Here is a 57,671-nt window from a genome sequence, read left to right on the forward strand (position 1 = left end):
CTAGACCCGCAGGCTTACCTGAAAGACGTGATGGAGAAACTGCCGACACATCGCGCCTCAAACATTGGTGAGCTACTGCCGCACAATTGGCAGCCTTGATGTAAGGTGAGTTCGCCGGACGGTTACAAAAGAACAACGGAGGTTACAAAACGTACATTGGCTGCAGCGATAAAGAAACGCAATCCGGATAAGGGGCTTATGCTTCATACAGATCGTGGCGTCGAATACAGAGGCGCGGAGTATCAAAAGGAATTGCAGCGGTACGGTATATTGCACAGCTTAAGTCGCCCGGGGAAATGTACAGACAACGCACATATGGAATCATTTTTTCATATATTGAAAGGCGAGTTGATACGAGGAACTAGCTTTCAATCTGGCGATGAACTGAAGTATGCTTTGGCTCGTTATATCAACAACTTTTATAATAGTAAAAGGCTGCATTCGGGGATTGGTTACTATTCTCCAATAGAATATGAGCGAATGGCCGCATGAAAACTAATGTGTCCGTTTTATTGGGGTAAGATCACAAAATTACGTTGGCTTGGTTTCACTCCGCTTCACATTTTAGCCAACGAAATTTTGCCCATTAACAGGGCGTTATAGCCTGTCAGTTGACGAGGCGTACGTTTAAGCGTACTGTTCATGGACCGGAGGTGACTTATGACTACACTGAACGCTACAGAAGCCCGCACCAAGCTCTATGCCTTGATTGACGAGGCGTCTACCAGCCATCAACCTATTGTTATTACAGGGAAAAGAGGGAATGCTGTCCTCTTGGCGGAAGAGGATTGGAATGCCATAAACGAAACGCTTAACTTGCTGGCTGTGTCTGGCATGCGGGAGTCTATCCGCGAGGGTATCGAGGCTGGGCTTGACGAGTGCGATCAGGAGCTTGATTGGTGACTTGGAAGCTTTACTACACCAAGCAAGCTCAAAAGGATGCACGCAAACTTGCCTCGTCGGGGCTTAAGAGCAAAGCTCAAGAATTGTTACACATCATCGCGCAAGATCCCTTTCAGAATCCACCTCCCTATGAAAAGCTGGTTGGCGACTTGGTGGGAGCGTACTCCCGAAGAATCAATATTCAACATCGATTGGTGTACCAGGTACTGGAGGTAGATAAGGCGGTTAAAGTTCTACGGCTGTGGACTCACTATGAGTAATAGCTATAACAAATCAAAGCACTCGGGCTTGGTAAAGCTGTCACCTTTTTTTCCAAAAAAGCCGCCAACTTCACCAAGCGGGTGTCTGAGGCGTTATAAGGCAAGGGACGGTTAATCAAAATAGCCACAACTAGCAAGAATAATCCGATAATTGGCTTTACCAAAGACCTAGGTGAAGTCGATGTTGATTCCCCGCAACATCATCTGAACTTGACTATTCCACTGTCGTACTTGAGGTCAAAGATGAGTTCTCCGCGTCCGGTAAAGTGGAACGATTGTGTTTCTTGAAGTAATTTCAAGAATTCGGTTTCCTGCGAACCTTCGCAGTACATGCGCGTTGTACGAAACTCAGAAAACGCAATAGTATTATTCTCGGCGGTGTAGGTTCCGCCGGCCGTGTTGCAGTCAGTGGCAATCGCCACCGTGTTGGCGTCAGTAAAAGTAAGTGTGAAAGCGTCTTTTTTCTCAGGAATAATTTCTTTCCCATCCTTATATATGGCCTGCTGCCAGACCCATGGTTTCATCTCAAGCGTCATTACCTTCGGATCAGCCTCTCCCTCGAAATCTGTCGCCACCTCACCAAATTGCATAGATTGCGGATCAAGAATGAGATGCAGCGACTTGCCAATGGATGGCGGTGTTGTCATCGGTTCGTCCAGCTCTCTTTCAACAAAATTAACGATTACCTGTTTGCCTGGGCCCGACTCAGTGCTCTGTGGCGTTATGCGATCCCCTAAGAGGAGCGCTTGAGAGCCAACGTAGCCATTTTCTGTATTGAGTGCTGCGACGACATAAAAGAAGCTGCCGCTGCCACCTGTTTCCTGTGTTAGAAGGAAAACGGCATCGTCTGTATCATCGCCATTCAAATCCTTGAACAACTCATTGCCAAAATAGCGAGTTATGGCCGTAGATGCGGAATTGGGGGTTAATTCGGTCTCAGCAAAACCATTCACTAAGGTAATCACTTGGCCAGCAATCACATAAGTCGCATTTTTATAATCTAGCACGGCAACAGGATCAGCCTGTTTTTCATGATAGATATAAGAGTTAAATATAAAGAAGCCTGCTGCCAACAACAAAATGAAAATGGCCAAGGTAACTGTAAATAATTTATTCATGATGTGAGTGATGTCTTGTTAAAAATGCGGCATTGCGAAAATCAGTTCCACATTGCGATCCTCTGGGCGGCCTTCTCGCTTGCCACCTTGGGTACACAGCGCATCTAGGTTTGCCTCGCTAATGGCTGCCTGTACTGCGGCGGGATCGGTAAGATAAAGCGCGCATCGATCGTCTGCTTCCGCCAAGCGTTGTGGGTTTTCTAGGCTATGGCTTAATACCGGCCCACGAATAGTGCCGCTGCCGTCGCCATTATCAAATACTTCGATCAGGCGCTGCTGTTGGGGATGGTCGATAAGTGAGGCGGTTTCAATTTGCCAAAAACCACCGCAGTGTTGGCCGTGGCAATTGCTTACCGGTGCGGAAATTTCACCATTGCTACCCACTCCATCGTTCACTGCAAAAGCGCGAACACGATGCACATGGGTGTGGCCTGCTACCCAAGCAATCATATTGGGCCAAGATGCCAATTCCGCATTTAATTCAATAGCACTTACTTCTAGCGTTAGTAAGTCTGCGAACATGCCGTACTCGGCAAACGTTAAATCAGGATGATGAGAGAATACCATCACCAACTGCTGTTTTGCATAGGCGGTCGCCAACTCGGTTTTTAACCATTCGAATTGCGCCCGGTCCAGACTACCATCTGAGAGCGCAAAGGGGTTGCGCAACATGGCGGTGGGAACACGTGGGTCACGACCATCGATAATAGTGTTGAGAACAATCATGCGAAAACGCTGCTCGCCAGCGTCAAAGGCGTAGTAGCCATCGTTGCGATCGTCCTCATCCTCGAGGCGCGCGGCATCGACAAGGCCGAAACCGTGACCGAGGGGTTGCGATGAAGACTTGAAAAATTCCTGAATAAAATCATGCTGGCCGAGCATATAACGACGACCGGTAAGCAGAGATACTTCGTTCAAGGGGACATCGGCCGCGACCGTACCACGGAGATAGCCATCGTGATTGCCAAATGCCACAAACCACGGCATGGCGATGGCCTGATTAATACAGCCCTCGGCACCGTCGTCGCAGCGCAAAACCTCTGGCAAACCCGCCGCGCGCGTTACCGTCTGTCGCCTAGGATCGACGGAACCGTCTGCCGCGCGGCCACTAACAGCGGCTTGCTGTGTATTTTGTGCTTGCAGCAGTGTGCGCGTGGGTAAAAACTGATATGCCGGATCGTCAATATCCGGATCAATAGTTTGGGTGTCAGCCGTGCCCCTACCGGTAAAGCGAGTACAGGACAGATCGATCTGCTCGGCGGGTGCATCAGCACCTAGGGCGAGTGTGCAGGCTTCTTCAAAGGCGCTCATCTGATCGACGCGGCCATCAAGATTATCAATAAAGCGACGAGTTTCTGCGACTGTCGTCAGATCCGCAGAATCACCGGTGACTATCGCAAATTCTGCCGGGTATTGCGCATGGCAATTGTTTAGCGCTGAAATTAAATCGTTCAGCACTTCGTCTGAATATTCTTCCTGAAATCGCTGCGCGGACTCAAAGCTAGTGTAAAGCGGATCTAGTGCGCTGGCGCCGTTTAACAACTGACCGTCATCGTCAATAATGTGGTCGTCGGTCAGGTGTACAAAACGCAGCAGCAAGGCCGCGCTTGCTGGCCGACTTCCCGTCGCCAGCTCATTGCGAGTCACAAAGTCCTCGGCGCTCATATTATCGCAGACGGCTGGGCCATGCTTTTGGCTCGACGCGATATTATTCTCCAGAGGGGCGACCGCGCTGCCTGAATCAGAGTTTTTACAGGCAAGTAGGGTCAGTGCGCTGATCAATAGTAGGGCTTTGAAAGGGTGATTCATTCTTATATCCAGATGCGTATTATTGTTAGATGGCGCAGTTATGACACATATTACATCTTGCGTGACATAACATCTAACTATGTTCAACTGTTATAAGACGATAATGGCAGCCTGTGATTGCTGAAACCGCTATGCGAATACGAGTTCTACAGATTTAAGTTACTTTTTTAAAGAGGAAATCAGATCAATAGCTGGCTGCTGAGCTTGTAGAGAAACTCGCTGGCTTTCATTCAGATAGGAATTTTCTAAGTCCGCTTATTCTATTTTTCAGGTCGGCTCATAGTGCAACTTGAGCGATTGTAAAGTGGTAAAAAGTCATTAAGCGTTCTATTAATCTATTCTTTCTTCTTGTCTTTCGGCGTAGCGTTTTTTCTTCTTCCTGTCGTACATCACAATATCTGCATCGGTGAGAAACTTTTCTACGGTTGAGTGCTTTTCTGCATCGAATTCCGCGGTGCCGTAGCTGTATTGTAGGGGATGTAGCCATAGTTCGCGTTTGCTGAGAGCATCGATTTCGGTTTTAAATTTAATCATTGCTAACTCGGCATTTGCGGCACAGATATCTATCAATAGCGCCACAAATTGATGTTTGCCTACCCGAGCAACAAGTCCAGATTGCTCAAGCTGCGTGTTGAGGTATTCTGCAAAATAGGCCATTTTACGTTTGGTTTCGGCGCGACCACGCTTATCGTCGGCGTCGTTAAATTTATCTAATTCGATGAACACGAGTGATGCAGTGATATCTCGACGGGCGCATAAATCTAAGCCTTTTTCCGCTAATATCGAAAACCCTTTGCGATTGCTGATATGGGTTTGGGTATCGAGAACATCTAATTCCGGTTTAATAATCTCGCGCTCGACCATAAGGGTAAGGTCGCGGAAAACGTCGAGGTCGTCATCGTTGAATTCCCGTGGTCTGCGATCGATAAGGCAGAGGCTGCCTATTGCGTAGCCGCTTTCTGCACTGATAGGGCAGCCCGCGTAGAAACGGATATGGGGTGGGCCTGTTACGAGTGGATTGTCGGCGAATCGTTGATCATTTTTAGCATCCCGCACCATCATGATTTTTTTAGAATGTATGGTGTGGCCACAAAACGAGATAGCTCTCGATGTTTCGCGAACGTCTAAACCCATTGAAGATTTAAACCATTGGCGATCTTGGTCGATTAGGCTAACTAGGGCGATGGGTACGTCGAATAAGTTACTTGCGAAACGAGTGATGCGGTCAAAACGCTCTTCAAAGGGCGTGTCCAATATGTTCAGCGCATGTAGGGATGCTAATCGCTTATCCTCGTTGTTTTGGATTGTAGGACTTTGCACCTGGTTACCTCTGAATAAGTCATGCCTGAGCTTGTTTTGGCTAGAGATCTATGTGATTCGATTCTCCTGTGCACGTATTACTAGCTACTAGCGTAAACATGGCTAGCAACACTTTTTATTGGCAGAGCTAGAATAAAATGTAAGTTCAGTTACAGGTCTTCATTTTGACTTTATAGCGGTGAATGTCCCATAGGGGCTTATCCCTATTTTAGATTGGGTCTTAAATTTGATTGGGCTTGGTGAATGAAAAGGCTAGCTTTAGGGCTTTAAAAAGGGGATGGCATGGTTAGGCTGGTTATCTAGCAACAGTGATTGATCTTTAAGCGTAACACCGCTGACGCCATCCTTGAGGGCGGCGAGTGTTAAGTACATGCTGGTATCGCAAGCTTGCTGGTAGCTAAGACCACCGATTCGGATATTCGAAATGCAGTTGCGTTCAGCATCACGTATACCGCGACGGGGGGCGTAGCTTAAATACAGGCCCAAACTGTCGGGGGAGCTTAGTCCGGGTCGTTCGCCGATCAACACGATAACCAGTTTGGCCTTGAGCGCTTCACCAATGTCATCGCCCAGTGCGACCCGTGCTTGTGTGGCAATACTCAGTGGTGCAAGTAAAAGATTTTCGGCACGTAAGCGCGGTATCAGCAACGTGAGAAGCGGAAGCGCGTGGTTTTGTACCGCGGCGGAAGAGAGCCCGTCTGCAATGACAATGGCGATATCTGCGTTTTTATGTTCTGACGCGGATTGCCTGAGGATTTGCCACTGGGCTTCAGGTAGCCGCCGCCCTAAATCTGGTCGCTGCAAATAGCGCATGCGATTCTCGGCTTCGCTTACTAGCATGACTGGCTTGGCTGCGTTTGGGAAAGTTGCTGTGTAGGCGTCGATAAATGCCTGCGTATTGAAGGCGAGATGAACGGCGTCGCGGGCGCGGGCGTGGTCGAGCTGAAACTGTAAGTTGGCCGCCGTGGGCAGAGATACGCCTGTTCTTCCCAGCGCGATTCTTGCTGAGGTATATGAGCGCAACACCTGCCATGAATCGTTTTTTAGCTCGCTCATAATGGCCCCGCCAATGACAGCGCTTGTGCAAAACGAGGAGGTAGTTCTGAACCTGAAAACAACGCGCCGTGCTTGTCCATAATCTTTGAGGTTTGCAGCCACTGAAAAAATTCGGGTGCGGGTGGCAAGTTCAGTAGTCGACGAATGTATAGGGCATCGTGAAATGACGTGGTTTGGTAGTTGAGCATTATGTCATCTGCACCGGGAATACCCATGATGAAATTACCCCCCGCTGCGGCAAACTGGGTCAGTAGCATGTCCATATCATCTTGGTCTGCTTCGGCGTGGTTGGTATAGCAAATGTCGCAGCCCATTGGCAGGCCGAGTAGTTTTCCGCAGAAGTGATCTTCTAAGCCCGCGCGAATAATTTGCTTGCCGTTGTATAAATATTCCGGGCCGATAAAGCCGACCACCGTGTTGACTAGTAGTGGTGAAAACGCGCGGGCGACGGCATAGGCGCGCGTTTCTAGTGTTTGCTGATCGACGCCATGATGGGAATTTGCCGACAGAGCGCTACCTTGGCCGGTTTCAAAATACATGAGGTTATTGCCGACGGTGCCTCGCCCCAAGCTGAGTGCGGCAGACTGCGCCTCTGCCAATATTGAGAGCGTTACGCCGAAGCTGCTATTTGCTGCTTCAGTACCGGCTATTGATTGGAATACTAAGTCTACAGGCGCCCTCTGGTTGATGAGCTCCAAGGTTGTGGTGACGTGGGTGAGCACACAGGATTGGGTCGGGATGTCAAAACGCGTGATGAAATCGTCAAGCAGGTGAAGAAGGCGCGCCACGGTTTGGGTATTGTCGGACGCGGGGTTAATGCCAATGACGGCATCGCCACTGGCGTATAGCAAACCGTCGATGATACTTGCGGCAATGCCCGCAGCGTCGTCTGTTGGGTGGTTTGGTTGTAAGCGGGTAGAAAAATGATTGGCAAGACCGAGCGTATTCCGAAAGCGAGTAATCACTTCGCACTTTTTCGCGACTATAATGAGATCCTGTATTCGCATTAACTTGCTGACTGCAGCAACCATTTCGGGCGTTAGTCCGGGTGCTAATGCCTGCAGTGATTCCGTCGTGGCTGCGTCGGAAAGTAGCCAGTCGCGGAAGCCGCCCACGGTGAGATGGGCCACTGGCATAAACGCGGTCGCATTGTGACTATCGATGATTAAACGGGTGACTTCATCGTCTTCATAGGGAATAACCACGTTATTTAAAAAATGACGTAGCGGTAAATCTGCCAGTGCGTATTGCGCGGCTACCCGTTCTTGGTTATTGCTTGCTGCAACACCGGCTAGCACGTCGCCGGAACGGGCAGGTGTCGCCTTGGCGAGCAGGGTTTTCAAATCTGCGAAGACGTAGTGCTGTTGTCCGAGATTAACGCTAAATGGCATCGCTCACCCTTGGCAAAGCGTAAAAGCTGGGTTGCCTCCACTTACTGTGAGAGGCGGTGGGGATTCGTTAACGCGCCCACTGTCATTGAAGCTACCAAGCTTTCTTGCCTTGTGCAAAAGGAAAAGCAACGAGCTATAAAGCGACTCTGGTTTTAAAGCCGCCATAGATTAAGCGTTTTCCGTCGAAGGGCATTGCTTCTGGAGTCATTAATTTGGCTAAGCGCGGATCTTTCATCACTGCGTCATTGATACGGTCGCGGTCTTCGCGTGATGCGTAGACGATGTATGAAAACACCACTACCTCACCTTCTTCTAATTTCACGCTCTGGGGAAAAGAGGTATGGATGCCAGTTTTAACGTCATCCGCCACACACTCAATGTATTGCAGGGCGCCCAGTTCTTTCCAGACCTCACCGGCGACGCTGGCGATGTCGAAATAAGCATCGAGCTTATCTTTGGGCACTGGCAGGATAAATCCGTCTACATAAGTCATTTTTACGTCCTCTATTTTATTGCTATTTGCAGCTAGCTTGAGAGCCATCTGGCGCGGGCCCGTTCACCATCCAAGCAATGCCGAATTGATCGACAAATCTGCCAAAGCACTGTGACCAGAATGTGGCGCCAATGGGCATGGTGATTGTCCCACCTTCTGACAGGGCGGCGAATAGTCGCTCTGCTTCGATGATGTCTTCGACTTGGAGGGCAACACTGATACCAGCCGGCACCTCATACATGTCACTGGGTGCATCACTGCCCATCAATGTCAGGCCATTACCTGCATCTATTTGAGCGTGCATGATGTGGTGTTGGCTGTCGGCGGGGAAGTGTTCCGCAGCTGGCGTATCCCCCACGCTCATTAATACCGCGTCGACGCCTAAGCACGAGGCGTAAAACTCAAATGCCTGTCGACAGTTACCCGCAAAATTTAAGTAGGGATTAATTTTCATGCGTAGTCTCCTTTATGTCATTCGCGCTATTGCTGTTGCTGCTGTTGCTGTATCGCGTCGCGCAAACGGTCTTCCTGCTGTCGTAAGGCGGGGGTGAATTCCTCACCGAAGTCCTCTGCCTCGAATAGTGGACGAAGTTCAACATTGCGGTGTACGCCGTCGGTATTTGGAATTCGCTTTGCCCACTGTATAGCGTCGTCCATTGATGACACCTGCCAAATCCAAAATCCTGAAATTAACTCGCTAGTCTCGGCAAATGGGCCGGGTTCTATTTGCGGTTCGTCTGCGCCGAAATGTACACGAATACCCGCGCTGCTTGGGTGTAATCCTTCGCCGCTAAGAATAATGCCGGCGGACATTAGCTCCTCGTTAAATGAGGCCATGTCAGTGAGTAATCGCTCACTCGGTATTACCCCGGCCTCGCTACTTGGGCTTGCTTTCATTAACACCATGCACTTCATACTTCGCTCCTTAATGTTGTTGCTAATTTATAGTCGAAGCTAGGGTGGGTAATTCGACATTGGGATGAAAATATTTCTAGTGTGTGTGCCTCACTTGTTTTGATAGGGGTGCGCGACCCCATTGGGCTGAGACTTTTACTCTTACCTATCAATCGCATTACAATGGCAGCCATCATAAAAGTTACAGAGCTGAAACTATGCTGACATTCCTACCCACTTGGCTACGCGGCAGTCTGATTATGCTGCTGATTGTTTGCTCAACCCTGATTCTAGTTCCCTTTTTGCTGCTTGCAGCATTACTCAAGTTGCTGATTCCGTTAAAAGCCTCTCGTCGCTGTTTTACTATTATCTCCATTGAGATAGCGAATCTGTGGGTGGGCTTTAATAATCTGCTGTTGACGGTTGTGAATGATATTCAATGGGACGTGCAGGGCGCCGAGGGGCTTAATCCAAAAGACTGGTATTTTGTAACGTGTAACCATCAGTCGTGGGCTGATATTTTGGTTGCCCAAAAAGTGCTGTTTCGCAAAATACCCATGCTTAAGTTCTTTCTAAAGCAGCAATTAATTTGGGTGCCAGTAATTGGACTGGCGTGGTGGGCGCTAGACTTCCCGTTTATGAAGCGGTATTCCGCGGCGGAGATAGAAAAGAATCCGGCATTGAAAGGCAAAGACTTAGAAACGACTCGCAATGCCTGCGAGAAGTTTAAGTACACGCCAGTCACGGTGTTTAATTTTATGGAGGGCACCCGTTACACACCTGATAAGCATGCCGCCCAAGAATCGCCGTACCATTATTTATTGAAACCTAAGGCCGGTGGCGCCGCCTTTGTGTTGGGTGCGATGGGCGATCAGCTCCATACCTTATTGAATATCACTATTTCTTACCCGAGTGATGATCGTAGCTTTTGGCATTTTCTCTCTGGCCAAATAAAAAAGGTAGTTGTGCGAATTGAAAAGCAAACCATTCCGCCGCAATTCCTTAATCGTGATTATTTGAGCGATCAGCAGTTTAGAGAGCAATTTCAGCAGTGGGTGTCTGAATTGTGGCTGCAAAAAGACCAACTGCTTGTTCAGCTACATGGTAAGCCAGAGTCTACTTGAGACGCGGTCTTATTCGCCCGTTTGCAACTGACGAATTGGTCGCACTTCGATAGAGCCAACGCGGGCGGGTGGAATTTTAGCCGCCTTATCTAGGGCTTCATTAAGGTCGCGGGCTTCTAACAGGTAAAAACCGGCCAGTTGTTCCTTTGTTTCTGCAAAGGGGCCATCGGTAAATGTGGTTTTGCCATTGCGGATACGCAGAGTGGTCGCAGTCTCAACAGGCTGGAGCGCTTCACCTGCAATAAAATGCCCACTCTCCATTAAGCCTTCTACACACGTCATGCAATCGGCATCATTCATTTCGGCTATTTTTGCTTCTTCGCCATAAACTAAGCACAGGTATTTCATTTGGGTGACCCTCACTGATTCTTGTCGATATTTTTTAGTCGAATGCGCAGAGCCTGATTCGACACTTATATAAAAAATAAACGGAATTGCGTTTTCAATGCTTGGCTAGTTGTAAATTCATTTCTGATATCCGACGTTCTAAAAATATAATTTCTGGCTTTTGCTGGGCGCAGGACAGTGCAGTGCGATAGGCGTCGATCGCATGCTGATATTGCTCAAGTTGCCGGAAAAAATCGGCCCGTACTGCATGTAAAAGATGGTAGTCGCCCAGTGTCCCAGTGTTATAAATGGCGTCTACTACACGCATTCCTGCACCGGGGCCGTCACGCATGCTTACCGCAACGGCGCGATTTAGAGCGATCACAGGATTTGAACTAATACTTAGCAGTACGTCGTACAGACCGACAATTTCATGCCAGTCGGTATTGGCGCTAGAGCTAGCTTCGGCGTGAATGGCTGCGATGGCGGCTTGTATAGAGTATGGTCCATGGCGGCCATCTTTTAGGGCGCGGTGTACTAAGGCGACACCTTGCTCAATAAGTGACTTGTCCCAACGGGTGCGATCTTGATCCGCCAGTAAAATGAGTTCGCCCTGCGCGTCGCTGCGAGCCTCGCGGCGGGATTCTTGTAACAACATTAGCGCTAGCAAGCCTGAAATTTCTGTGTCGGCGTCTACGTCGCAATTCAAATTCAATAGCAATTTGGCTAGGCGAATCGCCTCGGAAGATAAATCGGCACGGGTTAAATGATCGCCCGATGACGCGGAGTAAGCCTCGTTGTACATCAGGTATAGCACCTGCAATACCGCGTTCATACGCTCAGGTAATTCTGGGCCGCTGGGAACCAGGTAGGGAATTTTTGCGTCGCGAATTTTCCCTTTCGCGCGCACGATTCGCTGGGCAATGGTTGTCGCCTTCGAGAGAAAGGCGCTGGCAATTTCTTCCGTCGTTAGGCCGCAAACCTCACGTAATGTTAGGGCGACACGGCTGTCTTCGGCAAGGGCAGGGTGGCAGCAGGTAAAAATCAGTCGCAGGCGGTCGTCTTCAATATCGTCATCGGCGAGCTTGGCGAAGTCTGGGGTGTCGGCTTCAAGCTGATCCGCTAAATCGTCAACGCCATCTACAAACCGAGATTGGCGTCTAATGAAATCTATCGCTTTAAACCGTCCGGTTGAAATTAACCAGGCGCGGGGGTTGGCGGGTAGGCCGTCTGTAGGCCATTGTTTTAATGCGGCGATAAACGCATCTTGCAGTGCTTCTTCCGCTATCTGAAAGTCGCCGAGAAGACGCAGCAAGGTCGCAAATACGCGGCGAGACTCCCGCCGATACACGTCCTCAATTAATTGATGTGTTAGCGCGTCGCTCATCGCCAAAACCCTATTTTGGAAGGTTATTAATAGCGCTAATACTAACCTAGCTACCTGCTAAAGACAGCAGCGCAGCTTCTGGAGCTTATCCTTTGAATGGTTGCGAGAATAAATTTAATGGGCGGTTGTGACAGAGGTTATAGGTGCGAGGCATGAATGCGACGCACCTGCGGATCTTGGTGTATTAATTAAACGGTGAGCTTTTTGTGGTGCTGGCTTTATCCTTCTTGGCTAATTTTTTCTCCTTTTGTGTTAACAAGGGCTTTTTCTTAGTTTCTTTATTACTTTTTTGTTCTTTACTCATTACCTGAACTCCATTCAGTGGGGCGGAAACGTCGTTGTGAGATGGCCCGCCGGTAAAGCGAATAGATATGTGGATGCATCACCGAGTAAACGGTGATGGCTATCAGAGTACGCCCTTTAATGGTTTTAGCTATAGCTTGAGACGATAATCGAAAAATATAGTTTTTTGGGCTAGGTATGGATTAGCAAATTAGACCTGTTCGGGGAGCAAGGCCTACCAATTGTCCGCGTGGCCACTTACAATTCCCGTTCGCGTTCCTCGCCTTGTCTAACACCCTAAGTCTTGGATACCCATGTCAGACCTTCACTACTATCAGTACCTGCTGATTGGCCTCATTTTTATCTGGAGTGGCTTTGTACGCTCTGGTCTTGGTTTTGGTGGCGCGGTGCTGTCACTGCCATTTTTATTGTTGGTGTATAACCAGCCTGTCGTGTTCCTACCGCTGATTTCGGTACAGTTGCTGGTGTTTTCGTCTATTACCCTCTTTCTTAATAATCGCAAATCTGAGGCAGCGAACCGCGTCCATCAAAGTACCGTTGATTGGCGCTACTTACGCTATATGCTGGCAATTATGATTGTGCCTAAGCTGCTCGGTGTTTTTGGCTTAATCACCCTGCCGGCTAACGTACTGAGTATTATTATTTTTGTAGTGGTGTCGGTTTACGCCATGACTTATATCTTTAATAAGCCCTTCAGGAGCAATAACAAATTTATTGATGCCTTGTTCTTGATGGCGGGTGGCTATATCAGTGGCACCTCGCTGATTGGGGCGCCCTTGATTATCGCCGTGGCCGCCCAACACATTGCTCGCGAACAACTGCGAGATACGCTGTTCGCCCTATGGTTTATTTTGGTCAGCATCAAACTCGCCGCCTTTATGTATGCCGGTGTCAGTCTGCAATTGATTCACCATCTCTGGTTGCTGCCCTGCGCGGCGATAGGTCATGTGATTGGTTTGCGTTTTCACACAAAAATGCTGAAAGCAGAAACGCCGGTCTTCTTTCGTGTGCTTGGCGTGACCTTGTTATTGGTTAGCGCGCTGGGTTTATGGAAAGCATTGGCGCCATAAACTACTGGTATTGGCGGCCACGATATTGCAACCAACCGTCAATATGCCGGCCGGCGGGGTCGCGGTGAGTCCAATGCACAACACCGCCTTGGCTATTCCATTCATACTCGCCATAGAACTCAACGCGATCACCTGCTGCCAATCCACCCAGACGTGGAGCAAGATCGATATTGTGAGCAATTAATACTGTCTGCCCCGACGCTAGTTTAATAATAAATCGTTGATGCTGACTGCCCTTGGTATCATCTGGGAGCACCTTAATGACAATGCCCGATCCGCGAACCTGCACATCACTGCGGCGCTGCTGAAACGCCTTGGCCAGAATGTCGTCAGAATTACTCGTCGCTGAGGTAGTCTTGAATTTTTCTGCCCACTCCGCTGGAACAATAGCAATAATCTCTGACGCAATACCGGGATTTTTTTGGTAGACGCTATACAGGGCCGCTAAGACTAAGGCGGTAATGATGACTTTCTTCATGATTTGTGGCTCTCTTCCCTAAGTATTTTTATATCCTAAAACAAAGTTCCGAAGAGAGCAGTAGAAATGGTTTTTATTGTGGCGAAAATATCAGCGCGTTTAGCGCAAGCTAGCAAAAAATTGCTGGATGTCTTTAAGTAAGGCCTCTGGCTCTTCCATTGCCGCGAAATGCCCGCCGCTATCCATTTCTGATAGCTGCTTAAGATTATAATAGTGCTCTATCCACGCCTTGGGTTGGCACAGAATTTCCTCTGGGAAAATAGCGATACCGCAAGGTGCCTCAACCACTGGGTGGCGGTTGTGGGAGGGAGTCCAGGGGCGGTGCGCAGCCTCGTAGTAGAATCTTGCCGAGGTACCAAAGCTATCGGTTAGCCAGTACAGCATGACAGTAGTGATCAAGTCGTCTTTTGAGAAACGACTTTCCACATTGCCTTTGCAGTCACTCCAGTCGCGCCGTTTTTCTACAATCCAAGAGCATAAACCGACGGGGGAATCACTTAAGGCGTTGGCTAATGTTTGGGGGCGAGTAGTTTGCAAGGCAAAGTAGCCGCCACCGTCGGTGAAAAACATGGCGTTCTTTTCGGCAATACCCATTTCGTTTTCACTGAAGAAAGATTCATCGACGCTACCGCCACTAAAGGTGTTTAGGGGCAACATGGTCGTGAAATGAGCGCCGATTAATTTGTCTGCATATTTGTGACCTAGTTGCGCAGTGATAATCGCACCCCAATCGTGGCCATGGGCTGCGAATTTTTTATACCCTAAACCCTCCATTAGTTTTACAAAAATGTCGGCAGTACTTGAAAAGTTAATACCCTCAGTTGTGAGGGGGGTAGAAAATCCGTATCCCGGTAGTGAGGGAATGACGACGTCGAAGGCGTCGGCCTCTTCGCCACCGTAGGCTGCTGGATCGGTAAGCGGATCAATCAGTTTTTGATAGTCCCAAAAAGTCCAGGGCCAGCCGTGGCTAAGTAGTAGCGGGGTGGGGGACGGGCCTTTACCTTTCTTGTGCAGAAAGTGTATAGGCATGCCGTCTATTTCAACGCGGAAATGGTCGAACTGATTCATTTCCTTTTCGTGCTTACGCCAGTCGTAGTCATTGCGCCAGTATTCAACTAGCTCATTTAAGTAAGTTGTATTGGTGCCGTATTCCCAGTTGGTGTTGCCAAAGTCAGGGGTAATGCGGGCACGCTTTAATCTTGATGCTAGATCGTCTAACCGCGATTGGTCGATATTGATAGTAAAAGTTTCGATGTTCATTTTGTGTTCTCGTAATGCTTTGTCGAATCTTCTAGCCCATCATTTTTTCAAGTAGTGCTAGCATCTTGTCGGTGTGTGGCGCTTTAAAAAATGGCGTTAAACTGAGCATGCCTTGCTTATAAAACCCCTTGCCGTGGCTAAGTTGACGGAAGCCATCGAAACCGTGGTAAGACCCCATTCCGCTGTGACCAACACCGCCCAGTGGCATGGTGTCTTGCAGAACGTGTGCGGCAATGTCGTTTACAACCATGCCACCTGATGTTGTATTCATTTTTAATAAATTAATTTCAGCTTTGGATTTGCCAAAATAATACAGCGCTAAGGGCCGTTCGCCGCGATTGATGTGGCTGGCGACGTCATTAATATTGGTGTAGGTTTTGATCGGCATTGCTGGCCCGAAAATCTCGTCCGTCATTATTTTGCAATCGTCAGCGGGATCGATAACAAGGGTTGGTGCAAGCTTGTGATTATGTGCAAGTTTGTCTAAACCAATATCGTCGCTGAGGGGAATGGTTTGGTATCCCTTGCTCATCGCTTCTTGGATATAGCCCGCAATACGTGCGCGATGACGTTCGTTAATGATTGAACCATAGTCATCATTGTCTGCCAGTGTGCCAAAATTATCGGTAACGAAATTTTTAGCTAGCTCGATAAATTGTGGCAATACTTCGGCTTGCACAAAAGTGTAGTCGGGTGCGAGACAGATTTGACCCGCGTTCATGGTTTTAAAGGTGAAAATACGTTCAACGGCTGATTTTAAATCGGCGCCTTGACCTATGATTACTGGGCATTTTCCGCCGAGTTCAAGCGTTAAAGGAACTAAGTTTTCGGCAGCGGCGCGCATGACGTGTTTGGCGACTGACGGGGCGCCAGTAAATACCAAGTGGTCAAAAGCCTGAGCAGTAAATGCAGCCGCTACATCTGGCCCACCGTTCACTACACTGATTTCTTCTGGGCCAAAATCTGCGGTGAATAACTCTTCTAATAAGGCCGATGTTTCTGGTGTTAGTTCTGACGGCTTTATGATAGCGCGGTTACCTGCGGAAATGGCGTTTCCCAATGGCGAAAAAGTCAGCTGTATGGGGAAGTTCCATGGCGCAACAATACCGACCACACCCATGGGTTGATAAAAAACGTGGGCGTCTGCGCCGAGTAAATTTAGCGGAAATTTAGCGCCTCTTTTTTCTGGCTTCATCCACTTTGCGGTATTTTTTCGGCAGTATTTCAAACTTTCTATAGGCACTAAAATATCAAAAACAACGCTATCGAAGTGTGAGCGTGCGCTGTAGTCACTTTTCAATGCGGCTGCTAGTTTTTGTTTGTTCTTGCGTAACATCGCGATTAGTCGGTCTAGCTTATCAATACGCGTTTTGGCGCTGGGATAGCCATCTTCAATAAAGCTAGTTCGTTGACGTTCGACAATGTCTTTAATTCTTTGAAAGTCGCTACCAGTCGTTGAGTCGGTAGTTAAAGCGCTGTTCATATTCGCAGTCCTCGGATTGAGGTAATGTTTGTTAATTAAGAGAGATTAATTTTTCTATCAGAGTGCCCGCGGAGGCCTGATAATTACTGAGATTGCTAGGGCTTATACCCTGAATCTACGGGACGCTAATTCGAATTATTCTTAATGCCGATGGCGTCAATGGTCTGCATTAGTAACGAAAAGATAATACTGATATTTGCACTTAATGACCTTTAAGTCAATAACGTGGGCGCCGTAGGTAGTGTGCTAACAATCAGTTCTGCAGCAGTTTCCGGAATTTTAGCGGTGTGTATCCGGTCCAGTTTTTGAAGGCGCGAATAAAGGCGCCAGGTTCGGTATAACCTGTTTTGTAGGCGATGCTCTCAATCGTATCTGTGCTTGATGCCAAGTAGTGAATGGCTAACTCGCGGCGAATATTAGCGCGTATTGTTTGAAAGTTAGTGCCTTCCCTTTTTAGCCGTCGCCTAAGGGTGTCGCTACTGATGCCCAGCATTGCGCTGGTATCCCGCAGGGCGGTGTTTGAGATTAGAGAATTGGGTAGATCGCTAAGCATTTGTCTAACCTGTAATGACAATTGCCCACTTTCATCTAGGGGTAGATACAATTTTGCCGGTGCGTGTTGTAAATAGTTTTCGAGTTCACTTTCGTTCTGAACGACAGGTCTTTCTAGGTAGGCCGTGTCGAAGGCTATTGCTGAATGATCTTGGTTGCTTAATACCGGGGCGCCGTAGAAGAGATAGTTGTATTCGTTAAAGGGCGGGCTCGGGTAATCGATATACACACCTTGGAGTGCGATGCGTTCGTTGATTAACCAACTGCTAAAACGGTGGGCAATCATCAAGGCGGATTCAACTGCGAAGTTGTTGGCGACCTTCATTGCAGGCCGTCGCGTAATGATCAGCTCGGTGCGGCGGTGGCTGGTGTTGAGTGAAAATTCAAAGCTGTTTTCAAATAAATTGCTAACATCAACATAGCGTTTTAAGGCCTCGCCTAGATTTTTTCCATGAACTACATTGATCGCAATTGCGCGATAGGTTCCTAGTCGCTGGGGCTTTTCGAGCAAGCCGTATTGCTCGTCGTTTAGCTGGCCACTGCTTAATCTACACAATTGAATAAATTGTTGTACTGGAATTCGTGCTTGTGGGTAGTTGAGTAGGCGGGGGTCGACACCGCATTTTCTCAGTAAAGCGGGTACGTTTATACCTTGCGATGACGGGCCTGCAAGGCTGCTGTTCACCGTCGCTATTGATATCGTTAGAGAATCAAAATTATCCATAGAAAACGATTCTACATTAATATTTGCATTTAAATGTTAATTTATTGTCCATTTTCTGATCATTGTAAGAAAGCCCCCGATATTTCAAACTTCCGCTCCGGCGTGCTTTCAGAGCATTTCTGGCTTACTCCGTATTCATAGCAAGGCGAGCGCGAGGTATGTCGTGAGCAAAGCCGCATATATTTGTTGAGCCATTTGTACCCGGCAGAAAGGGTAGCCGGGAGGTTGGTTCATACGGCTGCTATCGCGCAACCTGTCCGGCGAGAATCCGGACTAAAACCGAGCTAATCAATCATTGGTCATGGTGTTAAAAAGGCAGGACAGTTTCGAATGACAGATTCATTCAAGTACGAAAAAGACAGCAGCAATATAGTGACCGTCACTATGGATATGCGTGGCAGCGTTAACGCGATAAACGACGAGTTTATTGACGCAATGCGTAGCACGCTAGACCAGCTTAAGGCCGAAACCGATCTTGTGGGTGTGGTTATTACGTCGGCGAAAAAAACCTTTATAGCCGGTGGTGACTTGAATGATTTAGCCGCCGCACAGCCGGGCGAAGAACAAGGCGTATTCATTCGTACCGAAGGAATAAAAGCGTTATTTAGAGAAATAGAAAAATTACCCGTACCGGTTGTCGCCGCGATTAATGGCGCCGCGCTTGGCGGGGGATTGGAAGTTTGTTTGTGCTGTAATTATCGTCTTGCCGTCGATTCCCGCGCAGTCATGGTGGGTCTTCCCGAAGTTGGTTTGGGATTGCTGCCCGGTGGCGGCGGCGTGGTGCGATTAACCTCATTACTGGGTTTTGAAAAAGCACTTCCATTTTTAATTGAAGGCAAAAAGTTAGGTGCCGTGTCTGCGGTTGCAGCGGGCTTGATTCATGAAACGGTAGCGACACAGCAAGAGTTATTGCCGCGCGCTAAAGCTTGGATTTTGGATAACCGCGAGAGCACGGTTCAGCCCTGGGATGTGAAGGGGTTTAAAATTCCAGACGGTGGTGAAGAAAATGCCACTATTCGTCAAAACATCGAATTTGCTGCAGCCGAATTGCAAAAGAAAACCCGTGGATTGTTGCCTGCGCCTGTGATGATTTTAGACATCATGGTAGAGACCTTGCGTGTAGATATAGATACTGCGCTGCGTTTCGAGAGCGGTCAATTCGCTCAATTGGTTACGACGCCAGAAGCCAAGAACATGATCAACGCCTTCTTCTTTCAAATGAATCAAGTGGCCGGTGGTCAAAGTCGCCCGCAGGGGTTTGAAAAAAGCACCGTGTCCCGTTTAGGTATTCTTGGCGGCGGCATGATGGGACAGGGCATCGCCATGTCTGCAGCAATGGTTGGCATTGATGTTGTTATTAAAGATGTCACCATAGAGTCTGCTGAAAAAGCCAAAGCGTACTCAGAGAAAGGCCTGGCTAAGCTGGTTCAGAAGGGAAAAATGACTGAGGCCGCAGCGGCCGATGTGCTCGCCCGTATAAGTCCAAGTGTGAGCAATGATGATTTACAGGGCTGTGATTTTATTATCGAAGCCGTGTTCGAGAGTGTTGAACTCAAACACGCGCTAACAAAATCTACCGAGTCGTGCTTAGTCGAGGGTGGCGTTTGGGCATCTAACACCTCTACCCTGCCAATTACGTCGCTGTCCAGCGCGAGTAGCAAGCCAGAGAACTTTATTGGTATGCACTTTTTCTCGCCGGTAGACAGAATGCCCTTGGTAGAAATTATCTGCGGTGAAAAAACCAGTGACGAGACGCTGGCCAAAGCCTTTGATCTAACTCGCCAATTAAAGAAGACGCCAATTGTTGTTAACGACTCACCGGGTTTTTACACCTCACGCACCATCAGTACGCCTATTCAGGAAGCGGCCCAGCTAATAGCGGAAGGCGTAAGTGCAGTGCGTGTTGAGTCGGTGGGAAAATCTGTTGGTTGGCCGGTTGGTCCTCTTGCATTGCAAGATGAAGTCAGCCAAAAGTTGTCTTTAGATATTATTGATGCTCAAATCAGTATGGGGCTTCGTAAGGCGGAAGATGATCCGACGCCAGAAGGGACCGCATTGATGCGCGACTTGCTAAACGAGCACAAGCGCGGCGGTCGAGTGCATGGCGGCGGCTATTACGACTACAGTGAGTCAGGCAAACAAATCTGGAGTGGTTTGCGTGAGCTGTACTTGAAAGAAGACGTTGATCTTAGTGTGAGTGACCAGGATGTTCGCGACCGCTTATTGTTCCGTCCCGTAATCGAAAGTCTCGTGTGCTTAGAAACGGGTGTATTAAGAACCGTAGCGGATGGCAATATCGGTTCAATAATGGGTATAGGTGCGCCAACGTGGACGGGTGGGTATTTGCAGTTTGTGAATACCTACGGTGTGCAGCGGTTTGTTGACCGATGCAGAGAGCTTGAGGCCACGTACGGCAAGCGCTTTACGCCTCCCCAAATTGCCATTGATAAAGCCGCGGCGGACGAATTGTTCGTATAGAACTATAAACATGGCCAAGCGTGTTGCTTGGTCTAATCAACAATAATGATCTGTCGGAGTACCGAGCAATGAGCGAAGCGATAAAAACACCACTAGAAATGTTTTACCACTGGGAATCTGTTGCCGCGGATCAAGTATTTTTACGTCAACCTAAAGAGTTGCAGTGGACGGAGTTAACTTGGGCGCAGCTAGCAGATCGTGCGCGTCGCTTAGCGACCTATATTTCCGCCCAAGGCTATGAGCCCGGTAGCCGCATTTCGATATTCGCGAAGAACTGCGCAGATTGGATAGCCGTCGATTTCGCCATCATGCTCAGCGGTCACATAAGCGTACCTTTATATCCAGGGCAGGACGCGCCCTCGTCACGGTATATCTTAGAGCACAGCGAAAGCCAGATGATTTTCTTGGGGCAGTTTGATATCGCCAGCCAAGCGAATGATGTTTTACCAGCGAATATTAAGCGCGTCGGAATATTGGGCTGCGACTGCGATGTCGAGACTGATATCGATGCCATTGTTGCCAGTCATGAGCCTATGACGGCATCTCCGATACCCGATGCCGACGCGTTGATGACGATTCTGTACACCTCGGGCACTACCGGTAACCCAAAGGGTGTTATGCATGTTCACGGCACACCGGGACGCATTTTGCCGCGAATGCAAAAAGACTGGAAAATAGGTGGCGGCACAGAGCGTGAGCGCTTGATGTCGTATTTGCCGCTATCCCATGCGGCAGAGCGTTGCATTGTTGAAATGAACGCGTTGTATTGCAACGGCATTATTTCTTTCTCTGAAGGTTTAGAGACGTTCGCTACAGAACTCCGCGATGTTGAGCCAACGTTCTTCTTTTCTGTGCCGCGACTGTGGGTGAAATTTAAGGCCGCAGTAGACGCAAAAATCCCACCTGAAGTTCAGGCTGGATTTGGCGAAGAACAGAAAGAGCAGGTTAGAAAGCAGTTGGGTCTTAACAAAGCACGCATGGTGTTGACCGGTTCAGCACCGTGCCCACGGGACGTGCAAAACTGGTTCATCGACATGGGAGTGGTATTGCGCGAAGGCTACTCCATGACCGAGAACTTCTGCGACGGTACATTCTGGTTGTCCGATGAACGCCCGCAAGCGGGCTGCGTGGGTGTACCGCTAAACGGTGTGCAAATAAAAATCACCGATGACGAAGAAGTGTGTTTTAAAAGCGACGGTCTGATGACTGGGTATTACAAAAACCCAGAGAAAACGGCAGAGGCTTTAGTGGACGGCTGGTATCACACTGGCGATACAGGCAAGGTAGATGAAAACGGCAATCTTTGGATTACCGGCAGAATCAGCGAAGTCTTTAAAACCACCAAAGGCAAATTCATTCAGCCAATAAAACTAGAAGATGACTTTGGCTCGCTAATAGAGCTAGAGCAGGTTTGTGTATGCGGCCACGGCCTAGATCAACCTCTATTGCTCGCGACATTGTCTGAATTGGGTAGGGCGCTTCCGCAGGAACAGTTGGTGTCGAGTTTAGAAGCGTCGCTGACGCGTATTAACGGTACCTTGGCGGCCTATGAGCGAGTCAATCAAATTGTTATCACGCCGGAGTGGACCATTATGAATGGTTTGCTTACGCCAACCTTGAAGCTGAAAAGGAAAAGTATAATTGCGTACTTTAAAGATCAGATAGAGGCGAAGCACGACAATACGGTTGTTTTTATGTAAGTCTTATTTCGTGGGTATAAAAAAATCGCCGGTTGGCGATTTTTTTATACCTGAATTTTGGTGCGAGATTTGTTTACAGCGGCGGATTACCCGGTAATTCCATTAAGCCGTCATTTAGTTTTAACCAAGATACCTTAGAGGCGCACCACATATGGCCTTGCAGATTTACTGAGCTTGGCTTATCTAAAGAGCCTACTTTAATGAAAAGCATGTCAGGCATTTCTGCGAGTACTGAGTATAGCGGAGTGCCACAGTTGCCGCAGAAGTGTCGATTTACGGTCATACCCGCGTCGCCTTTGACTGTATAGACTTTTGTTTCCCCCGACATTTCGCAGCTAGCTTTTGGGAAAAAAGCGACGGTGGCGAAAGCGCTGCCCGACGCATATTGGCAGTCGCGGCAGTGACAGGCCATTACACTTACTGGGTCTGTGCTGCAAGTGTATTGGACGCTACCACAAGCGCATTGGCCTTTATGATTTATATCGTCGCTCATAAATTATTCCTTAGCTTTATATTATTGGTCGATGAGTTTGTTAAGTTTTGAAATTAAATGGTTTATTTCGCCACGTGAATTTTCTGGCTTTTGTACAATGCCGTAAAAAATGAGTTGAGTGAGTTGGTCGGCAATAAGCTCGGCGTCTTCGCGTTTGGTGCCCGCAACGAGATCCCATAAATAGTGCTCTATGGCGCCAAAGACGACATTGCGAATGAGTACTGGCGAGGCTGAGTCTGCAATCTCTCCACTTTGTTTTCCTTCGCGAACAACATTGATGACAACGTTGCTGTAGCGGCGGTTAAAGTTATGTACTTTTTCTAGTAGCTCGGTTTGCGACCCCCGCGACTCATTCAAAATTACCGTGCATAGATCGCTGTTGTTATGCAAAAGTGATATGTGGGTGTGGATGATATAGCGTAGCTTGTTTTGCGCACCGGAAATGGCACTGACGCCGCTTTCCATTGCCGCCGTAATTTCTTCGTAGAACTCTTCAATGACCTTCACCATCAAAGCGCGCTTACTTTTAAAATAATGTAAAACAGTACCTTCGACCACGCCGACTGAATCTGCAATCTCAGCAATGGTGGCTAGTTCATAGCCGCGATGAATAAATACTATTCGGGCGGCGGCGATGATTTCCTTTTCGCGGTGCTCCCGCGACAGTCGTGTGCGTGTGCTAGCGTTTTTCGTTTTGAGTGCCACGTTATTTTCTCTTGGTTACGAATCACAGGAGAGTGAGTTATTCGTCTCCGTGTGCGATAAAGTCGGCTTCGCGTCGCTCTTTAAACGAGCTAAGACCCTCTTTGAGGGCTTTTCCACCGAAGCTTGCTGTTTGTAGTTGTTGCTCTAGCTTTAGCTGGGTATTGAAGCTGCTTTGACAGGCAGAGCGCAAGGCTTCCTTGGTTCGGCGTATTGCCGCAGGGGAGAGCTTTGCTAGGTTTTCAGCTAGCGTTGAAGCCTCGCTCATTAGCTCGATATCGTCAATACACTTCCAAATCATACCTGTGCGGGCTGCGTCCTCTGCGGTTAGTGCATCGCCGGTTAAAAATAGCGCCAGTGCCTGATTATAATTCAGGCCGCGAGTAACGAGCCAGGAGCAGCCCATGTCTGGAACAACGCCTAGCTTAGGCACAAATGGCAGTGAAAAATAGGCCGACTTTGCTGCTAAGACGATATCAGCGTTAAGGGCAAGGCCGACACCCGCGCCTATAGCGGGGCCATTAATTGCAGATACTACCGGGATGGGCATGGCCATCATATATTCGGCAAGTGGGTTATATGTATCTTCAATCACCTTGTTAACGTAGTCGTCTAGCGGCCCCTCTTGGTTCATAAAGGTTTTAAGATTGCCGCCAGCGCTAAAAAACTTACCAGTACTTGTTAGTAAAACGGCGCGAATCTGTTCGTCAGCCACGGCGCCGCGCAGGGCGTTTAGTAGAGCATTGGCCATTTCTTCGGTCATGCTATTTAGGGTCGCTGGATCATTTAGGGTGATGGTACGTACGTAATTTTTATCGCTAGTTCGGATCATGACTTGTCCTTACGCTTTCTTGTTAGAGGTTAGGCAGTCGATACTTGCGTCGCCGATTTGGTAGCCGCCGTCGATGTCGAGAATCGTGCCCGTAATGTATTTACCGAGATCGCTGCTTAAATAGGCCGCTGCCGCGCCGATATCATCGACCGAACCGAGGTGGCGCATTGGCAGGGCCTTGAGTAATTTTTCACCCGCTGCTGGCTCGGTTGCAAATAGGCGTTTTAAGCCTTCGGTTTCTGCAGTAAGGCCAGGCGCAATGCCGTTTACGGTGATGCCCGCCGGGCCCCATTCCATTGCCAATGTTTTTAGCAGTGCATTTACACCCGCTTTTGCTGCGCAAACGTGTGCCTGCAATGGTGTTGGGTTGACTGCTTGTGGCGCAGTGATGGCGATAAAGCGTGCGCCGGGTTTTGTACAGTGGTCGAAGGCTGCCCGAAATACGTGGTAGCTACCGATTAGGTCGATGTCGATGATGGTTTTGAAGCCGTTAGGGCTGATGTCGATAGCGGGTGCGAAAAAGTTACCCGCCGCCCCTGCGACCACGATATCTAAACTGCCGAATTGCTCTACCGTGGCGGCAATGGCGCCGTATACAGCGGCGTAGTCCCGGACATCAGCACTGAACGCCAATGCGTGGTGTGAACCTGCTGCGGTGATTTCCGCCGCGGCTTTCTCCGCCTTTTCTAAGTCACGACCAATGACACTGACTTTTGCGCCAAGCTTGGCCAAAGATTTTGCGATGCCGAGATTGATGCCGCTGGTGCCGCCGGAGATAAATGCGACTTTGCCGTTAAGGGTATTCTCTTTAAACACGGTACTTTCCTTATTGCGGATTTTGGTCGTAATTTAGCCTATAATTGAGTAAAGCTCAATATCGTGAAATTTGCGCTGTCCCGTTTCACCATCGTGATATAGGGTTGCTGACGTTTTTGGTGAAATTCTATTTTAATAAAATAGGTATAATAATCATAGTGTTAGTGTTTGTTCTGGTCGAGATGTTGGTGATGTTTCTGTCGCTTAGGGGCGGGGATCTGTCCTCGATATTTGTATCATAATATTGATTAATAGGTCAGTATTGGATATATTAATGCTTGCTCAATAGGTGTCGGTGATGATGCTATAGAGAGAAATTTTATGCTGCACACTTTTTGTGTGGCTGCGAGGCAAGCGCCCTTCCAGGAGCGACTTTTTCCCGCCGTAATTCAGGCGGGATTTTTTTATCCTGCACCCGGTTACCCCAATATTCTCTGCTATACGGCTGATGATATGGCCATCCTAAAGGCTGGTGCGCGGATAGCTGCTTATTATTGAGCGTGTTTCAATATTAGTAATATCTTTTTTAAGTCTTTGTAATTTAATGATTAATTATAAAAACATCGGTGTTAACTGTTGTTTTAAGTTTGAGTTATGGTTTTTTTTTCTTTTTTATTGAGTGAAGCTCAATTGTGTTGTATAAATATTGTCGTCAACTAAGCGCACTGGAAAATTCAATGTCAGCTGTACGAAGTTTTAAAAAAGTACTTGTCGCTAATCGCGGCGAAATTGCGATGCGGATCTTACGCACGTTAAAGGATTTAGGTCTGCCGTCTGCAGTTCTCTATCATCGTCAAGAAATTGAAAGTCCGGCCTTAAAATTCGCCGACGAAGCCTACGAAGTATTCGGCGATACGCCGGTGAGTGCGTATCTTGATATCCCCCAAATTGTTGGCCTGTGTAAAACACATGGGGTCGATGCGGTGCATCCGGGTTATGGCTTCTTGGCTGAAAACGCTGGCTTTGTTCGCGCCTTAGATGAGGCCGGTGTGTGCTTTATTGGCCCGCGTCCTGAAGTAATGAATCTTATGGGTGACAAAATTGGCTCACGTGATTTTGTTGCCGAGCGTGGTTTTCCCATCGCGCCGTCGGTTATTGATGATGGTGACGAAGATAAGCTTATTGCTGCCATTGTTGAGATCGGCTTCCCGGTATTGATTAAAGCCTCTGCTGGTGGCGGCGGTAAGGGCATGCAGATCGTCCGCGAAGCTACCGGCCTGAGAGACATCGTTGCCACCGCTAAAGTAGAGGCGCAGCGCTATTTTGGTGATCCACGAGTTTATGCGGAGCGTTATATAGAGAGCCCCCGTCATATCGAGGTTCAGGTTTTAGGTGATGAGCATGGCAACTGCGTTCACTTGTGGGAGCGGGAATGTTCTATTCAGCGCCGCTTCCAGAAGGTGATTGAAGAAACGCCATCTCCAGCGTTGAGCCCAGAGCTGCGCCGCGACATTTGCGAATCTGCGGTCGGTATTGCTAAAGCAACTAATTACACCGGCGCCGGCACGATTGAATTTATCTTTTCGCCAAACGGCGAGTACTACTTCTTAGAGATGAATACGCGCATACAGGTTGAGCATCCCATCACCGAAATGGTGACCGGTGTTGACTTGGTTGCGGAGCAAGTGCGAGTCGCGATGGGCGAACCACTTAGCTTCAAGCAGGAAGATATTAAGCAGGTTGGTCACGCGATTGAATGCCGTATCTGTGCAGAAATTCCCGACGATGACTTTGCTCCCGCCGCAGGCAACGTATTGGTTCTTCGTCCGCCTGTGGGCGAGGGTATGCGTTTCGACAGCGGCAGTTATGAAGGTCAAAAAGTGGGCACCGCTTTTGACTCCATGATTGCAAAGCTCATTGTTCACGCAGAAGACCGCGATGCCGCTATTGCGCGCGCCGGTGAGGCACTGGATCAATTCGTATTGTTGGGTGTTGAGACAAACGCCGACTATTTAGGGCGCTTGCTCCGTCATCCGGCGTTTAAGGCAGGTGAAACTAATACCGGTTTTATTAAAGAGCACGCCGCAGATTTAGGGCCGTCGCTTGCGAGTGATGATTTGCAAGCAGCCGTAGTGGCAACCGCAGCGCTGAGTGATCGCCAATTTGTGGCGATGATGGATGAAGTGCCTTATCCGTATCGCCTCATGAAAGAATGGAGAAACTGAGTTGAGATACACATTCAAAATTGGTGATGAACTGGTAAAAGTAGCACCGCGTAGTTTGGCCGATGAGTTAGTACTAACTATTGGTGATAAAGACTGCCAAGTTGAATTTGAGCACGGTAAAGACGACCGCTGTCATTTGACGCTAGATGGCAAGTCTTACGAGTCTTGGGTCGCCCGCGATGGTGATGATATTTACCTAAAAATGTCTGGTAGCTATTTCAAAGTCACCGCTATTGATCCTTGTGCTGCAGCTGCGGGCGCAAGTGCCGGTGCTGGCTCGATTAGCGCACCGATGCCCGGTGTTGTGGTGGAGGTGCTGGTAGCCGAAGGCGATCGCGTCGTTGAAGGCGATAAATTATTGACGATTGAAAGTATGAAATTGCAATCGACGGTTAGGGCCGCCTGCGACGGTGTCGTTGGCCACATACATGTTAGTGCAGGTTCTGAATTCAACAAGGACGATGTGCTTGTTGAGATCGAAAGCGACAGCTAAACCCTTAGACATCCACAGAAATCGGCTGGACTATCGCCATGCGTAGAATTCAATCGCGAGTGAACATTAACTCGCCAGAGTACCAAGAAAATCTTAAGGCCAACGAAGCGCGTTTGGGTGAGTTTCATCGCCGCCAAAATGCCGCTCGTCACGAGCGTCCGCAGCGGGATTTAGACCGTTTAGCGCGCCAAGGTAAAATGCTGCCACGTGAACGTTTAGAAATGTTGCTCGATCCGGGCACGCCATTTTTAGAGCTGTCTACTCTGGCTGCGGGCGAGCATTACGATGGTGATTCACCGTCGGCGAGCTGCATCACCGGGATCGGTATTGTGGCTGGTCGCGAAGTGCTCATTCATGCCAATGACAGCACGGTTAAAGGTGGTGCTTGGTATCCAATGACAATCAAAAAGATTGTGCGCGCCATGGATATCGCCATTGAAAATCACCTGCCAGTGATTCACCTGTGTGACAGTGCTGGTGGCTTCTTGCCTCTGCAATCAGAATTATTTGGCGACAAATATTTTGCCGGTCGTATTTTCCGTAACCAAGCCATTCTAAGTAAGATGGGCTGTAAGCAATTATCTCTGGTGTTTGGCCACTGTACGGCCGGTGGCGCGTATGTGCCCGCGCTGAGTGATTACAACGTTATTGTTCGCGGCACTGGTGCGGTATTCCTCGGTGGTCCACCACTTGTTAAAGCGGCAACCGGCGAAGAAGTAACCGTTGAAGAGCTGGGTGGTGCAGACATGCATACGTCGGTCAGCGGAACCTGCGATTACCCTGCAGACACCGAAGAGCAAGCGATTGCTATTGGGCGTGAAATTGTTGCCCAGTGGAGTAAAAAGAAAAAATGGGATGCTCAGCAGCAAGCCCCGGAAGCACCTTACTACGACCCGAAAGAGTTGTATGGGATTATCCCCGCTAACATTAAAACTCAGTTCGATATGATGGAAGTGATTGCCCGTGTAGTCGACGGCAGTCGCTTTCACGAGTACCAGCCCGCCTACGGTAAAACCTTGATCTGCGGTTTTGCCCATATTTGGGGTTACAAGGTTGGCGTCATCGGTAACAACGGTATTCTGTTTAACGATAGCTCTAAAAAAGCAGCGCACTTTATTCAGCTCTGTAACCAGAATAAAACGCCACTTGTGTTCCTGCAGAATATCACCGGCTATATGGTGGGGCGCGAATATGAGCGCGAAGGTATTACCAAAGACGGCGCGAAAATGATCATGGTGCAGGCGGGTAGTGAAGTGCCTAAGTTCACTATTATGACGAATGGCTCATACGGTGCGGGTAACTACGGCATGTGTGGTCGCGCCTTTGATAGTCGTTTCTTGTTCAGCTGGCCGAACAGCGAAATCTCGGTAATGGGTGGCGAGCAAGCGGCAAAAACCCTTGCAACCATTAAAACCACTCAGCTTGAGCGCGAGGGCAAAACCCTGAGCGAAGAAGAGCGCGCAAAAATCTATAGCGATGTGACCGACGATTTTGAACATCAAAGCAGCGCCTACTACACCTCATCGCTCATCTGGGATGACGGTATTATCGATCCAGCCGACACCCGCAATGCATTGGGTATGGCGATAGCTACCGCGATGAACGCGCCGATTGAAGATCCCCGTTATGGTGTTCTACGCGTATAAAAGTTGCCCAGTGAATTAAGGAAAAAGTAATGACAAATTTATTTGAATTGAGTGAAGAGCATCAGGGGCTACTGGATCATTGCGACCGTATCGCCCGGGATATGTTATACCCATTATCTGAGCGTATGGACAATGAGGAGTGGTGGCCGTCTGAATTGTTCCCTAAACTCGGCGAGCTGGGGTTGTTGGGGGTTACTGTTGATCCCGAGTACGGCGGCGCCGGTATGGACTTTTTGTCCAGTGGTGTTATTGCTCAGGCTTTTTCCCGTTGGAACCACGCCCTAGCTTTGAGCTGGGTCGCGCACGATAATTTATTTGCTAATAATATTTATGCAAACGGCAGCGAGTTTCTTAAAAAGAAATATTTGCCCGACGTTTGTGCCGGTACCAAAATTGGTGCACTTGGTTTAACGGAGCCCGGAGCTGGTTCAGACGCGCTAGGATCTATGCGGACAACGGCTCGCAAAGACGGCGACCACTATGTTTTAAATGGTAGTAAAATTTACATCACCAATGGCCCCATCGCAGATGTGTTATTGGTGTATGCAAAAACCGAGAAAGATGCAGGCTCAAAAGGTATTACGGCGTTTTTGGTTGAGAAGGATTTCCCTGGTTTTAAAGTGGCGCAAAAACTGATCAAAATGGGCTTCCGTGGCAGCCAAACCGCTGAATTGGTTTTTGAAGAGTGTCGTGTGCCGGCTGAAAATATCATTGGGGAATTAGGGCAGGGCCATCGCGTTGTCATGAGCGGTCTTGATCTCGAACGCGCCATGGTAAGTCCAATTTGTATTGGCATTGCTGAGCGCGCATTAGAGTTGTCGGTAGACTACGCAAAAACCCGCCAGCAATTTGGTAAGCCTATTGCTAGTTTTCAGATGGTGCAGAGCCGTTTGGCCGATATGTACACCAATGTCGAAACCATGAAGTTGATGACCTACCGCGCACTGTCTGCTTGCCAAGGTGTTGCTCACGGCGAAGCGGGGCGTGGAGAAATTCATAAGTTGACCGCGGCGGCCATTATGTTTGTTGCTAACACCATGAACAAAGTCCTCGATGATGGCGTACAAGTGCATGGTGGTAGCGGTTATATTTGGGAATCTGAAATTAACCGCTTGTTCCGTGCGACTAAATTATTAGAAATTGGGGCTGGTACCACCGAAGTTCGGCAATTGATTATTGCCGGTGAATTACTGCGCTAAGTAAGGTTGTCGGTAGAGAGAATAAAATGAGTAAACCGATATCAGTACTCAGTGACGCTGATTTTGCCAGTGCCCCACTACCATTTAGTGAGGAGGGATTTAAAGGGCAAGTAGTATTAGTCAGTGGTGGTGGCAGTGGAATTGGCAAGGCCACCGCTTGGTGTTTTGCCCGTCTTGGCGCTCACGTCATTATTACGGGCCGTACGGAAGAGAAGCTAATTGATACGGTCGCGGCGCTAAACGATTCGGGTTTACTTGCGAGTTACAAACTTCAAGATATTCGCGATTACGACGGTATCGCCGCAATGTATGCGGCAATTTTTGAGGAGCACGGACGCCTAGATGTGTTAGTGAATAACGCCGGTGGCCAGTTTCCTCAGTCGGCTATCGATTTCTCTAAAAACGGCTGGGATGCCGTGGTCAATAATAACCTCAATGGCAGCTGGTATATGATGCAGCATGTGGCGCGTCAATGGCGTGACCGCAAGCAGCAGGGCAGTATTGTAAATATTGTTGCCGTGGTGCCGCGTGGAATGAGTGGCGGCGCGCATACCTGTGCTGCTCGTGCTGGTGTTATCCACCTGTCGAAAACCGTCGCGGTAGAATGGGCGGAATATAATATCCGCGTTAACTGTGTCGCGCCTGGTGTTATTTTTAGCGAGGGGATGCGGACCTACTCGCCGGAAGCCTTGAGTGAATTTGATAAGTCGAATCCTATGAAGCGTTTTGGCACACCTTGGGATATTGCCCAAGCCTGTGTTTATCTCGGTGGCCCGAGCGGCAGCTTTATAACCGGTGAGGTACTCACCCTTGATGGCGGCGGTCAGCTGTGGGGTGATTTGTGGATGCAGGGTAGGCCTGACTATTTTCGTTAAAAGCGTCACCAATCTTCTAGGATTGATATAGACGTATTCTACTCTTTATTTAAACACTCTATGGTTTGCAATCCGAGCCTTGCTGTCAGCAGGTGCTCGAATTGCGGTCTATTTATCTAGTCGCCAATATTTGTATTAGAAGCCCACTCTGAAATCTAATTGATAAGTGGTTTGATCCGGATGAGGCGTCTTGGTGTAGTTACCGGGAATTAGAGGCTGGTCGAGAATGAGAACCGCATCTTTTTCCTGAGTAACATTTCGTGCTTGCAAGTTCACTGACCAGCCGCCAAGTTCTGAACGAAGACCCAAGCCGACATCGGTGCGAGTGACGGCGTCTTGCAAGGTGTTCGGATCAATATCCGAGTCTAAATAGCGTTCGTCGGTATAAGATATATTCATCCGCACGCTACCCAGAATATCCGCGCTACCAAATATAGGGAACTCCCATCTTGGTGATAATGAGCCTGACCAGCGGGGTGCATAAGGGAGCGGCTTGCCACTTAGGTCTTGGGTCTGGTTTTGCTCAGATGTAAACAGTGGCGGACCTTCGGTGAAACTGTCGTATTTTGCGTCTAGGTAGGCAAGGCTGCCCGCTAGGCTCACACCGTCTATCGGTGGTAGCCAGAAGAAATCCATTTCTGCACCCTGACTGGACGACTCAGGTGCATTGAAAGTGGTTAAGGTCACGCCAGAGAACGTCCGAATTTGCAGGTTTTTAACGTCGCTGTCGAACACGGCCATATTTAGGGTTAGCGAGCCGCCCAATAGACGGGATTTAATCCCAGCCTCATAGGTTAGTGTTTCTTCGCCTTCATACGTTAAGTTATTGTCGTTTAGAGGTGCAGGATCAAAGCCGCCCGCTTTAAACCCCTTTGCGGCATTCACGTAAACATTCACGTCGGGCAGTAATTCGTAGTTAAAGGCCAGTTTCGGCGACACATTGGTCTCTTTGTTCTTTAAATCTGGCGCATTGAAATCGCTTTGGTTGAGTGAGCCGCCAGAGATGCTATTACCCGCTGCTACTTGAGAGTATGACGAGCCTTCAGAGTCATCTTCGCCATAGCGTATACCTGCCGTAGCAGTTAGTCTGTCGGTCAGTATCCAGTTAAATTGCGAGAAAATAGCGAAGGACTGGGTAGTTGATTGAGTACCCGAAATATAGCGCTCGCGGTCGATAAAGCCCGGAATTAAATCGGGAAGCGATATGGGTAAATCGATCAGCAGTGGGTCAAAGGGTAGCTGGATGTTCTGAACAATGGCGCCTGCTCTTGCGAAGGCTATAAGCCCGTTCAAGCTAACATCAATGTCTTGAAATACATCGTTGGTGGATTCTTGAGCGAATACACCTATGACAAAATCCATGCCTTCGCCCCAGTCAAAGGGAGCGTCTAAGCCGCCTGCTAGGCGAACTTCTATGGCATTTGCGGTATAGGGATTGCCCTTAGGTGGCTCATTAAAGGCGACCAAAGGGACTGGCGAATAATCGACGTCTAGCGAATACGGCGTAATAACCTCAGACCATGACGCGATGGTAGTCAGTTCCGGTGCAGTAATTCCCATGAGCTCGTCAGGTCGCCAAATTAAACTTAGCGACGCGGCTTTCACTTCACGATCTGAGCGGGTTGGCGCATCGGTAGACGTGTTTTGATCGTAGGCGTCAGCCTCGGTCTGCGGATCGTATTCCTGGAATACTCTCAGGCTGCGCTCGCTGGCGATAAACAGGGATTGGGTATAACCCTTGGTGAGCGATTCTGCATACAGGCCGGTGAAGTTAGCTGTCAGCGTATCGCTGATAAACCAGCTGAGCTTTAAACGAACCGCCTTATCTTCCTGGGTTTGCTGCTCGTCGCGGGTGCTATTGTATTCCAGTGTATCGGCGTCGTTATAGCGGAAGGCTAATCGGCCCAAGAGGTTATCGCCTAAAATGGGGCCAGAAATGGCGCCTTCCACATTATTACTTTCAATGTTTTCGCCATGGCCGTATTTGATGAAGCCCTCTGGCTCAGACGTGGGGTCCATGGTGTGGAAATTAAGTACGCCACCGAGGGTGTTCTTTCCGAATAGTGTGCCCTGTGGACCGCGTAATACTTCTAAGCGGTCTATATCAAACACCGCGTCTTGCGCAAAAGTCGAACGACCATAGGGCACATCATCGATAACGAGACCGATGGATGGCTCAAAGCCTACCCCTAGCGGCGGCGTACCAAAGCCGCGGATGGTGATGCTGGTATACAGCGCCAAAGATGCATCGAAACTGACGTTGGGAATATAGCGAGTGATTTCCCCGACATCAGACAGGCCAGCCTCTTGAATGAAATCAGCACCAATGACCGAAATAGACAGCGGCACATCTTGCGCGCTCTCAGCTTTTTTGTTCGCAGTAACAATCACTTCCTCGATGATTCGAGGTGCGGCGTGCAAGGGGCTGCTAAAGAGACCCGTACCTGTGGCGACAAGGGCAGAGGCGCTTAATAACCGGATGGCTTTACTAAGTCGCTGAGTTGGCGCGTCGCGATGTTGAAGCATACGTATGTTTTCCCTTGTTATTGTTGTGCGCGTACTTTTCCGCGTAGTTACAGGATTGTAGCTATTGCAGCGTTAAAGGTAGCACTACATCGGGTCTCTTGCATGTTCGCAGGCGCTTTATTTTGACTTGTGACGACAGCATCGGTGGCGTTTGAGGACAGTTGGTGGCTGGTGTTGCAGTACTTGAGTATGCGTCACCGTATCGTCGATTGAGATTTAGGCGATAATCCCTCTCTGTTATAGCGTCGCGCTTTGTGACGTACCCATTTTGCGCCCGTAGCTCAGCTGGATAGAGCGCCGCCCTCCAGAGGCAACTCCTGCATTAAAATTTATCAATCGGTGTAGCATGTAAATCATGCCAGAATGGATTGCCTGTGTTGGATAACTCTGTATAGGAGCACGGAGCCACTTTAGAGTGGCACATATCTATGGGTGCGCATCTAAAATGTCACGCTAAGGCAAGAAAGCCTTGGCGAAGTTGGAGTGACTTAGAGCGGCAATTTGCGCCCTTTGGCGATATACCCTCGGCCTCGATTGAGCAGTTGCAGTCGGTGAATCCTATCCATGTCCAACGAAGTAGCGATAAAAACGATCCAGAGGTCTACGAGTTTTAGCGGATTTGCTTCAGTTGCGTTTACAAAGCGCATCGTGGGCCGTTGTACCGCTTCGCAAAACACACCTTGTCCAGCTCGGGATTGCCGTGTTCATCAACGTGAAAAGAGGATTTGCTAATATCAACGCCGATAGTGGCGACTGATCGAAATGCTGCTTTTTTCATGGTTGGCCTCTCTGCGCTTGCTAGGGGAACTGATATATTCCGCTGAAACATCCCGCTTAGGGAGAGGGGTGGAGCATTCCATTAAATCAACACGGCTTGTTACATTATCCCCCTTTTGAAACCGGTATTAGTGCCCCAGATATTGATCGCGCGGCAGCTGAAGATAAAAATTGAATCACGTCGGCGATGGATTCAGGTTTTACCCAGCTACTTGTGTCGGCGTCAGGCATCGCTGCACGATTCGCCTTTGTGTCGATAGTGCTGGGCAAGATAGCGTTTACCGTTGTATTGGTGTCTGCCAGTTCTTTGGCCAGAGATTCGGTGAGTTTGTGTATGCTTGCTTTAGAAGAAGCATAGGCGCCCATACCTGCATCCGCTGATAATGCGCCTATGGCGCCGATATTGATGATTCTACCTGCGCGACTTTGTTTTATTTCTGGCAGTGCCGCTTTGGTCATCGACACCGCAGTTAACAAATTCATTCCGAACATCCGCTCCCAGTCCGATAGTTCACTGTTGTCTAGCATCCCCCAGGAGAATCCGCCTGCGATATTTACCAGTACATCTATGCCGCCGAATTTGTCCTTCACCGCGTTCGTGACCTTCTGGCAATCTAGGGGTTTGGTGAGGTCTACACCGGCTAGATCCAGCGTGTGATCAATGATGGTGGCTGGCGCCGAGGCAAAGTCTACTCGGCAAACATTATGACCATTTAGCGAAAACGCATGTGATACCGCTGTGCCTAGTTCGCCAAACCCTCCGGTTACGATGATGTTTAATTGGGTCATGTGTGAATCTCCAGTGTTATATATTTGACGGGCTCAATTAGATTTCTCTAAGGAGGTAATTTGTCGTGCAGATTCAAGAATTGAATTTCTAATATCCCGTGGCGACCAAGCTAAGATGTTCTTCGCTTTATTTGCTGATGTTATACGTTTCTGCCCTAGGATTCTTGTGGTGTTTCTGGCTTCTGCATTGAATAGACCAAAGAGCTGAGTAAGAAAGTTGGGTAGTTCAATGCGGGGTGCTTTTTTATAACCATTTTTTCGGAGTAGTTTGGCGACATCTTTGAGCCACATTTCCCGCTCGGAGACAATTAAGCGCTCGCCGTCTGAGTGGTCGTTTTGCATTGCCAGTACATGGGCTTCGGCGACGTCGCGAACATCTACATAGCCAAAGTGCAAGGCGATTGTTACAGGTGTGGAGCCATCGATCATTCTCTTAATGATGTCATTTGATACGCCTAAATCGTCGCTTAGAGATGGCCCAACAATCATGCTCGGATTGATGACAGTCAGTGCCATCTTTGAATTTTCTCCAGCGCTTGATACGAATGCCCACGCGGCGAGTTCCGCCATGGTTTTACTTTTAAAGTAGGTAGATACTCTCGCTAATGCTGGGTCAGTCCAGTCATTTTCGCTAAAGGATTCCGCCTTGCTGGTATTTTCGGTAATGGCGCCGCAGGAGGATGTGAGGACGACTTTTTTTACACCGGCCTCGCTGGCAGCACGCAGTACCCTTAAAGTACCGTCGCTTGCCATGTTTATCCAATGCTCAGGATCTTTCGGTTCGCCGATAAAAAACGGTGATGCGACGTGCAGTACATAGTCGCAGCCGTCTGTTGCATCCTTCCAGCCCGCGTCGTCGGCAAGATCGGCTTCTAATAGCGACAGATTTTCATGGCTAATGTTGGCTTTGGACAGCGACTCTCGTATTTCGGCTTCTCTGCTTAAAGACCGAACTGTGCCTTTTACTAAATACCCCTGTGCTAATAATTGCGCGACGCAATGCAGGCCAAGGTAGCCTGATGCGCCTGTAACTAGTACGCACTCCATATGTTCTTCCTTCAAAGATTTATTAGTGAGAGAAATTCATTGCGGGTGGCTTGATTCGTTTTAAATTCACCAATCATTGCAGAGGTGCGCATCACCGAGTTTTGCTTTTGCACACCGCGCATCATCATGCACATATGGCTGGCTTCAATAATAACGCCAACACCGAGCGCGTTCGTTACTTCCATTATTGTGTCGGCGATTTGGGTGGTTAGTTGTTCTTGAATTTGAAGGCGTCGCGAGTAGAGATCGACAACTCTCGCGATCTTAGATAATCCTAATACCTTTCCGTTGGGTATATAGGCCACATGTGCTTTGCCGATAAAGGGTAATAAATGGTGTTCACAAAGTGAATACAGTTCGATGTTCGAAACCACAACCATTTCATTGGCGTCTGAAGTGAAGAGCGCGCCGTTTATGACTTCGTCTATGGTTTTTTTGTAGCCTTCGGTCAAGTATTGCATTGCCTTGGCAGCGCGTAATGGCGTGTCAATCAGACCGTCTCGGTTAACATCTTCACCGACTGACTTGATGATTTCAAAATAGGATTTTTCCATAAGTTACTTGGCTACTATTCTTGTTTTTATTGATTTCGCTTAAAGATATTGAGCGAGGAAACATTGCATTGATGGTGGAAAAGCCACCTCCATCACTACTACTTGCTGGAGATGACTTTTCCGCACAGTCGTCTACATCACATAGACCGAATGTCGAGAGTTACTTCTTTTTTGGTGGTGCACCTAGATGGCCTGGCCATCTGCTGCCGCCTATGGTGTCTACAAAGGGCCAAAATGCTTTTGGATCTAGCTCGCCAGCGATCGTGACTGACCGGCTTCGATATTCTGGCCACCATAAATGAGATGAGATCTGTTCTCTTAATGGTAGCATCGTGGCAATCGGGTCCCATGGGCTGTCAAGCAGCGTCAGTTTGCCGTCGAGGGCCAAGCGGTAGCCGGGGCCGTACTTGCCATGCACTTTAACGACGTGGGGTGGAAAGTCATAGCCTTCTTCGCCGCCCACTTTGCGAGAATATTTTGTCCACCATTCAAACCGCTCTGGGTCGCCCTTGATCTGGTCTTCTTCCCCCACCGTGGCAGTGAAATTAAGAAAGGTATAGCCCTGATGATGACAACGTGCAGTAACGTTCGGTCCAAGGCGATAGTATTCAGTAGTAGCCGGGAATTTTGGCTGGCCATTCATCATGACGCTGATATGAATCGCTGCTTCCTGATCAATGCCGTAGCCGATGGCATATTCGCCACTTTGGCCTTGATAGTCTGCATTTACGGTAATGAGAACCCCATATTCAGGTTCTTCGTTCACCGGAAGATTGTATATAGTCAGGTTGACGTTCGGAGTTTCACCGGGATCTATGCCTGGCGGTAACAGCTTTGCTATCGCTTCTTTATCTGTGCGATACACAATCTTTAGCATTGGCCACTGTGAAATCTCACCGGGAGTTGTCTGTGGCGCTTTCGCGGGATCTGTCATGTTAAGTAGACCTCTTCTATCTGGTAATTATTTTTAGTGGGTTTCTTTTTGGTGATCGAAATATACCCAGCAGCGAACTTGCACTGCCGCGTTCTGTAGTCGACGCTGGAGATACTAGCACTTGAAATTCTGTTCTATAAGGAATCAAACGTAATATGACTGTTCTCAGCCTTGGGCCAATGATGCCTCGTCGATTGTGCGCTATTCAGCGACAATGAGTTTACATTGGGTGCTTTATTGTTATGACTGCGTCGAGATAAAGTCGTGTAATCGAATCGTCGCGTGTGTGAGTACTCGGGGCGTATAGGAAATAATAAGTGAAGTGACCCTTGGTTCCTCAGTGTTGGGTTGAGTGCTGTAAATGATCTATGGCCCCCGAAGATGCACGATTAATGAAGTCATCATGTAGCCACTTGGTTTAACGATTTCCGAGATACTAGTAATTTCAGATTCCGTTGCGGTAATGAGCGAATTCAATAGTTAATGTGGTTGCTAGGGCTGAATTAATAAAAATTAACGATTGGGTTCACCTGCAAACTTGAGTGCTAGTATCCGGTCATCATGAATAAATGGTTTTGGCTTTGAATCAGGTGAAGTGGATAAAGCATGATCCTAAATTCAATGAATTATAAGTGCTAGCCATTGGGAGTAAGTGTGGATAATTTTCAGGGACTAACAGCGGTTGCAACAGGCTCAGTCAGTTCCTTGGTCGCTGCGGCCGGTATGGCTTTTAATGCGATCAGAGAAAATAAATTCTGGATATTTACGCACCCATTTAATGGCTATTACAAAGGTTTGACAGACGCACTTCTAAATGGGGAGAATCCTAGCTATAGCGATGTAGAATTCGACTAACAATAAAGCTGGGAATTGAGCCCGCAAAAGGAGCTATGTGTCTAAATTCGTGAGTTCGTCAATTGGTAGATGGGATGGTATCGACGAGTTTGTTCAGTCGGTTTCATCGGGAAGTTTTACTGCAGCGGCAGAAAACTTAGGGGTTTCTAAGTCCTATGTGAGTAAGCAAGTTGGAAAACTTGAAGATAGGTTGAATGCAAGGTTACTTCAGCGCTCAACTAGGCAGTTGGCGCTGACCGATGTCGGCGAAATCTTCTATCAAGAATGTCTTACGCTGTCGAGAAGGTTTGAAAATCTCGAGTCAGTGATATCGGAAATGCAGAATAGTCCTAAGGGTATTCTAAAGGTGGCGATAAATTGCCGTTTTGGTGTGCAGTATATGGCCGGAGCGATTGCGTCATTTGCGCGGCTTCATCCTGATATGTCTATCACTGTGCATTCTAGTTTCCGAGACGTTGACCTGATTGCCGAAGGGTATGACTTAACCATACGTTATGGTGAATTAGAAGATTCATCGCTGGTGGCTAGAAAGTTGGGGGGTTATACGATGAGCTTGTATGCGTCTCAGGCCTATTGGGATCAATACGGAATGCCGCTGAATGTCGACGATCTTCAGCATTACAATTCATTGTGCACGCCCGACAGAAATTGGCATTTTAGTGCCTCCAGAGTAGTGAATAAAGTTCGGGTTACCGGCAATTGGATCAGCGAGGATGGCGCGGCGTTGAAAGCGGCGGCAATGGCTGGCATAGGCATAGTTCAGTTGCCTGATTTTTTTGTTGCGAATGAGGTTGAGTCTGGTGAATTGGTGAGGCTTCCGCGGCCTTGGAATTTTTACTGGCGAACTGCCTGGGCCGTATATTCTGGGAATCAACATCTTTCGGCGAAGATCCGGTTTTTCATCGACTTCTTGTGCAAAAGTATGGCTGGTGAAGCTTGGCTAGAGAATAAAAATCTGTTTCATAAGGTGTGATATTTTTAATTTAGAGGGGTAAATTTATAGATGTGTTCTTTTATGAATTAATACTTTATTTAAAACAAATTCAATATAAAGCCACGTAAAATTAAAGAGAGGAATAGCGATGAGTGTTGAAGGATCTTGGGACGTAGTATTGAATACGCCTATGGGTAAGCAAAAGGGAAAGATGACTGTTTCCGTTAATGGTGATGAGCTACTTGGTGAAATCCAATCGCCTATGGGTAACATTCCTATGAAAGAAGGGAAGTTGGATGGTGATAAAGCGACATGGCTTTGCGGTGTGACAAAACCAATTTCGATGAATCTCGAATTTGATGTTTTGTTTGAGGGAGACGTCTTTAAAGGTACAGTTAAGGTAGGGCCAATGGGTAAGAATGTTGTTGAAGGAAAGCGAGCCTCGTAAGTAATTGGTTTGGTTTTCTTGGGCCATTTCTAGGTCGCAGAGCTTGCCTCGGCGACCTCTTTGTGGCCAATTTGACAGGCGCATGATTTTATCCACTTGATAAATTGGCGGATTTAAAACATTTTTCAAACCTGTTCATGGATTGTAAGGTTGCAGTGTAAGCGCGTTCTCGGGGCATGCATCGATACAGAGTTTGCACGCATGACAGGCGGAGGGATTTACTACAAACGCTTGCATTCCTCCGTGGTTGAATGCCTTTATTTTACCAATGATTGAAAGATTGGCGCGTTGTTCTTTTGATATTTTGGCAACTTCGAATACATCGAATGGACAAACCTGCACACAATCGTCCTTTCCCTCGCAGCGGTTCCGGTTAACTACAGGTGCTACTCTGCCCGATATGCCGCTACAAGATTCTTTTTTATTCATGTTTTATTGTCCGTATTGATAATTTATATACTTTTGAAGAATAAAAATATTGAAATTTAATTATAAATACGATCATAGAGTACAGCTGTATATTTTTACAATAGTTAAATATATTTGAGTTTCCATTATGATGAATTTCGCTCTCATCCATATACTTTCGATTGTGAAAATCGCGCATATGACGCCATTCGTGACCGTTTAGGCTCTATTTAAAAGTTATTGTCTCTCACTCGTGAACAATGTAATTACATTTAGATTCTTCTCGCGTCAGATTTGCTGAACTATAGTTTGCGAATGTTGGTGTTAATAGAGAATAAAAAATGGATCGTTATCTAATCGTATCTACAGATGGTCACGCAGGGCTCCCAATGGAGCGTTACAGGGACTATTTAGAATCAAAATATCACGCAGCTTTCGATGAGGCTCTGCCGATTCAGAGAGAAAAGACTCGTAAGGCCGAAGAGTTCTTGTTGTTAACTGATTTTAATGACAAGTGGCGTGAGCAGGTCGAAGACAATTTGTCTGGCGCGTGGGATGGCGCGGTTCGCAATAAAGTTATTGATAAAGACGGTGTTGCGGCGGAAGTGTTGTTCCCAGACGGAATTACTGAAATGAATGCGCCTCCATTTGGTGCGGATTTGGGGTTGCGTCCTTGGGGAGTGGATCCAGAGTTACAGTGGGCGGGTGCGCGAGCGCATAACCGTTGGATGGCGGAGTTCATGAAGGAAGATCCGATTCGTAGAATCGGTGTTGCGATAGTGTTGATGCTATACGATGTGGATGAGGCCTTAAATGAAGTTAAATGGGCCCATAAAAATGGCTTTCGGGGGATTCTCATTCCGCCACTGATGGGCGATAGAGACGCGTATAACCACCCTAAGTATTACCCTATTTGGGAATACTGTCAGGAATACGGAATAGTAGTTCACACTCATTCTGGTCCATCGCCTGATTATGACTACACTTTGCCAGGCGCTATTGGGGTGTTCGTTACAGAATTTGCGTGGTGGGCTGCGCGTCCGCTGTGGTTTATGATCTTTGGTGGTGTGTTTGAGCTTTTCCCACGATTGAAGTTTGCTTTAACGGAAGTTAGTGAGTTCTGGATACCGCATTTGATGGAGCTGATGGATGTTCGTGCTTCGGTTAAGCATACTTCAGGTAAATTGGGTGACTTCAGAAGTAATTTAACGATGGCGCCGAGTGAGTATTTCAAACGAAATGTTTGGGTGGGTGCGTCCGCTCTCTTTGATGAAGGCTCAACGGCTGTTCGCCATGAAATCGGTATAAATAATGTTATGTGGGGCACTGACTATCCGCATCCGGAGGGCAGTTGGCCGAATACGCACGACAAGATGGTTAAGTACTTAAAGGGTGTTCCTGAGACTGAGCTAAAGCTAATGCTAAGTACCAACGCCATTGAGTGTTACAACTTGGATGAGGCTGAATTAAACAAGATTGCGGCGCGTATTGGGCCCTTGAAATCTGTTTTTGCGTAAGTTCTAAGATAATAATTAACGAGGATAGCAGCGTGACTGAGCGTTTTCCTATGCCTATGCCCTACGGTTGGTTTTGTGTAGGCTTTAGCAATGAGTTAGATAAGAACGAAGTTAAAAATATCCATTATTTTGAGCGGGATATGGTTCTTTTTAGAACTGCTTCGGGAAAGCTCGGCTTGACCAGCCCTGTATGCCCTCATTTGGGGGCGCATCTTGGGCATGGGGGAACTGTTCAGGGAGAATCAATTCGATGCCCATTTCATCATTGGCATTACGACGCCGAGGGTGTGATTACAGAAATTCCTTATGCTTCGCGTATACCGCCTAAGTGGGAAGGAAAGCCCTGTCTTAAAACCTACCCGGTGTGTGAAAAGAATGGGGTCATTTGGGCCTGGTATCACCCCAATGAGACCAAGCCAGAGTACGACGTAATCGAATTGCCAGAGGCTCATGATCCGAGCTGGACGCATGAGCGTCGGTATTTTTGGGAGTTCAATTCTTGCCCTCAGGAGATCGCTGAGAACGGTGTAGATGTAGCGCATTTCCAATTTGTACACAAAATGGAAGCGGTACCACTCGGTAAAACCGAATATGAAGGTCATATCCGACGTAGTTTAGTTACTGGAACTCATATGATTCCGGATGAGACCGGTGAGGTTAAAGAGGTAGAAATTCGCGTGAGCGTCGTCCAGAACGGGGCTGGCCAGAAGTGGACCCGGTTTACAGGGGTGGGTGACTACCTTGTACAGGTCCTTGTGACACCGGTCGCGAGAGAGAAGGTTGAAGTTAGATTTGCCTATAGCTATCCGGTGCATGAAAAAGGAAGCTACCTCGACGCTGTTATGGAGTATTCAATAGCGACGACCAATGGGCAGCAAGGGTTAGAAGGTGATATTCCAATTTGGCACAACAAATTTCATCTGGTAAATCCGGTATTGTGTGACGGCGATGGTCCAATCATGAAATTCCGAAAGTATTTTTCACAGTTTTATAATTTCGAAGTAACGGACGCTGTGAAAATAGTTTGATTTTGATGTTTTAGATGGCGAAAAAATTATTTATTTTTAACTATCAAATTATCGAGATAATAGGCTATTAATAATTTGGCAGAACCTGAGGCCACTTAATTTGGTTCTTTGCAATTATAGCTTTCGGTAAATACAAATAATTATTTTGGGAGTTCAATATGAACAGCATGTCGATCAGTAATTCAACGTCCACAATGCATAGCTTGGGATCACCTCGTGCAAATGAGTTGCTAGAAAAGGCGAGAGCTTTGCATCCAGTACTGAAAGAAAGAGCGGCCAAGTGTGCTGCAGATGCAAAGGTACCCGAAGAAACTATCGCTGATTTTAAAGAGGCGGGATTTTTCAAGATTCTTCAGTCTGAAGCCTACGGCGGATATGAAATGGATCCCCAGGTTTATTATTCCGTCATCATTGAAATCGCGAAAGCGTGTATGTCGTCGGCGTGGGTATTGAGTGTTGTAGGTGTGCATAACTGGCAGCTTAATTTGTTCGATCCTGAAGCTGCAAAAGAGGTTTGGGGGGATGATCCGAGTGTGCTTATCTCGTCTTCCTATGCACCAGTTGGTTTGGTAACGCGAGTGGAAGGCGGCTTCACATTGAGCGGTTGCTGGAGTTTTTCTAGCGGCTGTGAGCATTGTGACTGGGTTTATCTTGGCGCTGTCGCTCCGGGAGAAGACGGCTCTTGGGAGATAGAAAACTACAGAACATTTTTACTTCCGCGCAAAGACTACAAGATTATTAAAAACTGGGATGTGGTAGGTCTTAAGGGTACCGGGAGCCACGATATCGATGTGGATAATGTGTTTGTTCCTGAGCATAGAACGCATTTTATGTTTGGTGATGTTGGCTCGGATAAACATAAAAATAAGCGCCCTGTATACCAGTTGCCCTTTATGCAGGTGTTTTCTCGCGCTGTATGCACGGCCACCTTGGGGGCGCTGGAAGCTGCGCTGGATGACTATATTCATGTCGCCAATAATCGCTTGGCGGGTCGTGTAATGATGAGAGATGACGCGGATTCAAAACGTATCGCCGCGCAAGTTAAATCAGAAATAGAATCTATGAAACTAATCATGATTTCTAATTTTGACGCTATGTTGGAGAGCGCTAGAACCGGTGTTGAAATCAGTATGGCTGATCGCGCACGGTTTCGTTATGAAAGTTCAATGGTGGCAGATCGCTGTATCGCATTGTCATCAAAAATGCTCAAAGCTTCTGGATCTGGCTCAATTCGTAATAAGAGTGCGTTGCTGGCAAAGCATCTAGATATGTTGGCTAGCCAAGCACACGTTGCAAACGTGTCGGATGCCTTTGAGATTAATCTAGGCGGCGTATTGTTTGGCCATGAAACCACTGAGCTGGGGCTTTAAGTTAGTAGATAGGCAGCATGGTATTTGGTTCAACGCTGTATAAATGCAAAAAGAAATCACGAAGGATGAATCACAATGACAATGAATGGTGTTCTGCCAGATGAAAATTATGCGATCTGCCCCAACGGCTACCGTATTCATTATATCGATAAAGGTGACGGTCCAGTCATTGTTTTTCTTCATGGCTCCGGGCCGGGTGCAAGCGGTCACAGTAATTTTAAGCAAAATTATCAATTTATCGCTGAGCAGGGGTATCGTTGCATTGTTCCCGATCTAATCGGCTTTGGCTTTTCGGATAAGCCCGACGATGTCGATCATCCGCTAAGCTTCTTCGTAGAATGTGTTAAGCAAACACTGGATTTAGCTGGTGTGAGTGAATGCATTGTGGTGGGGAATTCCCTGGGGGGTGCCGTTGCGATTGGACTTGCGCTAGAGCATCCAAAACTTGTTAAAAAGTTGGTGCTGCTGGCACCGGGTGGCATGAGTCAAACCGAAGAATATTTCACCATGCCAGGCATGCAGAAAATGTTCGAGGTCTACGGCTCTGGTGATGATATTACTCCGGAGATTATGAAAGAACTGTTTTCCTTCGGTTTAATGTACGACCCGAAATATGCGACAGATCAGTTAGTTGCGGAGCGGTTCCAGGTTATGGGGCTTATGAATGGTCATGTCATGATCACTATGCAAATACCTTATTTGGCAGAACGTCTTAGTGAGCTGAGCTGTCCGGTATTGGCCTTTTGGGGCGCTAACGAGCGAATGATGCCAGATAGCGGAATCATAGCACTTAAGAATAACTGTTCGAATCTAGAGTTGATAATTCTATCTGAGTGCGGACATTGGGTTATGGTTGAGCATGAGGCTCTTTTTAATAGTGAATGCTTGAAATTTTTCGCAGCGTAAAAGGTAGCGTTATTATGAATATCCGCAGTTTAGGTTATGCGTTTATCGAGTCTAAAGACCCAAACGAATGGCGAGTATTTGGCACTGAAGTACTTGGGATGATGGAGGTTCCAGGAGTCGGTGACGAGAATGTGTTTCTCAAAATAGATGAGCGGCCATTTCGATTTGCGATTGTTCCCGGTGCGGAGAACCGTCTTAAGTTGCTGGGCTTAGAACTGTATGACGAGAATGATTTTGTTAAAGCGATCCAAGAGTTAGAAGCTAGCGGAACTAGCTATACGCGCGGTAGTCGAGCTGATTTAAAAATGCGAGGCGTGCTTGATTTAGTGCGTTTTAATGATCCAGCGGGCAATACCTTAGAGTTGTATCACGGCGCGGATCTCGATTATGCAAAGTTCATTTCACCTTTGGGTATATCAGGGTTTGAAACGGGTGATTTTGGCTCATCGGGTTTCGGGCATGCTGTTCTGCCCGCAGAAAACTTAGATGAAACACATACCTTTTATAAGAATGTACTGGGATTTGGCGACTCAGATTATATGCACTTCAAGTTTAGCGATGATCCGGACGAGCCGGGCTTGGCATTGAAGTTTATGCATGTGAACAATCCGCGCCATCACTCGGTTGCTTTATTTGGCGGCGAGAGCATCGCTGGCTGTATTCACTTGATGCTTGAAGTTAAAACGATTGATGAAGTGGGGGAGTGTTTACAGCGTGTTATTGAGCGCGAGATACCTATCACCTCAACATTAGGTCGGCATACCAACGATAATATGTTGTCCTTTTATATGATGACACCGGGTGAGTTTCCACTTGAGTTTGGCTGCGAAGGGCTGCAAATGGACTGGGATAATTACACGCCAACGAAAACCACCTTACCAAGTCATTGGGGGCACAAGTTCGCGCTGTAATTAGCAAAGAGATTGGAGAGGCCGGAACTGGTCTTTTCAATCAGATATAAAAATAATGTGGTGGAATATATGCAGGAATTTTCAGGAAAAACGATAGTCGTCACCGGCGGTGCAAGCGGAGTTGGCTTTGCGCTTTGTAACCGGTTTGGCAAAGAAGGTATGAATGTCGTAGTAGCAGACATTGAGCAAAAGGCATTAGATAAAGCGGTCGACACACTTAAGTCATCTGGGATAAATGCGATTGGCGTTGTGACAGATGTAACTAGTCCCGCATCAGTAGAGAATCTGGCTGCCAAGGCATATGAAAGCTTCGGTAATGTGCATGTGTTATGTAATAACGCGGGTGTGGGCGTTAAGGAAGCGGACCGGAAAATATGGGCGCTCTCTGCAAATGACTGGAACTGGGGGTACTCGGTGAACGTTATGGGGATAGCCAATGGTATTCGGGCGTTTGTTCCAAAAATGCTCGCCGCTGGCCTTGAGGGCCATATTATCAATACGACCTCTTTCAATGGTGGTTGTATCGCATTTCCTACAACGCCTATTTACGCATCCTCTAAGGCGGCGGTGACCAGCCTAACCGAAGTTTTATACGCTCAGCTAAGCAAGGAGTCTTCTAAACTCAAGGTGCATTTGCTTTTCCCTGGGCCGCATATGGTTAACACGCAGATTTTGGCATCGCAACGTAATCGTCAAGCTGAGTTTCAGGATGACGTCAAGGTTGATGATTACATGACAATGGAGGACCTTAAGAAATCTGCTCTTGGGGCCAACGTTGAGTTCCAGCTTACAGAGCCGGTCGAGGTAGCTGATGCGTGCTTTGAAGGCGTTTGTAATAATAATTTTTGGATCAGACCGTATCTGGATAGTCATCAAGCCATGATTACGGCGCGCTGTGATAGCGTTCTTACAAATAGTAATCCTGCTGTCATGTAGGATGAATACAGTGGAATTTAAGGGGCAATCTTGCCCTTAAATTCCACGTGTTCGGTATTCGCTACACCAAAATATAACAATAAATTGTTGCACGGCATTTATATAAATACACTGTTAGATAACCGGCGCAGACCTGTATCTGGTAGCCTATTTGGGCGCCTTACATAACTGATCTCTTCTTGATGTGTCTATGAGGAACGTGTTGTTGATTAGTCTCGCAAGATTCCACGCCACATTGCTATACCCCTTGTTTGCGTTAGTTTTTGCTACTAATACTTATGCAGAGAAGGCCGAGCGGCCTAACTTTATTGTCATTGTCGCTGATGATATGGGGTGGTCCGATATTGGTGCATTTGGTAGTGAAATTAGAACACCGACGTTAGACTCGCTTGCCGAGCAAGGTGTAACAATGACCAACTTTTATGTTGCTCCAACATGTTCGCCAACGCGCTCAATGCTGATGACGGGAGTAGATAGCCACCTCGCAGGGCTGGGCACAATGGAGGGTGTTCAGGCTGAAAATCAAACCCATTCAGATGCCTATTCAGGTCAGCTGCGCGATGACGTTGTCACAGTCGCAGAAGCTCTTAAGGCGTCAGGCTACGCTACGCTGATGAGCGGTAAATGGCACTTGGCCAAGGATGCCAGTCAATATCCTAGTAATCGAGGTTTTGACCGTTCGTTTACTTTGATTGAAGGTGGCGCTAGCCATTTTAGTGACGCGGCTCCGCTGTACCGTACAGAGAAGGCGACATATCTTGAAGATGGCGTAGTCACCGTCTTGCCAGACGACTTTTATTCCTCGAAGGCCTACACCGATAAAATGTTGGGCTACCTGAATTCACTGAATTCAGAAACGCCATTTTTCGCCTACGTTGCCTACACCGCTCCCCATGACCCATTGCAGGTGCCCGATCCTTGGCTTGATAAATATTCTGGTGTCTACGAGCAGGGCCCGGAATCGCTTCGGGCACAACGTGCTCAAGCTCTGTTAGATCGAGGTCTTATCCCGGAAGGTACTGAATTGTGGGTGCCACCAACATTTCCGAAATTTTTGCCTGCGTATGTTAAGCCGTGGTCAATGATGGATGATGTGGCGCGTAAATCGGCAAGTAGGCCGATGGAGATATACGCGGCAATGGTCGAGTATATGGATGACCAAATTCATCGGCTGATCGACGAGCTAGAGCGTACTGGTCATTTAGAAAACACCTATATCATCTTTCTTTCTGACAATGGTGCTAATGGCGCGACACCTTTGTCGTACCCAGGAAATACGCGGGAATGGTTTTTAAATGAGTACAAACAGGGTGTAGAAGATCAGGGGCGTCGTGGTTCTCACACTTATATGGGCCGCGATTGGGCGTCAGTGTCGGCGTCGCCGTTTAAACTGTATAAAGGCGCAATTGCCGAGGGAGGAATACGCGCTCCCTTGATTGTGACTGGTCCCTTAGTTGAAAAGAATAAAATATCAAAGCAGGTCTCGCACATAACGGATCTCACTGCGACACTGTATGCATTAGCGGGTATTAATACTTCGTCAAATATTTTGTTCAAAGATAAAATTCGGCCCGAAGGACAATCATTATTTGAAAACTGGAAGGACATTAGCAACGAAAAAAGCCGCACGTTTGCCACAGAGCTTTTCGGACATAGATCCGTAGTGTCGGATCGTTGGAAAGCGACAAATATGAGGCCTCCGTTGGGGAGTGGTAAATGGGAGCTTTATGATCTGAGTGAGGATCCGAGCGAAGTAAACAACCTTGCTGAAGTATACCCGGATAAACTCACTGAGTTAGTTGCGTATTACGATAACTATAAAAAAAGAGTTGGTGTGATCTTGCCTGACCCGCCAATCTCGGTGTCTCTCGGAGACTTATTTACTACAGAATGTAATTGGTACTGCCAGATAATAGTCAGTGTTGTCGATTTTACAATTGATCTATGGGTGAGCCTATTCGTTAGTGATGAGTGAAAATATGAGCATGGATGATGGTGATAAAAGAATAATAGAGACTACCACTCTAGCTAAAGACGATCATAAAGATATTGACGTTGCTGAGATAGTTGCAGATTCACTGGCGGCCGAGGGAGCAGCACGACAGCGCCACACAACATTATATTCAATACTTAGGCGTATATTTTCACCTACTGTTGTGGGGCAAGAAAATATACCCCCCACACCGGTACTGCTCGTTGGTAATCATGCGCTTCTCGCGCTCGACGTACCGTTGATTCAATCGACATTTCTGCATGAATCTGGTCGCTTGGTTCGCGCAATGGGTGATCGGGTTTTGTTTGGCAATCCGACGGTGAGAAAAGCGATGATAAGCCAGGGTGGAATACTGGGGCATCCAGAGGTTTGCGCCAGGATGATGGAGGCTGGGAAAGATCTCCTGGTTTTTCCAGGTGGATCATATGAAGTGAATAAGCCTGCTAATCAGCGCTACCAGCTTAAATGGAAAGAGCGGTATGGCTTTGTAAAGCTAGCTGCAATGCATGGCTACACCATACTTCCCTTTGCAACGATCGGCCCTGATGAATTTTACGGCCGCTATATGGAAAGCGCACAGTGGTATAACTCGACTTTGGGAAAACTACTTATCAGGCTTGGCTTGCTAAGCGCAGATGGACGAACTGATTTACTGCCACCTATTCCAAAGGGCGTGTGGGGTACATTAATTCCTAAGCCCGAACGCTTTTATATGAGTATTGGAAAACCGATTTATCTGCGTGAGTATAAAGGACAAACCCTTGCGCAACATCAGCTTGAGGCGATACGAAATGAGGCATCTGCAAGCATAGATACGCAAATTCGAGATTTGTTATTAGCTAGAGCACAAAATGCAGAGCGAGAGGGTTGGTTGAGGCGCCTACTTATACGGTAAGCGTGGTGTTCTTTCTGATGATGGCTAGTTTTACCAGTATGGATGCGTGCCTGATCGCTAGGAGACCTTTGATCGTCTGACCACAACAATGACTAAGCCTATGATAATCATGAATACAGAGTAAAGCGCTGAGGGAATTGCGATGCTCATATTATTTAAAATAGTAGCGGCAATCATAAACGCCATGGCGCCATTTTGTATTCCCACTTCAATAAGCATGGTGGTGATTTCTTTCTCTTGGAGACGCGCGATTTTCCCGATAGCAAAGCCAGTTGTAATACTCAATACGAGTAGTAGTGCGACTGCGGTACCAGCTACATTTGCAGCGGATTTGATATTTTCCCATTGATCTATCCATGTTAGTACCACCAAAAATATAAAGAATAGAGCGGTGATAATTACCATTTTTGGCTCAAGCCGAGATACTACTTCAGGATACTTTCTCCTAAATACCATGCCAATAACAAGGGGGAGTGCGGTAAGAACGGAAACCTGAAGAATAATATTTAAAAATGAGAGTTCGAACGACTCAAACTCCCGGCCTATAAGGCGTGCGAAAGATCCCATAATTAGTGGGATGATGAAAACGCTAAAAAGACTAGTCATTGCCGTTAAACCTATCGATAGCGCGGCATCACCTTTCGCTAGTCGCGTTAGCATATTTGATGTGACACCTCCTGGGCAGGCGGCGATTAATACAAGGCCAAGACCTAGCGATGGCGAGAGGTCAAGCGCCAAACTTATGGCAATAGCTAGTAGAGGCAAAAAAAGTAGCTGGACTAGCAATATGGCAAATGCCGCTTTAGGACGATTTAAGAGCTCTTTGAAGTCATTTACTGTTAGGCCTAGCCCCATGCTCAGCATGATTAAGAAAAGACCGAGTGGAATTAAAGATTGAATGAGCATTGGACTGGGTCGCTTCTCTAATTGGAATTTGAGTTCAGAACTATATGCGTATTGAGCGATTGAATGGTTATTGTAAACACATAAATTACGATATGCGACTTACTGGATTGCTTATTAAAAATTACACTTCCTTAAAGATACAGATTCGAATATCTCTAAAAATATAATAAATGGCGTATTTTTAATACCATAAATATATGTCCATTCTAAGTAAGATAAAGGATGAATAGTCAAGCCATGTTAGCTGGTATGGCTGTAAATATGGCATTTTCCGGTGTTACTTTTGCAGAAACCTCAAAGAAGGCAATGCAAATCGAAAAGGCGGTAGTTACGATCGTAAAAGAGATGAAAGCATGCAAGAGCTGCGCGTTGCGGTCATCGCTGTTTCAACTGCGGAAATCGCGGCAAATAATATATGAACCATTGCAGATTTGGCAAAAATAGCACCTAGTTTAGATCAGCGAGAAGGACGGATTCAGTATGCATTGTCAATCCGTGGCGGTGGTCATACGTGTATTAACAAGGTTCAGGCCGATCACGGTGTTGCGGTATACATGGATGGTGTATTCCTCGCATGAAATAATAATCGGTTAATTGACGCTCTCTCGCAATGGAAAGTGTTCAAGTGCTTCGCAAGCCACAGGGAAGCCTTTTGGGGAAGAGTAGTGTTGGCGGCGCCATCTTGGTTGCAACAAAAGCCTCTTCTGATGAGTTTGTGGTGAACATCAATACCAAATTGATGATATGGGCCAGCGCGATTTCAAGGTAGCGTACGATATACCCTTTGTTGAAGATAATGATACCGGCGTTGTTAAAGGTGATTTAGAGAAACTATGATGTCACGTTGCGGGATTGTACTGCGACTGTGGTAACTATCTTTATAAGTGAGAATTTATATAGTGCCTGATAATACCTTCGGCTCGACTTTGTTTCGTCAGAAGGTAAGTAAACGCAAAAATTATTTGCGATTCATTCCTGGAAGCTAAAAATCTAACTACCAATTATTAAATATAGTGAGCGAGAAAGTACCGAATGTTAACGTCGCTGGTTTATGAGTCTGAACATGAAATATTTCGAGATTCAGTTAAAAAGTTCTTGGCTGCGGAAGTGGCGCCCTACCATGAGCAGTGGGAAGAAGACGGACAAGTTGACAGGGATTTATGGAGGAAGGCGGGTGAGCAGGGCTTTCTCGCGCCTTCAGTTCCAGAAGAGTACGGTGGGGTCGAAGTTGATTTTCGCTATAACGCCATTCTCGATGAGGAGTGTGCTCGCTCTGGGTTTACTGGGCTAGGCTGGAACTTACATTCTGATGTGGCCGTGCCGTACATCGTTCGTCTTGGTACAGATGCGCAAAAGAAAAAGTATTTGCCGGCTTGTGTTAGCGGCGATATCGTTACCGCTATCGCCATGACAGAACCCTCTTCCGGATCGGATTTGCAGGGAATAAAAACAACAGCAGTACGAAAAGGTGACAGCTTTTATATAAATGGCTCTAAAACCTTCATTACTAACGGTCAGCACGCAGATCTGGTTATCGTTGTTGCAAAAACCGATTCTGGTGCAGGCGCAGGTGGTATAAGTTTGTTCCTGGTGGAAGCGGGGAGCGCTGGCTTTACGAAAGGGAGAAACCTAAAAAAAATTGGTTTGAAGGCGCAGGATACGTCTGAACTGTCTTTCCAGGACGTATGCGTGCCAGCGTCATCGTTGCTCGGTGAGGAAGGTAAGGGTTTTACCTACTTGATGGAAGAATTACCGCAGGAGCGTTTGTGCGCTAGCATACTAGCTGTTCACAGTGCGCAAAATATTTTAGAGAAAACTGTTGATTACGTGTCGGAACGTACCGCGTTTGGTAAACCGATTTCGTTTTTTCAGAATACTCAATTTAAACTTGCCGAGATGGACGCAGAGTTGACATCCGCCGGCGCATTTCTCGATCGATGTTTGGCCCTTCATTTAAACCGAAAATTAGATCCGGTGACCGCGGCAAAGCTCAAACTGTTAACAACAGACTTGCAGGGAAAGATTATGGATGAGTGCCTGCAGTTGCACGGAGGCTACGGGTATATGTGGGAGTATCCAGTGGCTCGCGCGTGGGCCGATGCGCGAATTCAGCGGATCTATGGCGGGACTAACGAAATAATGAAAGTGATTATCAGTCGAGCTTTACTCAAAACATAGCTGTAGAGCTAATCTGTGTTTATGTCGATACTTTACAAATATGCGGTAGCTAAAAGTACTTTCCAGAGGTGTTTATGTCGAATTTGAATTTGATCAAGGAGCAGTCAGAAACTGGCGTTTTACGCATTATCATGAATCGGCCGGAAGTACATAACGCGTTTGACGATATCCAAATTCAGAGCTTGATTGAGGCTTTAAATTACGCACAAAACGACCCCACCGTAAAAGTCGTTATTCTGGAAGGCTCAGGCAAGAGCTTTTCGGCGGGTGGCGACATTAATTACATGCGTCGCATGGGCAGCAATACTTATGAAGATAATATCGAGGATGCTAGCCGCCTCGCATTGTTAATGAAGACCCTAAGTTTTTTACCTAAACCTACTATTGCTCGGGTACACGGCGCTGCAATGGGCGGTGGCGTTGGTCTGGTTTGTTGCTGTGATTTCGCGATTGCCAGCCCCGCTGCAAAGCTAGCACTTAGCGAAATTAAGCTAGGGATGGTACCGGCAACGATAGCCCCCTACGTGGTTCAAACGATTGGTCCGAAAGCGGCCAGGCGTTTGTTTATGACCGGAGAAATGTTGAGCGCTGATAGCGCTCTGAAGCTAGGCTTCTTAAGTGAGCTTGTAGAAGAAGATCAGTTAGACGTGCGTATTGCCGAGCTCACAGCGGTGCTTCTAGCTAATGCGCCCAATGGGCTGAGTAAAGTTAAGAAAATTGTTAACGATGTTTCTCACGGTGAAATTGACGACGACATGATTGCCGGTACGGTTAAATTTATCGCCGATATTCGTGATTCGGATGAGGGGCGGGAGGGATTGAGTGCCTTTCTAGAAAAGCGGCCTCCTGCTTGGCGGGCTTAAGTCACCCAGAACTGTAAGCAGGGAATGGTGTTGGTGTTAAATGATGTCGATGGTGAAGATGAGCACATTTATACAGCTTCCCATCGCAAGCCTATCTCAATAGTTTTTATAGCTACTCATTGCAAAAATGCAAATTATCTGCAATGCCTAATAGATCGTATTCTAAAACTTTATATTGCGTCGATTAAATGATGGCGGTATCGATATCGCTACTCTTTTTGCCATATAGGCCTGTGTAATTGTGGCGCGCGAAGTTCCTGACAAAAATATGGATGGACACAAAATATGAGCCAATTTTCATTAACGGCAGATCAGCAAGCCCTGCTTGATCATGTAGATCGGTTTGCAAAAGATCAGCTCTTACCGCTCGCCGAAAGAATGGACAATGAAGAGTGGTGGCCACCGGAAATCATGAGAAAGATTGGGGAACTTGGTTTCCTTGGCGTTACCGTCGCAGAAAAGTTCGGCGGTGCCGGTATGAGCATGCTGGAGGCGGGTATCATTTTGCAGGGCATGGCTAGATATAATCATGCCTTCGCATTGTCATGGGTTGCCCACGATAACTTATGTGCAAATAATATCTATAAAAACGGCAGCGCATACATACAAGAAAAGTATTTGCCAAAATTGTGTTCAGGTGAGTGGATTGGCTGTCTCGGTCTAACTGAGCCCGGGGCCGGTTCCGACGCCCTAGGATCTATGCGTACCAAGGCAATACGTGACGGCGACGATTACGTAATCAATGGAACGAAGATCTATATCACTAACGGCCCCGTCGCTGACATATGTTTGCTATACGCCAAGACAGAGCAGGGTAAGGGATCGAAGGGGATTACTGCATTCGTTGTTGAAACAAACACTCCCGGATTCAAAGTTGCACAAAAGCTAAACAAAATGGGCTTCCGTGGTAGTCAAACGGCGGAACTCGTTTTTGAAGACATGCGCGTTCCTGCTAAGAATATTGTGGGTGCAGAGCACCAAGGGCATCGCGTTGTAATGAGTGGCTTGGACTTTGAGCGCGCGATGATTGGCCCTATTAATGTTGGTATAGCTGAGCGAGCGCTCGCATTGTCAGTAAATTACGCAAAGACCAGAGAGCAATTCGGAAAGCCAATTGCTGAGTTTCAGATGGTGCAGTCGCGCTTAGCGGATATGTACGTTTGGACCGAGACCATGAAGAATTTTTGTTGGACTGTGTTAGCGGAGGTGTCTGGTGTAGATGAAACCCAGGCGGGTCACGGTGAGATCCATGCCCGAACCGCTGCGTCGGTTATGTATTGTGCGGATACAGCTAATAAAGTACTGAATAACGCTGTGCAGATATTTGGTGGTAATGGATATATATGGGAATCGGAAATTAATCGGCTATTTCGTTCTATTAAATTACTTGAGATCGGCGCTGGTACCACGGAGGTCCGTAAAATGATAATAAGTGGTGAAATGCTGAAGGCATAGTGTGGCTGATGCTCAATGTGAATAAAAGCGTCGCGAGGATGCCCGCGTAGCGACGTGTGGAGCTAGTTAAATAGTCATCATGTGCTGTGGTGCGCAGTTGTAAATTTCAGTGTCGATTACTCGGGCATATCCTGACGATGTTTCTATACAAGCGATGGCTGTCGACTATTGGTTTGTATGCGTAGATTCTGTGTTTACAGATCTGACCGGTTATAGTAATCCAATTGGACTATAATCTTGGCAAGAAATAAATTTGTTCTAAAAATAAAAAAGTACTAGCGAAATATCACCTATCGATTTTATACGTTGACACGAGCGTGGTGTGCTTTTTGCGTATTTTCTGTGTTGTCTGTGAACAGGTGGAAATGAACTATGATGAGTTGTACGCAGCCCATTCGACGCGCTGCTCAAGTGACACCGAATAATGTGGCTTTAATCTGCGGTGATAGAAAGCACACGTTTTCAGAGACTCAGCACCGGATATCCTGCTTGGCTCGCTGCCTTGTGGACGGTGGTTTTAAGGAAGGTGATCGCGCTGCATTGCTGGCTTTAAATTCTGATAGATACTATGAGATTTTTTTTGCTATTCCGTGGTCTGGCGGGGTAGTCGTTCCACTTAATATACGATGGTCTTTAGCTGAGCTTCTGTACAGCTTGAATGACTCCGGCACGAGCGTCATGTTTGTTGATGATATGTTCGTTAGTTTGGCAGAAAAAATTAACGACGAACTCGGGCCGGTGATTAGATTTATATACATAGGTGATGGCGCGTGCCCAGAATGGATGTCGCGTTATGACGTAATGATGGATGTGAGTGAACCCTTATTAGATGCTGGTCGCTGTGGTGACGATCTACTGGGTATTTTTTATACCGGTGGTACAACAGGATTTCCAAAAGGTGTCATGTTGTCACACAATAATTTTTATAGCAGCGCACTTTCTATGATGAGCGAAATGGGGATAAGAACTCCATACGTACGTTATTTGCATGCTGCCCCTATGTTTCATATTGCTGATGCGGCGGTCGGTATGGCCAATACGTTGGCGGGAAATACACATGTTTTTATACCCGCATTTGAGCCGTCTTCCGTGATGAATGCCATCGCAAAATTTGACGTAACGGATGTTTTACTTGTCCCGACGATGATTGGAATGCTACTTGAACATGAAGGGTTCGCATCTGCGAAGTTAGGTTCATTAAAAAAAATAGTGTATGGCGCGTCGCCCATGCCGCTCGGTGTTCTTCATAAAGTGATGGAAAAACTATCTCACGTGGCCTTGTATCAGGCCTATGGTCAAACTGAGCTTGCACCAGTTATTTCGATACTGCGACCTGAACACCACGTTTTAACGGGAGACGGTGCAGATAAAGTCCGATCTGCAGGTCAAGCGAGCGTTATTGTCGAGATCAAAGTCATAGATTCTGATGGTGCACCGCTGCTTGCCGGCGAAGTTGGCGAGGTTTTGGTCAAAGGCCCGAATACCATGCTTGGCTATTGGGAAATGCCTGAGCAAACAAAATCAACAATCAATGACGGGTGGGTGCACACTGGTGATGCTGGTTATCTAGACGACGATGGTTTTTTATTTCTTGTTGATCGTGTAAAGGACATGATAGTTACCGGTGGTGAAAATGTCTTCTCTGCAGAAGTAGAGAATGTGGTTTCTCAGCATCCCGCGGTGCAGGAGGTTGCTGTGATAGGTATTCCTCACCCTAAGTGGGGCGAGTCGGTTCACGCAGTTGTTCGGCTCAGTTCGCATAGTTCAGCTAGTGAAAAGGAGCTAATAGAGTATTGTCGCGCAGCAATAGCCGCGTATAAATGCCCTCGGAGTGTGACTTTTGTTTCAGATCCGTTACCGACAACAAGTGTTGGAAAGATATCTAAAAAGGACATTCGTAAACCGTACTGGAACGACAGTGATAAGGCCATAAATTAGCTTATTGTCAGTTTCGTTATATGTTGTATTTAGCGTGAATATAGCCTTTTATCTTGATACCTAATCTACATTATTCATTTACTCAGACATAAATAGAAATGCGTCATTCAACGAATTCTTTTGCAAGTGAGTATCAAGCAAATAGCCAGGCT

General features: G+C 47.4%; 56 protein-coding genes and 1 pseudogene (1 of these 57 running past the window's edge). 31 read left to right on the forward strand and 26 right to left on the reverse strand.

Features of this window, described 5'->3' with window-relative positions:
• The 4 genes and pseudogenes from O9X78_RS14995 to O9X78_RS15010 all read left to right on the forward strand — a co-directional run.
• The coding region (locus tag O9X78_RS14995) for a transposase domain-containing protein (RefSeq protein ID WP_269618468.1) at positions 1 to 99 on the forward strand (99 nt) is incomplete at its 5' end.
• A gap of 30 nt (positions 100 to 129) precedes the next feature.
• Positions 130 to 492: pseudogene (locus O9X78_RS15000) on the forward strand (transposase); the annotation flags it as partial.
• A gap of 168 nt (positions 493 to 660) precedes the next feature.
• Positions 661 to 903: a type II toxin-antitoxin system Phd/YefM family antitoxin gene (locus tag O9X78_RS15005; RefSeq protein WP_269620537.1), complete on the forward strand. Its 243-nt coding sequence runs from the start codon at positions 661 to 663 to the stop codon at positions 901 to 903.
• Positions 900 to 1,163, forward strand: coding sequence for a Txe/YoeB family addiction module toxin (locus O9X78_RS15010; RefSeq protein ID WP_269620538.1), 264 nt, complete (start codon positions 900 to 902; stop codon positions 1,161 to 1,163). Before O9X78_RS15005 ends, O9X78_RS15010 begins: the two co-directional genes overlap by 4 nt.
• A gap of 200 nt (positions 1,164 to 1,363) precedes the next feature.
• Here the strand turns inward: O9X78_RS15010 and O9X78_RS15015 are convergent, their stop codons facing one another.
• The 8 genes from O9X78_RS15015 to O9X78_RS15050 form a co-directional block, all read right to left on the reverse strand.
• Positions 1,364 to 2,281 carry an META domain-containing protein gene (locus tag O9X78_RS15015; RefSeq protein ID WP_269620539.1) on the reverse strand — a complete coding sequence of 306 codons (918 nt, stop codon included), beginning with the start codon at positions 2,279 to 2,281 and terminating at the stop codon, positions 1,364 to 1,366.
• 18 nt (positions 2,282 to 2,299) lie between these two features.
• Entirely contained in the window at positions 2,300 to 4,090 is a 1,791-nt protein-coding gene (locus O9X78_RS15020; RefSeq protein WP_269620540.1) for a metallophosphoesterase family protein, read from the reverse strand.
• 330 nt (positions 4,091 to 4,420) lie between these two features.
• Positions 4,421 to 5,410, reverse strand: a complete 990-nt coding sequence (locus O9X78_RS15025) for a diguanylate cyclase domain-containing protein (protein WP_269620541.1) — start codon at positions 5,408 to 5,410, stop codon at positions 4,421 to 4,423.
• A 258-nt stretch (positions 5,411 to 5,668) separates the two neighbouring features.
• On the reverse strand, positions 5,669 to 6,466 hold the full coding sequence (gene eutC, locus O9X78_RS15030; protein WP_269620542.1) for an ethanolamine ammonia-lyase subunit EutC: 798 nt from the start codon (positions 6,464 to 6,466) through the stop codon (positions 5,669 to 5,671).
• Positions 6,463 to 7,857 carry an ethanolamine ammonia-lyase subunit EutB gene (locus O9X78_RS15035; protein WP_269620543.1) on the reverse strand — a complete coding sequence of 465 codons (1,395 nt, stop codon included), beginning with the start codon at positions 7,855 to 7,857 and terminating at the stop codon, positions 6,463 to 6,465. The genes eutC and O9X78_RS15035 overlap by 4 nt, the downstream gene beginning before the upstream one ends.
• 133 nt (positions 7,858 to 7,990) lie before the next feature.
• Complete coding sequence (locus O9X78_RS15040) at positions 7,991 to 8,350, reverse strand: DUF1428 domain-containing protein (RefSeq protein WP_269620544.1); 360 nt, start codon at positions 8,348 to 8,350, stop codon at positions 7,991 to 7,993.
• A gap of 22 nt (positions 8,351 to 8,372) precedes the next feature.
• Positions 8,373 to 8,804 carry a VOC family protein gene (locus tag O9X78_RS15045; protein ID WP_269620545.1) on the reverse strand — a complete coding sequence of 144 codons (432 nt, stop codon included), beginning with the start codon at positions 8,802 to 8,804 and terminating at the stop codon, positions 8,373 to 8,375.
• 26 nt (positions 8,805 to 8,830) lie between these two features.
• Positions 8,831 to 9,265: a YciI family protein gene (locus O9X78_RS15050; protein WP_269620546.1), complete on the reverse strand. Its 435-nt coding sequence runs from the start codon at positions 9,263 to 9,265 to the stop codon at positions 8,831 to 8,833.
• A 197-nt stretch (positions 9,266 to 9,462) separates the two neighbouring features.
• On the opposite strand from O9X78_RS15050, the gene yihG reads away from it, so the two are divergent.
• Positions 9,463 to 10,368 carry a 1-acylglycerol-3-phosphate O-acyltransferase, YihG family gene (gene yihG / locus O9X78_RS15055; RefSeq protein WP_269620547.1) on the forward strand — a complete coding sequence of 302 codons (906 nt, stop codon included), beginning with the start codon at positions 9,463 to 9,465 and terminating at the stop codon, positions 10,366 to 10,368.
• A 9-nt stretch (positions 10,369 to 10,377) separates the two neighbouring features.
• Here the strand turns inward: yihG and O9X78_RS15060 are convergent, their stop codons facing one another.
• On the reverse strand, positions 10,378 to 10,716 hold the full coding sequence (locus O9X78_RS15060) for a YciI family protein (protein WP_269620549.1): 339 nt from the start codon (positions 10,714 to 10,716) through the stop codon (positions 10,378 to 10,380).
• A 94-nt stretch (positions 10,717 to 10,810) separates the two neighbouring features.
• The gene (locus O9X78_RS15065; RefSeq protein WP_269620550.1) at positions 10,811 to 12,082 is read right to left on the reverse strand and encodes an RNA polymerase sigma factor; all 1,272 of its coding nucleotides are present in this window, start codon (positions 12,080 to 12,082) and stop codon (positions 10,811 to 10,813) included.
• Between the two features lie 596 nt (positions 12,083 to 12,678).
• On the opposite strand from O9X78_RS15065, the gene O9X78_RS15070 reads away from it, so the two are divergent.
• The gene (locus O9X78_RS15070; protein ID WP_269620552.1) at positions 12,679 to 13,455 is read left to right on the forward strand and encodes a sulfite exporter TauE/SafE family protein; all 777 of its coding nucleotides are present in this window, start codon (positions 12,679 to 12,681) and stop codon (positions 13,453 to 13,455) included.
• Position 13,456: 1 nt separating this feature from the next.
• On the opposite strand, the gene O9X78_RS15075 is transcribed toward O9X78_RS15070, so the two are convergent.
• From O9X78_RS15075 to O9X78_RS15090, 4 genes are all read right to left on the reverse strand, one after another.
• Complete coding sequence (locus O9X78_RS15075; RefSeq protein WP_269620553.1) at positions 13,457 to 13,933, reverse strand: DUF3465 domain-containing protein; 477 nt, start codon at positions 13,931 to 13,933, stop codon at positions 13,457 to 13,459.
• A gap of 99 nt (positions 13,934 to 14,032) precedes the next feature.
• Entirely contained in the window at positions 14,033 to 15,193 is a 1,161-nt protein-coding gene (locus O9X78_RS15080) for an epoxide hydrolase family protein (RefSeq protein ID WP_269620556.1), read from the reverse strand.
• A gap of 31 nt (positions 15,194 to 15,224) precedes the next feature.
• The gene (locus O9X78_RS15085) at positions 15,225 to 16,676 is read right to left on the reverse strand and encodes a coniferyl aldehyde dehydrogenase (RefSeq protein WP_269620557.1); all 1,452 of its coding nucleotides are present in this window, start codon (positions 16,674 to 16,676) and stop codon (positions 15,225 to 15,227) included.
• Positions 16,677 to 16,929: 253 nt separating this feature from the next.
• Entirely contained in the window at positions 16,930 to 17,952 is a 1,023-nt protein-coding gene (locus O9X78_RS15090) for an AraC family transcriptional regulator (RefSeq protein WP_269620559.1), read from the reverse strand.
• Between the two features lie 330 nt (positions 17,953 to 18,282).
• Here O9X78_RS15090 and O9X78_RS15095 point away from each other — a divergent pair, with 330 nt between their 5' ends.
• Together O9X78_RS15095 and O9X78_RS15100 are read left to right on the forward strand one after the other, a co-directional pair.
• A complete protein-coding gene (locus tag O9X78_RS15095; RefSeq protein WP_269620560.1) occupies positions 18,283 to 20,430 on the forward strand; it encodes a 3-hydroxyacyl-CoA dehydrogenase NAD-binding domain-containing protein in 2,148 nt (715 codons plus the stop codon).
• A gap of 68 nt (positions 20,431 to 20,498) precedes the next feature.
• Positions 20,499 to 22,130, forward strand: a complete 1,632-nt coding sequence (locus O9X78_RS15100) for an AMP-binding protein (protein ID WP_269620561.1) — start codon at positions 20,499 to 20,501, stop codon at positions 22,128 to 22,130.
• A 73-nt stretch (positions 22,131 to 22,203) separates the two neighbouring features.
• Here the strand turns inward: O9X78_RS15100 and O9X78_RS15105 are convergent, their stop codons facing one another.
• The 4 genes from O9X78_RS15105 to O9X78_RS15120 are packed head-to-tail and all read right to left on the reverse strand — an operon-like array spanning position 22,204 to position 24,973.
• Complete coding sequence (locus tag O9X78_RS15105) at positions 22,204 to 22,623, reverse strand: GFA family protein (protein WP_269620562.1); 420 nt, start codon at positions 22,621 to 22,623, stop codon at positions 22,204 to 22,206.
• Positions 22,624 to 22,644: 21 nt separating this feature from the next.
• The gene (locus tag O9X78_RS15110; RefSeq protein WP_269620563.1) at positions 22,645 to 23,328 is read right to left on the reverse strand and encodes a TetR/AcrR family transcriptional regulator; all 684 of its coding nucleotides are present in this window, start codon (positions 23,326 to 23,328) and stop codon (positions 22,645 to 22,647) included.
• A gap of 37 nt (positions 23,329 to 23,365) precedes the next feature.
• Positions 23,366 to 24,157 (reverse strand): enoyl-CoA hydratase/isomerase family protein, encoded by a 792-nt coding sequence (locus O9X78_RS15115; RefSeq protein WP_269620564.1) that lies wholly within the window; start codon positions 24,155 to 24,157, stop codon positions 23,366 to 23,368.
• Between the two features lie 9 nt (positions 24,158 to 24,166).
• The gene (locus tag O9X78_RS15120; protein ID WP_269620565.1) at positions 24,167 to 24,973 is read right to left on the reverse strand and encodes an SDR family oxidoreductase; all 807 of its coding nucleotides are present in this window, start codon (positions 24,971 to 24,973) and stop codon (positions 24,167 to 24,169) included.
• 677 nt (positions 24,974 to 25,650) lie between these two features.
• On the opposite strand from O9X78_RS15120, the gene O9X78_RS15125 reads away from it, so the two are divergent.
• Genes O9X78_RS15125 through O9X78_RS15145 form a run of 5 tightly spaced genes read left to right on the forward strand, consistent with a single transcriptional unit; the run spans position 25,651 to position 31,351 of the window.
• Positions 25,651 to 27,138: an acetyl-CoA carboxylase biotin carboxylase subunit gene (locus O9X78_RS15125; RefSeq protein ID WP_269620566.1), complete on the forward strand. Its 1,488-nt coding sequence runs from the start codon at positions 25,651 to 25,653 to the stop codon at positions 27,136 to 27,138.
• A 1-nt stretch (position 27,139) separates the two neighbouring features.
• Positions 27,140 to 27,631, forward strand: a complete 492-nt coding sequence (locus O9X78_RS15130; RefSeq protein ID WP_269620567.1) for an acyl-CoA carboxylase biotin carboxyl carrier protein subunit — start codon at positions 27,140 to 27,142, stop codon at positions 27,629 to 27,631.
• Between the two features lie 38 nt (positions 27,632 to 27,669).
• On the forward strand, positions 27,670 to 29,277 hold the full coding sequence (locus tag O9X78_RS15135) for an acyl-CoA carboxylase subunit beta (RefSeq protein ID WP_269620568.1): 1,608 nt from the start codon (positions 27,670 to 27,672) through the stop codon (positions 29,275 to 29,277).
• 29 nt (positions 29,278 to 29,306) lie between these two features.
• Positions 29,307 to 30,476, forward strand: coding sequence for an acyl-CoA dehydrogenase family protein (locus O9X78_RS15140; protein ID WP_269620569.1), 1,170 nt, complete (start codon positions 29,307 to 29,309; stop codon positions 30,474 to 30,476).
• Between the two features lie 26 nt (positions 30,477 to 30,502).
• The gene (locus O9X78_RS15145; RefSeq protein WP_269620570.1) at positions 30,503 to 31,351 is read left to right on the forward strand and encodes an SDR family oxidoreductase; all 849 of its coding nucleotides are present in this window, start codon (positions 30,503 to 30,505) and stop codon (positions 31,349 to 31,351) included.
• 135 nt (positions 31,352 to 31,486) lie between these two features.
• On the opposite strand, the gene O9X78_RS15150 is transcribed toward O9X78_RS15145, so the two are convergent.
• Positions 31,487 to 33,877 (reverse strand): TonB-dependent receptor, encoded by a 2,391-nt coding sequence (locus tag O9X78_RS15150; protein ID WP_269620571.1) that lies wholly within the window; start codon positions 33,875 to 33,877, stop codon positions 31,487 to 31,489.
• 428 nt (positions 33,878 to 34,305) lie between these two features.
• On the opposite strand from O9X78_RS15150, the gene O9X78_RS15155 reads away from it, so the two are divergent.
• The gene (locus tag O9X78_RS15155) at positions 34,306 to 34,491 is read left to right on the forward strand and encodes a hypothetical protein (protein ID WP_269620572.1); all 186 of its coding nucleotides are present in this window, start codon (positions 34,306 to 34,308) and stop codon (positions 34,489 to 34,491) included.
• Positions 34,492 to 34,511: 20 nt separating this feature from the next.
• Here the strand turns inward: O9X78_RS15155 and O9X78_RS15160 are convergent, their stop codons facing one another.
• The 5 genes from O9X78_RS15160 to O9X78_RS15180 form a co-directional block, all read right to left on the reverse strand.
• Positions 34,512 to 34,655 (reverse strand): hypothetical protein, encoded by a 144-nt coding sequence (locus O9X78_RS15160; protein ID WP_269620573.1) that lies wholly within the window; start codon positions 34,653 to 34,655, stop codon positions 34,512 to 34,514.
• A gap of 104 nt (positions 34,656 to 34,759) precedes the next feature.
• On the reverse strand, positions 34,760 to 35,443 hold the full coding sequence (locus tag O9X78_RS15165; RefSeq protein WP_269620574.1) for an SDR family NAD(P)-dependent oxidoreductase: 684 nt from the start codon (positions 35,441 to 35,443) through the stop codon (positions 34,760 to 34,762).
• A 33-nt stretch (positions 35,444 to 35,476) separates the two neighbouring features.
• Entirely contained in the window at positions 35,477 to 36,490 is a 1,014-nt protein-coding gene (locus O9X78_RS15170; protein WP_269620575.1) for an SDR family oxidoreductase, read from the reverse strand.
• Between the two features lie 11 nt (positions 36,491 to 36,501).
• A complete protein-coding gene (gene folE, locus O9X78_RS15175) occupies positions 36,502 to 37,044 on the reverse strand; it encodes a GTP cyclohydrolase I FolE (protein ID WP_269620576.1) in 543 nt (180 codons plus the stop codon).
• Positions 37,045 to 37,204: 160 nt separating this feature from the next.
• Positions 37,205 to 37,978, reverse strand: coding sequence for an acetoacetate decarboxylase family protein (locus O9X78_RS15180; RefSeq protein WP_269620577.1), 774 nt, complete (start codon positions 37,976 to 37,978; stop codon positions 37,205 to 37,207).
• Between the two features lie 654 nt (positions 37,979 to 38,632).
• Here O9X78_RS15180 and O9X78_RS15185 point away from each other — a divergent pair.
• The 3 genes from O9X78_RS15185 (at position 38,633) to O9X78_RS15195 (ending at position 40,215) form a co-directional block, all read left to right on the forward strand.
• On the forward strand, positions 38,633 to 38,833 hold the full coding sequence (locus O9X78_RS15185) for a hypothetical protein (RefSeq protein ID WP_269620578.1): 201 nt from the start codon (positions 38,633 to 38,635) through the stop codon (positions 38,831 to 38,833).
• Positions 38,834 to 38,870: 37 nt separating this feature from the next.
• Positions 38,871 to 39,806, forward strand: a complete 936-nt coding sequence (locus O9X78_RS15190) for a LysR family transcriptional regulator (protein WP_269620579.1) — start codon at positions 38,871 to 38,873, stop codon at positions 39,804 to 39,806.
• A 109-nt stretch (positions 39,807 to 39,915) separates the two neighbouring features.
• Positions 39,916 to 40,215 carry a hypothetical protein gene (locus O9X78_RS15195; RefSeq protein WP_269620580.1) on the forward strand — a complete coding sequence of 100 codons (300 nt, stop codon included), beginning with the start codon at positions 39,916 to 39,918 and terminating at the stop codon, positions 40,213 to 40,215.
• A 135-nt stretch (positions 40,216 to 40,350) separates the two neighbouring features.
• Here the strand turns inward: O9X78_RS15195 and O9X78_RS15200 are convergent, their stop codons facing one another.
• Entirely contained in the window at positions 40,351 to 40,644 is a 294-nt protein-coding gene (locus O9X78_RS15200; protein ID WP_269620581.1) for a 4Fe-4S dicluster domain-containing protein, read from the reverse strand.
• 320 nt (positions 40,645 to 40,964) lie between these two features.
• On the opposite strand from O9X78_RS15200, the gene O9X78_RS15205 reads away from it, so the two are divergent.
• The 8 genes from O9X78_RS15205 (at position 40,965) to O9X78_RS15240 (ending at position 50,179) form a co-directional block, all read left to right on the forward strand.
• Positions 40,965 to 42,140 carry an amidohydrolase family protein gene (locus O9X78_RS15205; RefSeq protein ID WP_269620582.1) on the forward strand — a complete coding sequence of 392 codons (1,176 nt, stop codon included), beginning with the start codon at positions 40,965 to 40,967 and terminating at the stop codon, positions 42,138 to 42,140.
• Positions 42,141 to 42,172: 32 nt separating this feature from the next.
• On the forward strand, positions 42,173 to 43,168 hold the full coding sequence (locus O9X78_RS15210; RefSeq protein ID WP_269620583.1) for a Rieske 2Fe-2S domain-containing protein: 996 nt from the start codon (positions 42,173 to 42,175) through the stop codon (positions 43,166 to 43,168).
• 158 nt (positions 43,169 to 43,326) lie between these two features.
• Positions 43,327 to 44,538: an acyl-CoA dehydrogenase family protein gene (locus O9X78_RS15215; RefSeq protein ID WP_269620584.1), complete on the forward strand. Its 1,212-nt coding sequence runs from the start codon at positions 43,327 to 43,329 to the stop codon at positions 44,536 to 44,538.
• 75 nt (positions 44,539 to 44,613) lie between these two features.
• Complete coding sequence (locus tag O9X78_RS15220; protein ID WP_269620585.1) at positions 44,614 to 45,444, forward strand: alpha/beta fold hydrolase; 831 nt, start codon at positions 44,614 to 44,616, stop codon at positions 45,442 to 45,444.
• 14 nt (positions 45,445 to 45,458) lie between these two features.
• A complete protein-coding gene (locus O9X78_RS15225) occupies positions 45,459 to 46,355 on the forward strand; it encodes a VOC family protein (protein WP_269620586.1) in 897 nt (298 codons plus the stop codon).
• Positions 46,356 to 46,424: 69 nt separating this feature from the next.
• Complete coding sequence (locus O9X78_RS15230; protein WP_269620587.1) at positions 46,425 to 47,291, forward strand: SDR family NAD(P)-dependent oxidoreductase; 867 nt, start codon at positions 46,425 to 46,427, stop codon at positions 47,289 to 47,291.
• Between the two features lie 205 nt (positions 47,292 to 47,496).
• On the forward strand, positions 47,497 to 49,266 hold the full coding sequence (locus O9X78_RS15235; protein WP_269620588.1) for an arylsulfatase: 1,770 nt from the start codon (positions 47,497 to 47,499) through the stop codon (positions 49,264 to 49,266).
• Positions 49,267 to 49,270: 4 nt separating this feature from the next.
• The gene (locus O9X78_RS15240) at positions 49,271 to 50,179 is read left to right on the forward strand and encodes a lysophospholipid acyltransferase family protein (protein ID WP_269620589.1); all 909 of its coding nucleotides are present in this window, start codon (positions 49,271 to 49,273) and stop codon (positions 50,177 to 50,179) included.
• A gap of 57 nt (positions 50,180 to 50,236) precedes the next feature.
• Here O9X78_RS15240 and O9X78_RS15245 read toward each other — a convergent pair whose 3' ends face one another.
• Complete coding sequence (locus O9X78_RS15245) at positions 50,237 to 51,085, reverse strand: bile acid:sodium symporter family protein (protein WP_269620590.1); 849 nt, start codon at positions 51,083 to 51,085, stop codon at positions 50,237 to 50,239.
• Between the two features lie 431 nt (positions 51,086 to 51,516).
• Between O9X78_RS15245 and O9X78_RS15250 the strand changes: the two genes are divergently transcribed.
• The 6 genes from O9X78_RS15250 to O9X78_RS15275 form a co-directional block, all read left to right on the forward strand.
• The gene (locus O9X78_RS15250; protein ID WP_269620591.1) at positions 51,517 to 51,663 is read left to right on the forward strand and encodes a hypothetical protein; all 147 of its coding nucleotides are present in this window, start codon (positions 51,517 to 51,519) and stop codon (positions 51,661 to 51,663) included.
• A 454-nt stretch (positions 51,664 to 52,117) separates the two neighbouring features.
• Complete coding sequence (locus O9X78_RS15255; protein ID WP_269620592.1) at positions 52,118 to 53,263, forward strand: acyl-CoA dehydrogenase family protein; 1,146 nt, start codon at positions 52,118 to 52,120, stop codon at positions 53,261 to 53,263.
• A 74-nt stretch (positions 53,264 to 53,337) separates the two neighbouring features.
• Positions 53,338 to 54,126 (forward strand): enoyl-CoA hydratase-related protein, encoded by a 789-nt coding sequence (locus O9X78_RS15260; RefSeq protein ID WP_269620593.1) that lies wholly within the window; start codon positions 53,338 to 53,340, stop codon positions 54,124 to 54,126.
• 285 nt (positions 54,127 to 54,411) lie between these two features.
• Positions 54,412 to 55,581 (forward strand): acyl-CoA dehydrogenase family protein, encoded by a 1,170-nt coding sequence (locus tag O9X78_RS15265; RefSeq protein WP_269620594.1) that lies wholly within the window; start codon positions 54,412 to 54,414, stop codon positions 55,579 to 55,581.
• Between the two features lie 372 nt (positions 55,582 to 55,953).
• The gene (locus tag O9X78_RS15270; RefSeq protein WP_269620595.1) at positions 55,954 to 57,519 is read left to right on the forward strand and encodes an acyl-CoA synthetase; all 1,566 of its coding nucleotides are present in this window, start codon (positions 55,954 to 55,956) and stop codon (positions 57,517 to 57,519) included.
• 98 nt (positions 57,520 to 57,617) lie between these two features.
• Positions 57,618 to 57,671, forward strand: partial view of a helix-turn-helix transcriptional regulator gene (locus O9X78_RS15275; RefSeq protein WP_269620597.1) — the 5' end (the start) only. The gene runs 1,107 nt beyond the window's last position; the window shows 54 of its 1,161 coding nt (coding positions 1-54); it begins with the start codon at positions 57,618 to 57,620; the stop codon falls past the right edge of the window.

Source organism: Zhongshania aquatica (assembly GCF_027257955.1).
In the GTDB taxonomy this organism is placed as follows: Bacteria; Pseudomonadota; Gammaproteobacteria; order Pseudomonadales; family Spongiibacteraceae; genus Spongiibacter; species Spongiibacter aquatica.

Coding starts and splice junctions, on each gene's coding strand:
- O9X78_RS15265 (WP_269620594.1), top strand. CDS start 54,412: ATGAGCCAATTTTCATTAACGGCAGATCAGCAAGCCCTGCTTGATCAT.
- O9X78_RS15155 (WP_269620572.1), top strand. CDS start 34,306: ATGGGTGCGCATCTAAAATGTCACGCTAAGGCAAGAAAGCCTTGGCGA.
- O9X78_RS15180 (WP_269620577.1), bottom strand. CDS start 37,978: ATGACAGATCCCGCGAAAGCGCCACAGACAACTCCCGGTGAGATTTCA.
- O9X78_RS15095 (WP_269620560.1), top strand. CDS start 18,283: ATGACAGATTCATTCAAGTACGAAAAAGACAGCAGCAATATAGTGACC.
- O9X78_RS15075 (WP_269620553.1), bottom strand. CDS start 13,933: ATGAAGAAAGTCATCATTACCGCCTTAGTCTTAGCGGCCCTGTATAGC.
- O9X78_RS15270 (WP_269620595.1), top strand. CDS start 55,954: ATGATGAGTTGTACGCAGCCCATTCGACGCGCTGCTCAAGTGACACCG.
- O9X78_RS15150 (WP_269620571.1), bottom strand. CDS start 33,877: ATGCTTCAACATCGCGACGCGCCAACTCAGCGACTTAGTAAAGCCATC.
- O9X78_RS15125 (WP_269620566.1), top strand. CDS start 25,651: ATGTCAGCTGTACGAAGTTTTAAAAAAGTACTTGTCGCTAATCGCGGC.
- O9X78_RS15090 (WP_269620559.1), bottom strand. CDS start 17,952: ATGGATAATTTTGATTCTCTAACGATATCAATAGCGACGGTGAACAGC.
- O9X78_RS15050 (WP_269620546.1), bottom strand. CDS start 9,265: ATGAAGTGCATGGTGTTAATGAAAGCAAGCCCAAGTAGCGAGGCCGGG.
- O9X78_RS15115 (WP_269620564.1), bottom strand. CDS start 24,157: ATGATCCGAACTAGCGATAAAAATTACGTACGTACCATCACCCTAAAT.
- O9X78_RS15260 (WP_269620593.1), top strand. CDS start 53,338: ATGTCGAATTTGAATTTGATCAAGGAGCAGTCAGAAACTGGCGTTTTA.
- O9X78_RS15060 (WP_269620549.1), bottom strand. CDS start 10,716: ATGAAATACCTGTGCTTAGTTTATGGCGAAGAAGCAAAAATAGCCGAA.
- O9X78_RS15220 (WP_269620585.1), top strand. CDS start 44,614: ATGACAATGAATGGTGTTCTGCCAGATGAAAATTATGCGATCTGCCCC.
- O9X78_RS15255 (WP_269620592.1), top strand. CDS start 52,118: ATGTTAACGTCGCTGGTTTATGAGTCTGAACATGAAATATTTCGAGAT.
- O9X78_RS15195 (WP_269620580.1), top strand. CDS start 39,916: ATGAGTGTTGAAGGATCTTGGGACGTAGTATTGAATACGCCTATGGGT.
- O9X78_RS15240 (WP_269620589.1), top strand. CDS start 49,271: ATGAGCATGGATGATGGTGATAAAAGAATAATAGAGACTACCACTCTA.
- O9X78_RS15170 (WP_269620575.1), bottom strand. CDS start 36,490: ATGGAGTGCGTACTAGTTACAGGCGCATCAGGCTACCTTGGCCTGCAT.
- O9X78_RS15135 (WP_269620568.1), top strand. CDS start 27,670: ATGCGTAGAATTCAATCGCGAGTGAACATTAACTCGCCAGAGTACCAA.
- O9X78_RS15230 (WP_269620587.1), top strand. CDS start 46,425: ATGCAGGAATTTTCAGGAAAAACGATAGTCGTCACCGGCGGTGCAAGC.
- O9X78_RS15020 (WP_269620540.1), bottom strand. CDS start 4,090: ATGAATCACCCTTTCAAAGCCCTACTATTGATCAGCGCACTGACCCTA.
- folE (WP_269620576.1), bottom strand. CDS start 37,044: ATGGAAAAATCCTATTTTGAAATCATCAAGTCAGTCGGTGAAGATGTT.
- O9X78_RS15105 (WP_269620562.1), bottom strand. CDS start 22,623: ATGAGCGACGATATAAATCATAAAGGCCAATGCGCTTGTGGTAGCGTC.
- O9X78_RS15205 (WP_269620582.1), top strand. CDS start 40,965: ATGGATCGTTATCTAATCGTATCTACAGATGGTCACGCAGGGCTCCCA.
- O9X78_RS15215 (WP_269620584.1), top strand. CDS start 43,327: ATGAACAGCATGTCGATCAGTAATTCAACGTCCACAATGCATAGCTTG.
- O9X78_RS15070 (WP_269620552.1), top strand. CDS start 12,679: ATGTCAGACCTTCACTACTATCAGTACCTGCTGATTGGCCTCATTTTT.
- O9X78_RS15245 (WP_269620590.1), bottom strand. CDS start 51,085: ATGCTCATTCAATCTTTAATTCCACTCGGTCTTTTCTTAATCATGCTG.
- O9X78_RS15065 (WP_269620550.1), bottom strand. CDS start 12,082: ATGAGCGACGCGCTAACACATCAATTAATTGAGGACGTGTATCGGCGG.
- O9X78_RS15165 (WP_269620574.1), bottom strand. CDS start 35,443: ATGACCCAATTAAACATCATCGTAACCGGAGGGTTTGGCGAACTAGGC.
- O9X78_RS15005 (WP_269620537.1), top strand. CDS start 661: ATGACTACACTGAACGCTACAGAAGCCCGCACCAAGCTCTATGCCTTG.
- O9X78_RS15045 (WP_269620545.1), bottom strand. CDS start 8,804: ATGAAAATTAATCCCTACTTAAATTTTGCGGGTAACTGTCGACAGGCA.
- O9X78_RS15015 (WP_269620539.1), bottom strand. CDS start 2,281: ATGAATAAATTATTTACAGTTACCTTGGCCATTTTCATTTTGTTGTTG.
- O9X78_RS15160 (WP_269620573.1), bottom strand. CDS start 34,655: ATGAAAAAAGCAGCATTTCGATCAGTCGCCACTATCGGCGTTGATATT.
- eutC (WP_269620542.1), bottom strand. CDS start 6,466: ATGAGCGAGCTAAAAAACGATTCATGGCAGGTGTTGCGCTCATATACC.
- yihG (WP_269620547.1), top strand. CDS start 9,463: ATGCTGACATTCCTACCCACTTGGCTACGCGGCAGTCTGATTATGCTG.
- O9X78_RS15085 (WP_269620557.1), bottom strand. CDS start 16,676: ATGAACAGCGCTTTAACTACCGACTCAACGACTGGTAGCGACTTTCAA.
- O9X78_RS15140 (WP_269620569.1), top strand. CDS start 29,307: ATGACAAATTTATTTGAATTGAGTGAAGAGCATCAGGGGCTACTGGAT.
- O9X78_RS15040 (WP_269620544.1), bottom strand. CDS start 8,350: ATGACTTATGTAGACGGATTTATCCTGCCAGTGCCCAAAGATAAGCTC.
- O9X78_RS15080 (WP_269620556.1), bottom strand. CDS start 15,193: ATGAACATCGAAACTTTTACTATCAATATCGACCAATCGCGGTTAGAC.
- O9X78_RS15225 (WP_269620586.1), top strand. CDS start 45,459: ATGAATATCCGCAGTTTAGGTTATGCGTTTATCGAGTCTAAAGACCCA.
- O9X78_RS15145 (WP_269620570.1), top strand. CDS start 30,503: ATGAGTAAACCGATATCAGTACTCAGTGACGCTGATTTTGCCAGTGCC.
- O9X78_RS15035 (WP_269620543.1), bottom strand. CDS start 7,857: ATGCCATTTAGCGTTAATCTCGGACAACAGCACTACGTCTTCGCAGAT.
- O9X78_RS15200 (WP_269620581.1), bottom strand. CDS start 40,644: ATGAATAAAAAAGAATCTTGTAGCGGCATATCGGGCAGAGTAGCACCT.
- O9X78_RS15100 (WP_269620561.1), top strand. CDS start 20,499: ATGAGCGAAGCGATAAAAACACCACTAGAAATGTTTTACCACTGGGAA.